Source organism: Bifidobacterium catulorum, from assembly GCF_003129925.1.
In the GTDB taxonomy this organism is placed as follows: domain Bacteria; phylum Actinomycetota; class Actinomycetes; order Actinomycetales; family Bifidobacteriaceae; genus Galliscardovia; species Galliscardovia catulorum.
Map to the genome: position 1 here is coordinate 57,672 of NZ_QFFN01000004.1, position 57,671 is coordinate 115,342.

The 57,671-nt window shown below is 64.0% G+C and carries 39 protein-coding genes and 3 tRNA genes (2 of these 42 cut by a window edge); 24 read left to right on the forward strand and 18 right to left on the reverse strand.

Annotation, left to right across the window (positions count from 1 at the left end):
- From DF200_RS02845 to DF200_RS02855, 3 genes are all read right to left on the reverse strand, one after another.
- Positions 1-2,205: the 5' portion of a Spy0128 family protein gene (locus DF200_RS02845; RefSeq protein ID WP_109136793.1), read on the reverse strand. Its footprint begins 8,667 nt before the window's first position; the window shows 2,205 of its 10,872 coding nt (coding positions 1-2,205); the start codon lies at positions 2,203-2,205; its stop codon lies off the left edge, out of view.
- Between the two features lie 545 nt (positions 2,206-2,750).
- The gene (locus DF200_RS02850) at positions 2,751-3,245 is read right to left on the reverse strand and encodes a transposase (RefSeq protein WP_146191995.1); all 495 of its coding nucleotides are present in this window, start codon (positions 3,243-3,245) and stop codon (positions 2,751-2,753) included.
- A 334-nt stretch (positions 3,246-3,579) separates the two neighbouring features.
- Positions 3,580-4,470, reverse strand: coding sequence for a cutinase family protein (locus tag DF200_RS02855; RefSeq protein ID WP_158275758.1), 891 nt, complete (start codon positions 4,468-4,470; stop codon positions 3,580-3,582).
- Between the two features lie 495 nt (positions 4,471-4,965).
- Here DF200_RS02855 and DF200_RS02860 point away from each other — a divergent pair, with 495 nt between their 5' ends.
- Positions 4,966-6,405, forward strand: coding sequence for an MFS transporter (locus DF200_RS02860; RefSeq protein ID WP_109136796.1), 1,440 nt, complete (start codon positions 4,966-4,968; stop codon positions 6,403-6,405).
- Positions 6,406-6,975: 570 nt separating this feature from the next.
- Here the strand turns inward: DF200_RS02860 and DF200_RS02865 are convergent.
- The 4 genes from DF200_RS02865 to DF200_RS02885 form a co-directional block, all read right to left on the reverse strand.
- A tRNA-Gly gene (locus tag DF200_RS02865) sits at positions 6,976-7,049 on the reverse strand.
- A gap of 177 nt (positions 7,050-7,226) precedes the next feature.
- The gene (htpX, locus tag DF200_RS02870; RefSeq protein WP_109136797.1) at positions 7,227-8,159 is read right to left on the reverse strand and encodes a zinc metalloprotease HtpX; all 933 of its coding nucleotides are present in this window, start codon (positions 8,157-8,159) and stop codon (positions 7,227-7,229) included.
- Positions 8,160-8,289: 130 nt separating this feature from the next.
- The gene (locus DF200_RS11080; protein WP_241520099.1) at positions 8,290-9,330 is read right to left on the reverse strand and encodes a LysR family transcriptional regulator; all 1,041 of its coding nucleotides are present in this window, start codon (positions 9,328-9,330) and stop codon (positions 8,290-8,292) included.
- 133 nt (positions 9,331-9,463) lie between these two features.
- Positions 9,464-10,912, reverse strand: a complete 1,449-nt coding sequence (locus DF200_RS02885; RefSeq protein WP_109136798.1) for an FAD-dependent oxidoreductase — start codon at positions 10,910-10,912, stop codon at positions 9,464-9,466.
- 298 nt (positions 10,913-11,210) lie between these two features.
- On the opposite strand from DF200_RS02885, the gene DF200_RS02890 reads away from it, so the two are divergent.
- Both DF200_RS02890 and DF200_RS02895 read left to right on the forward strand, forming a co-directional pair.
- Positions 11,211-12,677 (forward strand): amino acid permease, encoded by a 1,467-nt coding sequence (locus DF200_RS02890; protein WP_439098306.1) that lies wholly within the window; start codon positions 11,211-11,213, stop codon positions 12,675-12,677.
- Positions 12,678-12,847: 170 nt separating this feature from the next.
- Positions 12,848-13,846: an asparaginase gene (locus DF200_RS02895; RefSeq protein WP_109136799.1), complete on the forward strand. Its 999-nt coding sequence runs from the start codon at positions 12,848-12,850 to the stop codon at positions 13,844-13,846.
- 43 nt (positions 13,847-13,889) lie between these two features.
- Here the strand turns inward: DF200_RS02895 and DF200_RS02900 are convergent, their stop codons facing one another.
- Entirely contained in the window at positions 13,890-16,322 is a 2,433-nt protein-coding gene (locus DF200_RS02900; RefSeq protein ID WP_109136843.1) for an HAD-IC family P-type ATPase, read from the reverse strand.
- Between DF200_RS02900 and DF200_RS10930 the strand changes: the two genes are divergently transcribed.
- Positions 16,231-16,533, forward strand: a complete 303-nt coding sequence (locus DF200_RS10930; protein WP_170112472.1) for a hypothetical protein — start codon at positions 16,231-16,233, stop codon at positions 16,531-16,533. The genes DF200_RS02900 and DF200_RS10930 overlap by 92 nt on opposite strands.
- Positions 16,534-16,746: 213 nt before the next feature.
- On the opposite strand, the gene DF200_RS02905 is transcribed toward DF200_RS10930, so the two are convergent.
- On the reverse strand, positions 16,747-18,639 hold the full coding sequence (locus DF200_RS02905) for a trypsin-like peptidase domain-containing protein (RefSeq protein WP_109136800.1): 1,893 nt from the start codon (positions 18,637-18,639) through the stop codon (positions 16,747-16,749).
- Positions 18,640-18,877: 238 nt separating this feature from the next.
- Between DF200_RS02905 and tgt the strand changes: the two genes are divergently transcribed.
- The 5 genes from tgt to DF200_RS02930 all read left to right on the forward strand — a co-directional run bounded on the left by tgt (position 18,878) and on the right by DF200_RS02930 (position 22,931).
- Positions 18,878-20,212: a tRNA guanosine(34) transglycosylase Tgt gene (gene tgt / locus DF200_RS02910; protein WP_109136801.1), complete on the forward strand. Its 1,335-nt coding sequence runs from the start codon at positions 18,878-18,880 to the stop codon at positions 20,210-20,212.
- A gap of 90 nt (positions 20,213-20,302) precedes the next feature.
- Positions 20,303-21,049, forward strand: a complete 747-nt coding sequence (locus DF200_RS02915) for a nitroreductase family protein (RefSeq protein ID WP_109136802.1) — start codon at positions 20,303-20,305, stop codon at positions 21,047-21,049.
- Positions 21,050-21,168: 119 nt separating this feature from the next.
- A tRNA-Leu gene (locus DF200_RS02920) sits at positions 21,169-21,251 on the forward strand.
- A gap of 319 nt (positions 21,252-21,570) precedes the next feature.
- Positions 21,571-22,125 carry a hypothetical protein gene (locus tag DF200_RS10960; protein WP_193903114.1) on the forward strand — a complete coding sequence of 185 codons (555 nt, stop codon included), beginning with the start codon at positions 21,571-21,573 and terminating at the stop codon, positions 22,123-22,125.
- A 29-nt stretch (positions 22,126-22,154) separates the two neighbouring features.
- On the forward strand, positions 22,155-22,931 hold the full coding sequence (locus DF200_RS02930) for a hypothetical protein (RefSeq protein ID WP_146191996.1): 777 nt from the start codon (positions 22,155-22,157) through the stop codon (positions 22,929-22,931).
- Positions 22,932-22,935: 4 nt separating this feature from the next.
- Here the strand turns inward: DF200_RS02930 and DF200_RS02935 are convergent, their stop codons facing one another.
- Positions 22,936-24,231 (reverse strand): O-acetylhomoserine aminocarboxypropyltransferase/cysteine synthase family protein, encoded by a 1,296-nt coding sequence (locus DF200_RS02935; protein WP_109136804.1) that lies wholly within the window; start codon positions 24,229-24,231, stop codon positions 22,936-22,938.
- A 170-nt stretch (positions 24,232-24,401) separates the two neighbouring features.
- Between DF200_RS02935 and msrB the strand changes: the two genes are divergently transcribed.
- Positions 24,402-25,379: a peptide-methionine (R)-S-oxide reductase MsrB gene (gene msrB, locus DF200_RS02940; RefSeq protein ID WP_109136805.1), complete on the forward strand. Its 978-nt coding sequence runs from the start codon at positions 24,402-24,404 to the stop codon at positions 25,377-25,379.
- A gap of 74 nt (positions 25,380-25,453) precedes the next feature.
- Here msrB and DF200_RS02945 read toward each other — a convergent pair whose 3' ends face one another.
- Positions 25,454-26,002 carry an NADPH-dependent FMN reductase gene (locus tag DF200_RS02945; protein WP_109136806.1) on the reverse strand — a complete coding sequence of 183 codons (549 nt, stop codon included), beginning with the start codon at positions 26,000-26,002 and terminating at the stop codon, positions 25,454-25,456.
- Positions 26,003-26,192: 190 nt separating this feature from the next.
- Here DF200_RS02945 and DF200_RS02950 point away from each other — a divergent pair, with 190 nt between their 5' ends.
- The gene (locus DF200_RS02950; RefSeq protein WP_158275759.1) at positions 26,193-26,558 is read left to right on the forward strand and encodes a GntR family transcriptional regulator; all 366 of its coding nucleotides are present in this window, start codon (positions 26,193-26,195) and stop codon (positions 26,556-26,558) included.
- Between the two features lie 121 nt (positions 26,559-26,679).
- The gene (gene dcd, locus DF200_RS02955) at positions 26,680-27,261 is read left to right on the forward strand and encodes a dCTP deaminase (RefSeq protein ID WP_100510334.1); all 582 of its coding nucleotides are present in this window, start codon (positions 26,680-26,682) and stop codon (positions 27,259-27,261) included.
- 8 nt (positions 27,262-27,269) lie between these two features.
- Here the strand turns inward: dcd and DF200_RS02960 are convergent, their stop codons facing one another.
- Positions 27,270-28,361: a LacI family DNA-binding transcriptional regulator gene (locus DF200_RS02960; RefSeq protein WP_109136808.1), complete on the reverse strand. Its 1,092-nt coding sequence runs from the start codon at positions 28,359-28,361 to the stop codon at positions 27,270-27,272.
- Positions 28,362-28,580: 219 nt separating this feature from the next.
- The gene (locus DF200_RS02965) at positions 28,581-31,529 is read right to left on the reverse strand and encodes a cation-translocating P-type ATPase (RefSeq protein WP_109136844.1); all 2,949 of its coding nucleotides are present in this window, start codon (positions 31,527-31,529) and stop codon (positions 28,581-28,583) included.
- A 445-nt stretch (positions 31,530-31,974) separates the two neighbouring features.
- Here DF200_RS02965 and rlmB point away from each other — a divergent pair, with 445 nt between their 5' ends.
- The gene (rlmB, locus tag DF200_RS02970; RefSeq protein WP_109136809.1) at positions 31,975-32,970 is read left to right on the forward strand and encodes a 23S rRNA (guanosine(2251)-2'-O)-methyltransferase RlmB; all 996 of its coding nucleotides are present in this window, start codon (positions 31,975-31,977) and stop codon (positions 32,968-32,970) included.
- Between the two features lie 109 nt (positions 32,971-33,079).
- On the opposite strand, the gene DF200_RS02975 is transcribed toward rlmB, so the two are convergent.
- From DF200_RS02975 to DF200_RS02985, 3 genes are all read right to left on the reverse strand, one after another.
- The gene (locus tag DF200_RS02975; protein WP_109136810.1) at positions 33,080-34,474 is read right to left on the reverse strand and encodes a DUF4032 domain-containing protein; all 1,395 of its coding nucleotides are present in this window, start codon (positions 34,472-34,474) and stop codon (positions 33,080-33,082) included.
- A gap of 228 nt (positions 34,475-34,702) precedes the next feature.
- The gene (locus DF200_RS02980) at positions 34,703-35,833 is read right to left on the reverse strand and encodes an ABC transporter ATP-binding protein (protein ID WP_109136811.1); all 1,131 of its coding nucleotides are present in this window, start codon (positions 35,831-35,833) and stop codon (positions 34,703-34,705) included.
- A 301-nt stretch (positions 35,834-36,134) separates the two neighbouring features.
- Entirely contained in the window at positions 36,135-37,274 is a 1,140-nt protein-coding gene (locus tag DF200_RS02985) for a glycosyltransferase (RefSeq protein WP_109136812.1), read from the reverse strand.
- Between the two features lie 281 nt (positions 37,275-37,555).
- Between DF200_RS02985 and DF200_RS11085 the strand changes: the two genes are divergently transcribed.
- From DF200_RS11085 to DF200_RS03020, 7 genes are all read left to right on the forward strand, one after another.
- A complete protein-coding gene (locus DF200_RS11085; RefSeq protein ID WP_439098307.1) occupies positions 37,556-40,339 on the forward strand; it encodes a serine/threonine-protein kinase in 2,784 nt (927 codons plus the stop codon).
- Between the two features lie 142 nt (positions 40,340-40,481).
- Positions 40,482-41,471, forward strand: coding sequence for a DsbA family protein (locus tag DF200_RS02995; protein ID WP_109136813.1), 990 nt, complete (start codon positions 40,482-40,484; stop codon positions 41,469-41,471).
- Between the two features lie 159 nt (positions 41,472-41,630).
- A tRNA-Thr gene (locus tag DF200_RS03000) sits at positions 41,631-41,704 on the forward strand.
- 488 nt (positions 41,705-42,192) lie between these two features.
- Positions 42,193-43,674, forward strand: coding sequence for an aggregation-promoting factor C-terminal-like domain-containing protein (locus DF200_RS03005; protein WP_109136814.1), 1,482 nt, complete (start codon positions 42,193-42,195; stop codon positions 43,672-43,674).
- A 4-nt stretch (positions 43,675-43,678) separates the two neighbouring features.
- Positions 43,679-44,638 (forward strand): 16S rRNA (adenine(1518)-N(6)/adenine(1519)-N(6))-dimethyltransferase RsmA, encoded by a 960-nt coding sequence (gene rsmA, locus DF200_RS03010; RefSeq protein ID WP_439098308.1) that lies wholly within the window; start codon positions 43,679-43,681, stop codon positions 44,636-44,638.
- Entirely contained in the window at positions 44,635-45,588 is a 954-nt protein-coding gene (locus DF200_RS03015; protein ID WP_109136815.1) for a 4-(cytidine 5'-diphospho)-2-C-methyl-D-erythritol kinase, read from the forward strand. The genes rsmA and DF200_RS03015 overlap by 4 nt, the downstream gene beginning before the upstream one ends.
- A 68-nt stretch (positions 45,589-45,656) precedes the next feature.
- On the forward strand, positions 45,657-46,295 hold the full coding sequence (locus DF200_RS03020; RefSeq protein WP_109136816.1) for a LytR C-terminal domain-containing protein: 639 nt from the start codon (positions 45,657-45,659) through the stop codon (positions 46,293-46,295).
- Between the two features lie 405 nt (positions 46,296-46,700).
- Here the strand turns inward: DF200_RS03020 and DF200_RS03025 are convergent, their stop codons facing one another.
- Positions 46,701-48,113: a CCA tRNA nucleotidyltransferase gene (locus DF200_RS03025; RefSeq protein WP_109136817.1), complete on the reverse strand. Its 1,413-nt coding sequence runs from the start codon at positions 48,111-48,113 to the stop codon at positions 46,701-46,703.
- 75 nt (positions 48,114-48,188) lie between these two features.
- On the opposite strand from DF200_RS03025, the gene DF200_RS11210 reads away from it, so the two are divergent.
- The 4 genes from DF200_RS11210 to trxB all read left to right on the forward strand — a co-directional run bounded on the left by DF200_RS11210 (position 48,189) and on the right by trxB (position 56,209).
- Entirely contained in the window at positions 48,189-48,938 is a 750-nt protein-coding gene (locus tag DF200_RS11210; RefSeq protein ID WP_277724804.1) for an NUDIX hydrolase, read from the forward strand.
- Between the two features lie 60 nt (positions 48,939-48,998).
- On the forward strand, positions 48,999-51,176 hold the full coding sequence (locus tag DF200_RS03035; RefSeq protein ID WP_109136818.1) for a DUF6049 family protein: 2,178 nt from the start codon (positions 48,999-49,001) through the stop codon (positions 51,174-51,176).
- Entirely contained in the window at positions 51,173-55,093 is a 3,921-nt protein-coding gene (locus DF200_RS10985; protein WP_206603404.1) for a murein biosynthesis integral membrane protein MurJ, read from the forward strand. Before DF200_RS03035 ends, DF200_RS10985 begins: the two co-directional genes overlap by 4 nt.
- A gap of 168 nt (positions 55,094-55,261) precedes the next feature.
- Positions 55,262-56,209, forward strand: a complete 948-nt coding sequence (gene trxB, locus DF200_RS03045) for a thioredoxin-disulfide reductase (RefSeq protein ID WP_109136819.1) — start codon at positions 55,262-55,264, stop codon at positions 56,207-56,209.
- A gap of 132 nt (positions 56,210-56,341) precedes the next feature.
- On the opposite strand, the gene DF200_RS03050 is transcribed toward trxB, so the two are convergent.
- Positions 56,342-57,671, reverse strand: the 3' portion of a protein-coding gene (locus tag DF200_RS03050; protein ID WP_109136820.1) for a ParB/RepB/Spo0J family partition protein. The gene runs 59 nt beyond the window's last position; only the last 1,330 of its 1,389 coding nucleotides appear in the window; its start codon lies off the right edge, out of view; it ends in the stop codon at positions 56,342-56,344.

A 57,671-nucleotide genomic window follows, 5' to 3' on the forward strand; every position in this document is an offset into this window, starting at 1 on the left:
GGTAAGCGTGTAGGTGCCGGCCTTGGTGAAGTTCACGGTGGTCGTGGCATTACCGATTGCAGCGGTGCCGTCGGCCTTGGTGGCGATCTGCCCGGTGGTCAGCTGGGGGTTCTCCACGGTGATGCCGTCGGTCGCACCGGTCACGTTGAACGTGAACGTGCCCTTGAAGCTGCCCTTGCCGGTCAGGCTCTTGTTCACGGTGAGTGTGGATGAGCCGGGGGCCGGGGTGAAGGTGTTGGTGAACGGCACGATGCTCTTGTCGGCACCGGTCTGCGCGGTGTTGACGATGGAGGCCACGTCGAGCTTGCCGGGGTCCTGTTCGTCCTGCACCACGGTGAACACGAGGGTCTTCGGGTTGGTGTCGGCGGTCACGCCGGCCTTGCCGTTGAGGTTCTCACGCACGTTGAACGTGTATTCGCCGGGCTTGGTGAACTTGACATGCAGTGCGTCGCTCTTGGCGCTCTGGCCGTCCTTGACGGCGGGCGAGGCCACGGATGCCTTGGTGAACTCGAAGCCGGGCTGGCTGTAGCCGTTCTTGTTCTGCTCCTCATAGCCCTGTTCGTCGAGCGTGAACGTGAATTCGCCGGCGGCCATGTCACGGCCCTTGGCGGTCTTCTGCACGGTGATGTCCTGCTCGGCAGCGTTGGGCTTGAAGTTGTTGGTGATGGTGAACAGCGGTGAGCTGTCGGCCGTCACGACCACCTTGTTGGCTACGGCGTCGTACTTGGCGTGCAGCGTCACGGTCTTGGTGTCGCCGTCGACGGCCTGGTAGCCGGAGGGGATGTTCGTCTCCTTCACCGTGTAGGTGAAGTCCTTGGCGCCGCTGGCGCCGAGGTCGGCCTTGTTGATGGTCACGGCGCCGAAGTTCACGTTGTTGTTCGCGTCGTTCGTCGTGCTGGTCTTCTCCGGGGCGGGCGCACCGTCCTGCGGGGTCACGGTGAAACTGAACTTGCCTTCGGTGTTGCCCGGATCGAAGCCTTCCTCGGAGGTCACGACCTTCTGTCCGGAGAACTCGAATTTGGTCTTGTCCATGCTCTTGAAGTTCCTGAACGTCAGTCCGCCCTGAGGATAGTGCGGGTTGACGGTGAGATTACCGTCGTTGCCGAGCTTGGCGGTGACGGTGAAGTTGATCTGCTGGGTGACGGCGGTCACGCCCGGCTGTTGGGGCGCGTCCTCCTTGGCGGTGTAGTAGACCGTCCAGGTTCGGGTTCCGTCCTTGTTCACGCGCACCGTGGCGAAGTGCGCCGCCACCGCCTTGTCGAGATACGCCTGATCGAAGTTGTAGCGAATCTGGTTGAAGCCGACGTTGCTGGGCTCGCCGTCCGCGGCATCGCTGGTGTTGCCACCGGGCACGACCGGACCGTCGTTCACGATCTGACCGGTGCGGTAGTTCCTGGTGTACAGCTTGAACGTGTACTGGCCGGCCTTGACGGCATCGCCTTCGAGGATCTTGCTGCCGGACGGGGTGAACAGACCGTTGTAGTTCACCCAATCGCCGAACACCATTTCGCCGCCGTCCTTCACGTTGTCGGGATCGGCGGAGAAGTCGACGACGAGATTGCCCTTGTCGTCAAGTTCCGGGGTAAGGGTCATGGTCAGCTTCTGTGCGCTGTTCGAGGCGAACGGCGGAGTCGGCTGATCCTGTGAGAGGGTGCACGTCTGGGAGGAGAGATCATCCGAGCTGAAATGCAGGATGTTCGGGTTGCCGAATCCCGCCGGCGTCAGCGTGACGATGCCGTCGGCCCCGTTGGTGCCGGTGGCCACGGTGTCGAAGCCGCAGGTCAGGGCGAACTGGAATCGTCCGGCCTGACCGCTCACCGAAAGACCCTGCAACTGCACGCGGGCACGGAAATGTTCGAGGATGTTGTAGTCGAGCGTCTGCACAGCGGCGACCTTGGCCTTGGCGGGTTGTTGCTTGGCGGCATCCTGCGTCTTCGCGTCGGCGGATTCCTTCTTCACGTCGCTTGCGGCAGCGTCGTCGTTCTTCGTCGAATCGGAATCGGACTGCTTGACGGCCTCGGAGTCCTGGGCGCTTTTGTCGCCGGTATCATCGGTTGCGGACGGCGACGCAGACGGGGTCTGCGACGGCGAGCCGGTCGGGCTCGGGGTCGCGCTCTGCGTACTCTGCGGGGTCAGCGTTTCGGCCGGGTCCGCGGAAACCGCGGCGGTCGGCGCGAACATGGCGACGGAGGCGATGATCGCCACCGCGACCTTGAAGCCCCCCCCCCACGACGATTCTCACGTTCACTGCGGGAGTCGTTCAGCGCGCCCCGGCCGCGATCGAGGCGCGAACCCCGTCCATCGACCCAGGAACTCAACGAGCCCTTGATCTTCTTCCAAGTCAACATGGCAACCTTTCCCAAATTCCCTTACTAGAGGGTATCGAAATATACTCCACCCTCTACATACGGTTCGTCATAGTAACACCCTCGGTCAGTAAAAACCATTGCAATCATTGGGATAACACCCGTTATACAGCCCCCGTAACACCATATCGTTTTGTCCGAAAAATACACTGAAAAACGATAAACATGGACATCCAAACCCCCTAAAGGATGCCCTGAAACGCCGCCAGGTCGGGGTTTTGCACATACCCACCATCCAAGGATTCAATGCGCAACAGCATGACCGTCCTTGGGCGACCTGTTTTTGGCATCATCCCGTCAGGCTCATGACACCGTCTCGTGGGACGTTTCCCGCCCCAAGACCCTCATGAGGGCGTCATGACCTCCTAGGCGGCGATTACTCCGTCAAGCCCGTCGGGTTTCGACGGAATCCCTCCCAACCGTCACATGCCTCTCTTCTTCGAGGCGCACCTCAAGGAGATGGCACCGTTTGCGCATGCGCTTCAGCTCACGCTCCAATTCGTCGATGCGATGCACCTGCTGGGCGATCAGCGTATCACGCAGGTCCCCGCCGCTGGTCGTTTTCCGCGCGGACTCAGATTTGTAGATGCCGTCATCGGCCTCGCCGTCCGTCATCGTGCCGCCCTTCCCGGCGATGCCATATCCCTCCTTGCGCCATCGTGCGATGCAGCGTTCGATCCGCTTGTATCCGATGATCGCCGAATCAAGTCCGGCCTCACGGAAGATCACTGCCGGCGAGTCACCGTTGAAATACCGTTCCATGCAGTGCCCCTTGAATTCCTCGGTGTATCGGATCCGATTGCATGAGACCCGTTTCACCGCGCGCAGCGATCGCAGGTAGACGACCTGTTCGTCGTTCAACACCGGTACTGAAGCCATTTCCGCCCTTTATATACGATTTGTTCAACGATGCGACCATCACCGCAGCATCGCATCGATTCCTTCCGTTTTCCACCACAACAGCCTGTTGCAATCAATGTACTCCCGTTGCCAAGGGTTTACCCCCATTTGACAAAAATTGTTACGTTCCTGTATACGTCAATCGTTTCATTTATCCGCAAAGACAAGAAGTCGGCAGGTTTTCCAGCCCCGTCTGCCGGAACGGTTGAGGGGTTACGTACGCCCATCACCCCCAACAGGCCGTTCCGCATCATGATAGACCCCGTGGCATATGTGTTTGGACAATCAGCCGCCCATCGGCGCCCCGCAGGCGCTATCGCCCGGCCTTCAGCCTGGCGATAGCGAAATCGGCGCCCCGCGTCTGCGATCCATCCGAGAAATAGCTGCGATGCCCCTCCTGCTCGCCGCTCGTCTGGCACACGAGATCGTCCCCGGCGCAATAATCCTCGATCCGGCCCGCATACGACGCCAACGCCGTCAGTTCGCGCGGAGACAACGAGCCGTTCGTCTTCGCGTCGAACGTGCCCCGATTGTACGCGGCCCTGCCGTTGAACCTCGGATCGCCGTACATCACCACGGCCACGACGTTGCGCCCCGCCCCGTCGGTAAGCACATCCCGGTTGCCGTCGACGGCGAGACGCTGTTTCGGGGCGGACAACGCATCGCCGACCACGACCGCGCCCTGCGAGAATCCGAGCAGCACCGTCCTCTGCCGCGGGCATTGCAACGCCTGCCCGTTGAGCATCGCCACCAGACGCTTCACGCCGGCGTCCACGCTGTCGACGTCGAACGTGGCCGGATAATTCAGCGACGTGACCTGCACCCGCCCGGAGAACGCGTCCGCAATCCGCTTGGAGACCGGGTTCAGCAGACCGTCGTCGGCGCTTTCGTTCGTGCCACGCGCCATGACCACGCGCACGTCCTGGCCGGAGCAGCCGGAATCTCCCCAATCACGGGAAGCCGCCGACTGCGACGACGCGGACGACGGCTCCGGAGACGACGGCGATTGCGAGGGACGGGCGGAACCATTGGCCGATGAACCCGATGCCGCACCGGCGGTAGACGTCGCGCCGGTCGATGCAGCACCAACCCCGTCGGCGTCCGCGGAACCGCACGCCCCCAATGCGGCCATCGCGACCAGCACCATGATGGCCACGCACATCACCGCCGCATTATGCAGCGCCCGGACAATCCGCGGATTCATTCCCATCATCGCTCCTTCGACGTTTCCCCATTTATAGGCCAGTTCCACCGCACCGCCCACGTCGTCGCCGCGACCGCCACACATTCCGCGCAAGATTCTTCCCGCGGCGACCATACGGCAACGATTCGATAACAACGGTTGCGAATCCATAACGGTTTCCGCCGTTGTTATCGACGTCGCCCTCGATTCCCGCCCTCGATTCCCGCCGGCCGCCCATCGTCGTCAACCACCGTTAAAAACCAACAATCACAAGGGATTCGTCGTTTCCGTTCGATCACTTCACTTTTCTCCGATCGATCGAAAACCACCTCGTCCGAGATGATGCGTCCGTTATTTTTCACTATTGACATCATTTGCCCCCGCATCTAGCATCAGCTTTGCGTTAGCGGTCACAACGGGTTCGGCGTATATATGGTTGCGGTTATCCATCGCCTGCGTCCTTGTATTGCCGACCTGTCGTGAAAGCGGTTTCATCATATTGGGAAAGAGGGAGTAATGAGCAGCGCCATTACCACCAGCTTCAAAGAGAAGCTGGGACTCAAGGACTATGTCGCCTACGGCTTCGGCGATATGGCCATCAACTTCACGTTCGGCTCGCTGGGCATGTTCGTGGTCTACTTCTACACCGACATCGTCGGCATCTCGGCGGCCGCGGTCGGCACACTGATGCTCATCTCGCGTTCGTTCGACGGCATCATCGACGTCTGCGTCGGCACACTCGTCGACAAGACCCATTCCAAGTGGGGCAAGGCCCGCCCGTGGCTGCTGTTCGGCGCCATCCCGTTCGGCATCCTCACCGTCACGCTGTTCGCAGTACCGCAGAACGCATCCGACACCGTGAAGATCATCTACATCTTCATCTCCTACAACCTCCTCATGATCGCGTTCTCGTCGATGGCCATCCCGTACGGCACACTGAACTCGCTGGTCACGCAGGATCAGGGCCAGCGCGAGAAGCTCAACCTCTCCCGCATGTTCCTCGCACAGTGCGGCATCCTCATCATCACCAACGCCACCATGCCGCTGGTCAACGCCTTCGGCGGCGGCCAGATGGGCTGGGTGCTCGCCTACGCCGTGCTCTCCGTCATCGCCTGCATCCTGTTCTGGATCGTGTTCGGCACGCAGAAGGAACGCGTGAAGATCGCCAAGGGCACCAAGAAGAAGAGCCAGTACCCGTTCAAGGTGGAGATCAAGGCCTGGCTCAAGAACAAGTACTGGTTCATGGCCTTCGGCTTCCTCGCGTTCTTCCACGTGGCCTACTCCCTCACCCAGGGTTCGCTCGTCTACTACGCCAAGTACTACCTGCACCAGCCCGACGCGGTCGGCGTGCTCACCCTCGCCTACCTGCTGCCGGCCATGGTCGGCATCCTCTCCTGCACCAAGCTGTTCCCGAAGTTCGGCAAGACCCGCGTGGTCATCGTCTGCCTCGTGGTCTCGATCATCGCCTACCTCCTGCCGCTGTTCGCCAAGGAAAGCTACGGCTTCATCGTGTTCACCCAGATCGTGAAGGGCATCGTCTACGGCCCGATCCTCGGCTCCATCTGGGCGTTCTTCCCCGACACCATCGAATACGGCTACTGGAAGACCAAGATCCGCGTCGAAGGCCTGCTCTACTCCGGCGGCTCGCTCGGCCAGAAGATCGGCCTGGGCATCGGAACCGCCATGGTCGGCTGGGTGCTTGCCGCGGGCGGCTACGACGGCGCCAAGGCCGTGCAGTCCGCAGGCGCCATGGGTGCCATCGACATGATCTACGTGTGGCTGCCGATCATCTTCTTCGTCATCTGCATCGTGCTCATGGCCATGTACCGCATCGACAAGATCTTCCCGAAGGTCATGAGCGATCTGGCCGAGTGGAAGGCCAACGGCGCCCCGAAGCCCGACCCGGAGTTCCAGAAGCTCCTCGACGAGGCCGACGCCAAGGCCAGCGACAAGTAGGACGGCCACGCGCTGCCGTACCTACCGTACGGGTTCCTAGATGATCCCCGCCAGGATTTCCCGGCGGGGATCATCGTATTGCGCTCTACGGATTCCCGGGTCATGGACCGGTATGTCATAACGGCGGAACGACCCCCACACCAATACCATCGCCCACACCAATACCATCGCCATTGTGACGGACGACGGCACGAAACCGACGAAAACGCGTCGATGTCCTTCACCGACGCAAGCCGGGAATCCACAAAACGTTGCAATTTCAATGCTCTATCGAACGCCGACGACGATACGCGACGGACAGAGACGCAAAACGGACAAAATGCGACGTCGTCCGCCGGCGATGTCCCGTTTCTGGTGGATTGGAGTGCGAAACCGGCGATGACACGACCAGAATGAGGCTATAGGCCAGAATGTGGGGTATAGGCAGAATGTGGGTTTATAGGCAGAATGGGATCATAGGCCAGAATATGTGTCCGCTTTCGTTTGTGCCTTTTGTGCCTTTTATGCCTTTTCCAAAACGTAAAACACGCCAAAAACATCAAGGACCGTTGGAATTCCAACGGTCCTCAGTGGAGCGGACGACGGGAGTCGAACCCGCCTCTAAAGCTTGGGAAGCTTTCATTCTACCGATGAACTACGTCCGCAAAGGCGTGCATTTTTGCACGAAATATCAGTCTAGCATATAACGGACGAGAAACGCCAGCCGGGCAGGTCTTCAATCGGTCGATCATCCGAATCCCGCCGGCCGTTCGGGCAGACGCAATGCACGTGCACAAGCAAAAAGCCACGCACCGCACATGGTTCGCGCAACGGAAGGACGCCTATCGCATCGAGATGCGCTGTCCGGGGACGGCGCCAGCCTGCCGCAGTTCGTAGCTCATCTGCATGAGTCGGCGGATGCGTTCCTCGGTCGGCGGATGCGTCGAGAACAACCGGCTGAGACCGCCGGCGGAGAACGGATTGGCGATCATCAGCGCGGAGACGCTTTGCGTGCCGGCGGTCTGACGCATCGGCGCCATCGGTATGCCGGACTCGATCTTGCTGAGCGCGGAGGCGAGCGCCTCGGGGTCGCCGGTCAGACGGCTGCCGTCCTCGTCGGCATCGAATTCGCGCGTGCGACTGATGGCCATCTGGATGAGCGAGGCACCGATCGGGGCGAGGATCATCGTGACCAGCAGACCCAATATCCCGCCGCCGCGGTTGTCTTCGTCGTCGCTGCCGCTACCGCCGCCGAAATACATGAGTGAATAGCCGAGATAGGTGATGACGGTGGACATGGCCGACGCAATCGCGCCGGTGAGGATGTCACGGTTGTAGACGTGCATGAGCTCGTGGCCGAGCACGCCGCGAATCTCGCGTTCGTTGAGCAGCTGGAGGATGCCCTGCGTGCAGCATACGGCCGCGTGGCGTTCGTTGCGGCCGGTGGCGAAGGCGTTCGGTGACAGCGTGGGCGCGATGTAGATGCGCGGCATGGGTTTGCCGGCGCGGGCGGAGAGTTCGCGGACGATGCGGTACAGCGTCGGCGCCTCCTGCTCGGAGACCTGCCGTGCGCCCATCGATGCGATGGCGAGCTTGTCGGAGAACCAGTACGAGATGAACGTGGTGCCCAGACCAATGCAGATATAGATGCCGAGCGTGCCCCGGCGGCCGCCGGTCAGCCACCATATGAGCATGATGATCGCCCACATCAGCGCAAACAACAGGGTGGTCTTCAAGCCGTTGAAGTGGCCACGCACGCGTATTTCTCGGTCCATGGGACCAAACGTAACCAGCGAGACTGGATATTTGCTGAATGTCCGTTGTTAACGGTGCGCAAGGCCGAAAAACACGAGTTGCGAGGCTTTGCCTTGTAAAGAACCGGAAATTTCGGGATGTACCGCCCGCCTATTCGACGGTCGGAATCGGCTGAAGATAGTGGCGGGCGGTTTCGGCGAGCTCGTTGCGCAGCAGGCCGAGGGATTCGCGAGCGTCGTGGACGCGGGTGAGGATGCCGACCTGGCGGCTGGCATCGGCATCACGCAAGGCGCAGGCCACGAGATCGTCCTGCACATGGATCTTCGTATCGAGCGTGGGGACGAGGGAGACGCCCATGCCCATTTCGACCAGGTTCTGCGTGGCCCAGTAGTCGTCGGTGGAGTGACGTATGTCGGGCTGGAATCCGGCGCGGGAGGCGAGCTTGAGCAGATTGGCGCGGCAGGTGGCGCAGCCCGCGATCCATGTCTCGGCGTGCGCCGCGGTGAGGTCGACCGGTTCGCGGTTCCGTTCGTATGCCTTGCCTATGGCGCTCGACCTGCGGACCAGAAGCCGCAGCGGATCGGCGCCGAGCGGCTCGAAATGCAGGGTTTCGTCGATGCGCAGGAAGTGCGGAAGCGTGTCATAACGAAAGATGATCGCGGCGTCGGCCTCGCCGGCGGACACCTGTTCGATGGCTTCCGGCGGCTCCATCTGCGCGAGACTGATCTCAAGGCGCGGTGTGGCGTGTTCACCATTCGTCCCGTGCTCGGCCCCTGCGGCCGCGATAAACGCGTCGCGCGAATCGGCTCCGCCGCCATGCAGGGCCTTTTCGTCGGCGATGCTGAGACGTACGACCGTCTTCGCCACGATGGTCGAGCAGATCGAGGGAGGGGCCACGATGCGCAGATGGGCGAAACTTCCACGACGGTAGTCCTCAAGCTGGCGTTGGGCCTGGGCAAGTTCGTCGGCCATGGCCCCTCCGTGACGGGCCAGCATCGCTCCAGCCGGCGTGAGTTCGACGCCGCGGGCGGTGCGGGTGACGAGCCGCATCGCGCATTGGGATTCGAGCTTCTTGATCTGCTGGCTTATCGCGGGCTGGCTCCAGCCAAGCGCTTTGGCGGCGGCGGAGAACGAACCACAGCGTTCGATCTGCCATAGGGTCACCAGCATCTGCGGATTGAGTTCAACCATGGCTCCAGTGTAGCCGGATGGTGCCATGCAAAGCCGTACCCTCCCCTCAGTCAGCCTATCGGCTGCCGGTTCCCCTCCTTGGCCAGGAGGGGAACCGGAAAATAAGGAGGCTGCGGCTCAGCTACTCGGCGTCTCACTCACCGGCGGCGAGCTCGCGCATCTGCTCGGGCTCGATGACCTTCTTGTGCTCGCGGCCCTCCTTCGCGCCCTCGGCACGCTCGAACCGGTCGATGCGCTTCCACCCGGCGAAGTCGATGGGCCTGATGCCCTTGCCGGCAAGCAGCTCGTCGATCGACGCGGGATCGCGGTCCTCGGCGAACAGCCCGCGCTCCGGGGCTGCGGCGAAGTCCTCCAGCATGTGGTTCACAATCATCAGCGCGTCGGACTTGGTGGAGCCGATCAGACCCACCGGCCCGCGCTTGGCCCAGCCGGTGGCGTACAGGCGCGGTCGCACCTCGCCGCCGTCGGCCTCGGTGGTGATGCGGCCGTCGCCGTTCGCGTTGGCCAGATGCGCGCCCTTCTCGTCGTAGGCGATGCCCGGCGCCTCGGCCGGCTTGTAGCCGATGGCGTGGTACACGGCCTCCACCGGGTAGTCCACGAACTCACCGGTGCGATGCATCCTGCCGTCGGCACCGGTCTCGGTCACCTCCACGCGGATGCCCGTCACCTTGCCGTCCCTGCCGAGTACTTCGGTGGGGGCGGAGTTGAAGTGGATGTAGTACTTGCGGTCGGCGGGGTTGCCTTCGTAGTCCACGTCGCCGTCGTCTTCCATGTCCTCGGCCATCTCGCGGATGGTGAACAGCTCCTCGACCATCTGACGGGCGAGCTTGTCCTTGCCCGCCACCTCGATGGTCTCCTCGTCGAGGTCGAAGTCGTCCTCGTTGATGATGAGCTGCACACCGGGCAGCTTCTCCATCTCACGCAGCTCCTGCACGCTGAACTTGGCCTGGGCCACGCCGCGACGGATGAACAGGTGCAGCACCTTGGCCTTGTTGGCCTTGATGCCTTCGTACACGTTGTCGGGGATGTCGGTCTTGGCCTTGAGGTCGTCGGCGTTGCGCATGAGTTCGCGCGCCACGTCCATGGCCACGTTGCCGCCGCCGATCACGGCCACGTTCTCGGCCTCCAACGGCCATTCGCGAGCGCCCGTGGGGTATCCGTCGTACCATTCGACGAACTTGGCGGCGCCATACACACCGTCGAGGTCGGCGCCGGGCAGGCCGAGCGGCTTGTCCTTCACGGCGCCGGTGGCGAAGAGCACGGCGTCGTAGCGGGCGAGCAGTTCGTCGAGCGTGACGTCCTTGCCGAACTCCACATCGCAGTACAGGTGGATGTTCGGGTTGTCGAGCGTCTTTTCGAGGGCGCCGGCGATGAATTTGATCGACGGATGGTCGGGGGCCACGCCGTAGCGGACCAGACCGAACGGCACGGGCAGCTTCTCGAACAGGTCGATGCGCGCGGTGGCGGGCAGGCCCAGTTCCTCGCTGCGCTTGGCGAGCTGCTTGAGCAGGATGTCGGAGGAGTATACGCCGGCCGGTCCGGAACCGATCACGGCGATGCGAAGTTCGTTAGTATCAGTCACGCATTACAGCGTAACGCATTTGACGCTTACGGAACAGAGGGATTCGCAACGTTGTTCCGCCATGCCGGCGCGAGCGCGGCGGCGCGAGACGCACCCTCCGTCTTCTTGCATCCCATGATTCCCGCCCCGTTCATATCATCCGTTCATATCATCCGTTCATATTGTTGACCATTCGCCGTCATATCATGTTCACCGATTGCACGGCGGGCGTCCCGGACGCCGACCGCGCCGATATCGTCGGCAATGCCGATACGCACATAAGACACATACGAAGAGAACCATATAAAGAAGGAATCTCATGACCGAGAAGACGGAGAAGGACGAGACGGCGAAGCCGCATGGCGATGCCCGCGTAGTCATGCATGACAAAAGCGACGCCGGCTACGCGAAGGACCTCAAGCCCCGGCACATCCAGATGATCGCCATCGGCGGTTCGATCGGCACGGGCCTGTTCCTCGGCGCGGGCGGACGCCTCTCCCAGGGCGGCGCCGGCCTGACCATCGCCTACGCGATCTGCGGCATCTTCGCGTTCCTGATGGTGCGCGCGCTCGGCGAACTGGCCATCCGCCGCCCGTCCTCCGGCGCGTTCGTCTCCTACGCCCGCGAATTCCTCGGCGAGAAGGGCGCATACGTCACCGGCTGGATGTTCTTCCTCGACTGGTCCACCACGGTGATGGCCGACATCACCGCCGTCGCCGTGTACTTCCACTACTGGAAGGCGTTCGAGGTGATCCCCCAGTGGGTGCTTGCGCTCGGCGCGCTGGCCCTCGTGTTCGTGCTCAACATGATGAGCGTGAAGATGTTCGGCGAGGCCGAATTCTGGTTCGCCGCCATCAAGGTGTTCACCATCATCGCGTTCATGGTCATCGCCATCTGGGCCATCGTCACCGGCGCCCCGGTCGGCGACACGCACGCCGGCGTCGCCAACATCACCGAACACGGCGGATTCTTCCCGATGGGCATCGCCCCGGTGTTCGCGCTCACGCTCGGCGTCGTGTTCGCGTTCGGCGGCACCGAGATGGTCGGCGTCGCGGCCGGCGAGGCGAAGGAGGCCAAGCGGGTACTGCCGAAGGCCATCAACTCGATGATCATCCGCATCTTTGTCTTCTATGTCGGTTCCGTCATCCTCATGGCGCTCGTGCTGCCGTACACCGCCTACTCGTCGAATGAGTCGCCGTTCGTCACGTTCTTCTCCGGCATCGGCATCCCGCACGCCGGTGACGTCATCCAGGTGGTCGTGCTCACGGCCGCGCTGTCGTCGCTGAACGCCGGTCTCTACGCCACGGGCCGTACGCTGCGTTCGATGGCCGTGGCCGGCTCCGGCCCGAAGTTCGCCGCACGCATGAACAGGCATCACATCCCGTATGGCGGCATCATCATCACGTCGGCTCTCGGCCTGATCGGCGTGGTGCTCAACGCCGTGCTGCCGGCCGACGCGTTCGAGATCATCATGAATCTGGCCGGCATCGGTATCGCCGGAACGTGGGCCGCGATTCTCGTCACCCATCTCGCGTTCCTGAAGAAGGTCAAGGCCGGCGAGGAGACGCGCCCCGAATACCGCATGCCCGGCGCCCCGTACACGAACTACGTGTCGCTGCTGTTCTTCGCCATCGTCGTGATCTCGAATCTGACGAGTACGTCCGGTCGATGGACGCTGGCGCTGTTCGTGGTGGTCGTCATCGCGATGGTCGCCGGATGGTACTACGTGCGCGGACGCATCGACGGCAATCTCATGGACGAGATGCTCGACGCCGACGAGGACTGACCCTCCCCGGCTCCCCGCCACGTACGGCGGGGAGCCGTCGGACGTATGCGCGGGCGGGGCGCAACACCCCCATCGAGACGCACCCTATTCTGTCCATATATAGGTACTGTCCATATACATATATATGTAATCCACGTACGTAATGCCCATCCCATGGAAGGAATCGGACGATGCGCATTCATATCACCTATACCGGCGGCACGATCGGCATGGTCGACTCGCCGCATGGCCTCGTTCCCGGCGCCGACATGCGCGGCTGGCTGTATGGACTGATCGACGGCACGCAGATCGCGGCCGACCAGGTATCGTTCACCCAGCTCGATCCGCTCATCGATTCGTCGTGCGCAACGCCGGAGAACTGGCAGGCGATCGTGGACGACCTGCGTTCGCATCGCGACGAGGCCGACGCGTTCATCGTCCTGCACGGCACCGATACGATGAGCTATTCGTCGGCCGCCGTCTCATATGCGCTGACGGATTTCGGCAAATCCGTCGTGTTCACCGGGTCGCAGTATCCGCTGGGCATGGTCGAGACCGATGCGACGGCCAACGTGACCGGCGCGCTCAACGCCGTGATATCCGGGCGTGCACAAGGCGTGTCGTTGTTCTTCGGACATCATCTCATCGCCGGTAATCGGGTGAGCAAGGTGTCGTCGTGGGCGTTCGAGGGATTCGCGGCGCCGTCGGCCGGACTGCTGGCGCAGACGGGCGCGCCGTGGCATTGGGAGCCGTACGCCGCCGACGGCCGCGGATGGGCGGACCCCAAGCCGTATACGAGGCATGATGTAGCCGTCGTCGACATGGCGCCGGGAATCACGGCGGCGCGGCTGGAGGCCATGTTCACGCCCCGGCCGGAAGCCGTTCTGGTGCGTGCGTACGGGGTCGGCAACGTTCCGGCCGACGAACCCGGACTGACCGACGTGTTCGCGCGGCTGCTCGACGAGGGAATCCCCGTGGTCGTGGCCTCGCAATGCCAGCAGGCGCGCGTGCTGCTGGGCCATTACGAGGCCGGCGACGCAATCGCGCGTGCGGGAGCTATCGGCACGGGCGATATGACGCTTGAGGCCGCATACGCCAAGATCGTGTTCCTGCTGTCGCAGGGTTTGCGCGGCCGCGAACTCGCCGCGTGGATTCCACGGCCCATCGCCGGCGAAATCACGGCGGCATGACGGAATAGGAACCGTACGGGTCCGGTGGTTCCTGTCCGTTGCGTCAGTTTCGGTCGATGAGCGCGGTGAGCGCCCACAGGATGCTGACCACGTCGATGGCCTCCTGCATGAACGCCCCGACGACCACCGGAATCAGGTCGAACGCGGCCGCGACCATGCCCATCAGCGCCAATCCCAGGCCGAGCAGCACCGCCTGCATCATCACGCGTTTGGTGCGTCGGGCGATGGCGATGGCGCTCGGCACGGCGGCGAGGTCGTCGTTCATGATGACCACCTGCGCGGATTGCGACGCCGCAGTGCTGGTGCCGTCGGTGATGGCCATGCCGAGGTCGGCGGCCGCCAGCACGGGTGCGTCGTTCACACCGTCGCCGACCATCATTGTCACCGATTTCGCGGTGGATTCGCCCAGGAACAGCTGCAGGGCGCGGTCCCACCATGACTGTCGGCGCGGCTGCTCCGCGGCGGCCTTCCGGACCGCGGCCACCTTGTCTTCGGGGAACAATTCGGATCTGACGTCGTCGATGCCCACTTCGGCGGCAATGGCGTTGGCTGCGGCGGCCTTGTCGCCGGTCAGCATCGACAGCCGATCCACCCCCAAGGAACGCAGTCGTTCCAACGATTCCCGTGCGTTGTCGCGCGGCACGTCCTTGAGGACGATCCGTGCGACGAGTCGACCGTCCACAGCCACGTAGGCGGCCATTTCGTCGGCGGCGAGGTCGGCGAAATGGTCGGCGGGGAAGAGCACGTCGCGCATGGCATGGCGACGGGCGCGGACGGCGGCGGACGATGCGCTGCTGATGCCGCCGCTGCCATTGATGCCATTGATGCCGCTGATGCCGCCGCCCATCGGGCGATGTCCGTCGGGGCCGTCCACACGACGCCATGACGGCTTCCGCGGACCGGCCCCGACCCTGCGGAAGCCGTCGTTCGTCGTTCGGGAACGGACCGTCTGCCCCTGTATGTGCGTTTCCGGCAGGGCGGCGAGCTGCGAAGCCACCGCGCCCATGCCGTGCATGCCTCTGGTGACGAAACCGAACCGTCCCACGCGAACGGTGTGCCCATTGACCTCGCCGCTCACGCCGTTGCCGGAATCCTCCTCGATGTTCCTGACGACCGGATACGCCCGACCATGGCCCGGACGGCCGTTTTCGGGGCATCGGCGCTGACCTTCGGCATACCGCGCATGCATCCTTTCGACCGCGGCGGCACCGGCCTTGGCGATGCCCTTGGCGAGGATATGCACCGAATAGCCCTCCACCACACCGGCGAACATGAGGATGTGGTCCTCGTTGAGCGCGGCGGGATGGTTCGGCTTCCGAGACGCATCCGGGCCGGCGGCGTCGGGCAGCGCGACCACGCCGACCGGCATGTCCACGCGCACCACCTGAGGTTTCTTGACGGTCAGGGTGCCGGTCTTGTCGAAGAAGATGTGCGAGACGCGACCGAGGTTCTCCAACACCTCCTGCGCCTTGATGAGAATACCGGCCTTGGCAAGCCTACCAGTGCCGGCCATGTAGGCCACGGGGGCGGCGATGAGCAGAGGACAGGGCGTGGCGAGCACCAGCACCTGGGCGAAACGCGTGGGTGTGCCCGAGACGATCCACGCCACACCTGCGATGACGAACGAGACGACGGTGAACGGCACGGCGAGCAGGTCGGCGGTCCGGACCACCGCGGCGCGCGAGTTCTGCGCCGACCGCACGAGTTCGAGGATGCGCTGGTACTGCGAGTCGCGCGGCAGTTCGGTGGCGCGCATGGTAAGCATGGTGGCGCCGTTGACCGCACCGGACATCACGCGGGCGCCGGCGAACACCTCGCGTGGAAGCGGTTCGCCGTTGATGTTCGAAAGATCAAGCGTGGCCGTGCCGCTGAGCAACTTGCCGTCGACGGGCACGGTCTCGCCGGGCAGCACCTGCAATATGTCGCCGGGCAGCACCTGGTCGACCGGCACCGTGCGCAGATGCGTTGCCCCATCGGATGAGGCCTCCGACACCGCGTCGCCGCCGCGGGGACCGCCCCCGACGCCGGGCAGGTTCACCACATGTGCAATCTGCGGAGCCGCCTCCATCAGCGCGGTCAGGTTTCCCTCGGCCTTGGACTGCGCATACTCCTCAATGGCCTCGCCGGAGCTGATCATCAGAACCACGGCCCAGCTGGCCCAGTATTCCTGCACGGCCACTGTGGAAAGAATCGCCACGACGGCCAGCACATCCACTCCCACATGGCCGTGGCGGATGTCGTCGATCATGCCGCGCAGCGTGTCGACCACGGTATACGCCACCAGCACGATGACGACCCACTGCCCCACGCTCGGGTCCACCATCCAGAACGGGCGCCCCCACGGACGCCAATCCCACAGTCCGGCCACGACGAGGGCGGAGAGGATGGTTATCGGCAACAACGGAACCCGACGGCAGATTCCACAGCAACGATCGATGACTCTTTTCAACGGTGTTTTCGCCGATGCCGTTTCCATCGATGCCGTTTTCATGAATGCCGTTTTCATGAATGTCTCCTTACGCTGGTTTGTAGGGGCCGACATCGGCGTCGCTGCATGCCGCTGGACCAGCTCGGGAGATTCGCCGCGGGTCTTCGCGTGGCACTGCAAGCCTTGCCGGCACTGCAATGGTCACGCCTTGTTAACCCATCCCAGCGTCAGATGGCGTGCAAGCCTCCGGACGCTGTGATACACGGCGTAAAGATTCGATGTTCATTTATTTCGCTAGATACCATACCAGCGATCGGCAAACGGACACGCCGGCACCCTCGTCGAGGCCGGATAGCGGGCTCACGGACGATTCCGCCCATACCGGAGACGAAAACGGGCCGTGGCATCACCTGCTGCGATGATGCCACGGCCCGTCCTGTGATGTCACAGGAGGATTCCCGGCGGAATCACGTCACCATCCGAAGTTGAACGGATCGTCGCTGCCGCCGTTGTCGGAATTACCGTTGTTGTCGGAGTTGCCGTTGTTGTTCTGGTTGTTGTTGCTGTAGCCGTTGGATTCGGAGCGGTTGGAGCCGTTGACGGCGCTTTCCTCCTTGTCCATGGTCACATTGAGCTCGACGGTCTTGCCGTTGCGGACCACGGTGAGCTTGACGGTGTCGCCGAGCGCGGTGGCGCGGACATAGCCGAGCAGCGAGGCGTTGGAACCGACGGTCTTGCCGTTGTATCCGACGATCACATCGCCCTTCTGCACGCCGGCCTTGGCGGCCGGTCCGCCGGAGACGACGCTCTGCACGGCGCTGCCGGCGCGAGTGATGCCGTCCGCCTCGGCGGTGTCGGTCTTGACGGTGACGCCGAGCGCCACGTGCTTGACCTTGCCGTTCTTGATGATCTCGTTGGTCACACGCTTGACGAGGTTGGCCGGGATGGCGAATCCGATGCCGATCGAACCGCTGGACGACGACGAGCTGGAGCTGGACGACGACGTGGCGATCGAGGAGTTGATGCCGATGATCTGGCCGGCACCGTTGAACGTCGGGCCTCCGGAGTTGCCGGGGTTGATGGCGGCGTCGAGCTGCACGGCGTTGGTGACGATCTCGTTGTTCTCATCGTCCATAACGGTGACGGGGCGGTTCAGCGCGGAGACGATGCCCGTGGTCGCGGTGTTCTCGTAGCCGAGCGGGTTGCCGATGGCCATGACGCTCTCGCCGACGGCGAGTTCGTCGGAGTCGGCGAAGTCGGCGACGGTGAGGTCGCTCGGCGGGTTCTGCAGCCTGATGACCGCCAGATCGGTGGTGACGTCGGTGCCGACGAGCTTGGCCGTGTAGAGCGAGCCGTCGGACAGCGTGACCTGAATCTGCGTGGCGCCGGAGACGACGTGGTTGTTGGTCACGATATCGCCGTCCTTGGAGATGATGGCGCCCGAGCCCTTGGCGGTGCCGGTCTGGCCGCCGGACTGGATCTGCGTCTGGATGGCGACGACGGAGCCGGAGACCTTCTTGGCCACGGACGTCCAGTCGACCGACTGGCCGGATTCGGCCTTGGCGCTGCCTGAGCCGCTGCCGGAGTTCAGCGAGGTCATGGACGACGACGTGGGCAGGGAGATCCATCCCCCGGTCAGCGCGGCGAAGCCGAGACCGAGGCTGACGGCCACGGCAACGACCGCCGCGACCACGGCGGTGAGCACCGGGGAGACGCCACGACGCGGCGCGGAGACGCCTGGCGCATGGGGATCGTTGGGATTGCCGCCGTTGCCGCCATTGGGCTGTCCGGGATTATGGAACGGGTTGAACGGGGAGCCGCCCTGCGGGGGTTCGCCGTTGCCATTGCCGTCGGCGGCGTTCTGGGCGTTCTGCTCCTGCTGCACCTGCGGAGGGACGGGGCCGTATGCGCCGAACTGCGGGGCCGGGCGGTACTGCGGCTGCGACGGCGGCTGATTGTAGGCGCCATACTGCGGGGCCGAGGGCGCCGGTCCCGGAACGGGGGCCGATGACGGAGCGGCCGGCTGCTGCGTCTGCGCGTTCGGGAACGGCAGGGTCTGCGTCGGCTGGGCATCGGGAACAGGCAGGGCCTCCGTGGGCTGCTCATTGGCCTGGGCCACCGGCGTGATGGGTTCGGTCTCCTGCCCGGGGGCCGGCTGTTCGCTCTGCGCCGCCACCGGGTCGTACAGCGCGGCGTTGGGAGAGGTCTGGTTCGGCGCGATGCCGTACTGCGGGTTCGGCTGCCCCTGCCCCTGCTGCTGCGCACCCTCGTTGGCGGAGGCGTTTCGATCCGCCCCATCGCCCGGCTGCCGCGGATCCTCGCCCGGCTGCCGCCCCCACTGGGGGACATTGTTGTTTTCAGCCATTGTCACTCCTTAGTCGGTACATGGAGCTCGAACCGCTTTCCCATGTATAACGTGCTCGTTTGAACTATCTATGAGTAAAGACTCACCCTCTGGAAGTTTCCTGAATGTTCCTTGAAAGATAATGTCGAATCCTCTTTCGACTTGCTCAAACCTTCGGAACCCCGACTATACATGCCATTCCACTGCCATTCCACGGCCAGACGACGCCGGAACCCGCCCATCGCTTAGAGTTATACGTATGACTGACGTGACAGACCCCACCATCAACACCGCAAGCGACCTCGTGGAGCACCCGCGCGGCACCGCCCCCGGCAAGCCCGGCGACCGCGGCGCGTTCGGCTTCGAGATCACGCGCCGACTCGATCCCACCGCGGACGGTCTGGGACGGGGCGGATTCCGGCACGGCCGCAGCGGCGTCATCCACACCCCGCACGGCGACATCAGGACCCCCGCGTTCGTGCCGGTCGCCACCCAGGCCACCATGAAGGCCATGCTGCCCGAGCAGCTCGTGGACCTCGGCGCGCAATGCACGCTCGCCAACGCGTTCCACCTGTTCGAACGCCCCGGCGAGGACATCGTCGACGCGGCCGGCGGCCTTGGGAAATTCATGAACTGGCACGGCCCCACGTTCACCGATTCCGGCGGCTTCCAGGTCATGTCGCTCGGCGTCGGATTCAAGAAGACGCTGGCCATGGACGTCACCGGGCTGAAATCCGACGACATCATCGCCAAGGGCAAGGAACGCCTCGCCTTCGTCGACGAGGACGGCGTCACGTTCAAATCGCCGCTCAACGGCGACGTCCATCGCTTCTCCGCGGAGATCTCGATGGGCATCCAGCACAAGATCGGCGCCGACATCATGTTCTCGTTCGACGAGCTGACCACGCTGATGAACACGCGATCGTATCAGGAACAGTCGGTCGAACGCACGTTCCGCTGGGCGAAACGATGCGTCGCCGAGCATCGTCGTCTGACCGCCGAACGGCTCGGCAAACCGTATCAGGCGCTGTTCGGCGTCGTACAGGGCGCGAACTATGAGGACCTGCGCCGTCACGCCGCGCGGCAGATCGCCTCGCTCGACTTCGACGGCGTGGGCATCGGCGGCGCCATCGAGAAGAACATCCTCGGCAATATCTGCGCGTGGATCTGCGACGAGATGCCCGAGCTGCGGCCCCGACACGTATTGGGCATCGCCGCGGTGGACGACATCTTCGCCGGCGTGGAGAACGGCGGCGACACGTTCGACTGCGTGGCGCCCGCACGCACGGCCCGCAACGGCGCGATCTATACGCGCGACGGCCGGTGGAACGTGCTGCGGGCGGCGTTGAAGCGCGACTTCCGACCGCTTGAGGAGGGCTGCGACTGCTACACATGCACGCATTATTCGCGCGCCTACCTGCATCATCTGCTCAAGACGCGCGAGATGAGCGGATGCACGCTTGCGACGATCCACAACGAGCGGTTCTTCGTCCGTCTGCTCGACGATATCCGCGCATCGATCGACGGCGGATATTTCGATGAATTCCGCGACGCGACGCTGGCCCGCTTCTACGCCAACGGCTCACGCGGCTAGCGGCCGGGCGCCTGTAACAACCACGCTCCCCGCCTGCTCCTACGATATGTATCGGCATCCGTATGGTTTCGGGGATAGAAGGAGATTCGAATGGACCTGCTCGAAGCGATGAAGGCGCGCCACGCCATCCGCATGTACACCGATGAACCGGTCGATGGCGACACGTTGGCCGCGTTACAGTCCGAAATCGACGCATGCAACGCCGAAAGCGGACTGCACATACAGATGGCCCACGATCTGGACGACGCATTTCTCGGCCTGAAGACGCATTACGGACGGTTCAAAGGCGTGCATAACGCGATCGCGCTGATCGGCGCGCCAGTGCCTCCGTCCGAGGATGCGACCGCCGGATGGGTCAAGGAGGGCACTGCCGACGAGGCGGCCACCGACCCCGGCGAGATCGCGCTACAGGAGAAGGTCGGATATTACGGCGAACGCCTGGCGCTGAAGATCGTGCAATTGGGGTTGGAGACCTCGTGGTCGGTGCTCGACAACGCCGACGCCGCAGCGGACGCATGGTGGCGTCTCGACCCCGACGAGAAGATCGTATGGGTGTTGGCGTTCGGCCATGGCGCACGACCGGGAGGCAAGCACCGCACCAAGCCGATCGAGGAGCTGTGCAGCATTCCCGAGGGCGTGGAGATGCCGGACTGGTTCCGCCGCGGCATGGAGGCGGCCATGCTCGCCCCCACCTCGTTGAGCCAGCAGCCGTTCCTGTTCACGCTTCACGAGGATGGGACCGTGAGCGCGAATGCCACCGAAGGGTTGTTCGCCCACGTGGGTCTGGGTTGCGCGAAGTACCATTTCGAGGCGGCGTCCGGTCATTCCGTGCGGTAGGAGGATGTCGGCGGGTCACGGCATATGCCAACGCATCCACAACGCATACGTTGCGACACGCCGACATCCCACTCGATTTGCCAAATTCAAACAGCCAATGCTAAATTAACTGTTTGTCTGCGAGTGTGGCGGAATGGTAGACGCGCTGTCTTCAGGTGGCAGTGAGTGTATGCTCGTGGGGGTTCAACTCCCCCCACTCGCACGATTGACGAAAACCCCGAATCGTTGAAATCCCAACGGTCCGGGGTTTTCTCGTCGCCGGCATTGCTGTTTTTGACAACACTTTTGGGGTTATTAGGTCAAAATGTGTGTCTGGTGGTCCAGTCGTTGGCCGGCCATTCGCCCCGGATGCGGAAGTCGTTCTCACGCCATCCAGCCCCCACCCGGCACCCCCGACGACGATTGTCCGGCAGGTTACGCGACGCTGTCGGGGCGGCGAATTCGGGACGTCCGCACACCACGCGACACCACCCCCGTTCTAGACTGGAATTGCAGCCATTACTACCAATGAAGGGGTCCACTTGGCAGGGAAGAAAGACAAGTCGCTCATCTACTGGAACATGAACTACAAGGGCAAGCTGCGCCGCACATGGGTGATGCTGCCGATCTGCATCGTCGTCGGCGTGATCGCCCCGTTCTACACGGCCAACCAGTACGGCAGCGTCATGGTCGGCATCGTGTTCGACATCGTGCTTGCCGTGGTGTTCGTTCTGCAGCTGCTGTACAACATGAAGATGGCGAAGCGTGAGGCCGAACAGAACGCCCGCGCCACCAGCCAGCAGAACTTCCAGCAGGGCATGCCGCAGCAGGGTGGATTCGCGCCGAACGCCCAGCAGCAGCCGAACTATGGTCCCGGAGCATCGGCCGGCCAGCAGCCGAACCCGTACGGCGCGCCGGCGCAACCGAACCAGCAGTACGTGCCCCCGATGCCGGCGAACGCCCAACCCGTCCAGCCGCAATACCCTGCCCAGCCGTATCCGCAGCAGCCTCAGCAGTCGCAACCACAGCAGTCTCAACAGTCCGGCCAGGCGCCCCAGGCATCCCAGACGCCGCAATCCCCATACGGCCGCCAATAGTCCTAGTCCCGGAAGCGCACAGTGACATCGTGACCTTCAGCCAGACGCCCCCGTCTCCGACCCCATGGCAATCCACCGTATGGGTCGGCTCCGACGGGCCTCGGGAGGACGCCGACAAAGAAGCCAGAGGCGAACAGCTGCATATGGCCTGGTTCTACACCAAGTTCGCCCTGTTCTGCTGGGTATTCGCCATCGGCGGCCTCTGCTTCCAACTGGACGAATACAACGGCAGGATCGGATTCGACACCATCATGCCGGCTTTGCTGTTCGGCATTCCCGCGGCCATCACCACCGTCGTCGCAGCCGTATCGTTCCGCCAATGGCATCGTCTGCGACACGGTCGGAATCCTTACGATGGTCTCATCGGCGTGAACGGCAAGGACGTCGCCGGCGCAGTGAACGCCGCATCGCTGAAGATGCCGCATTACGATCAGGACAACGACCCCGATCATCAGAAAATCCGTAGCATCCTTTTCGACCCGGCGATGGATGCGACCGTTCGGTTCCCCGTGTTCATTCCCGTCGACCTGTGGAGGCGCTGCATCAAACCCGTCGAGCCCGACGTCGGTCGCAGCACAACGCCTGAGAATGAGCGCCTCCATACCGCCTATGTCGTGCTTCATGTGGCGAACGGGCGGGCATCCGTCATCGACGTCGACCCCATCAGCACGTTCGAGCAACGTGCGGAATTCGAGGAAAAGGGCGCCGCCGGATGCGTCTCCGGCGGCAGATACGACCGTGACGCCAAGGCCATCATCATCGGGAGGGCATCGAATCGCAACGATGCCCTCCTAGATGCGCGATGAAGCGTCAGTATGCGCCGGCGATGGCCTGATCGAGGTCGGCGATCAGATCGTCGGCGTCCTCAAGACCGATCGAGAGACGAATCATGTTGTCGGTGACGCCGGCCGCCGCGCGGGCCGGGGCGGGCACCTCGCGGTGGGTGATGTGCGCCGGGTCCACGATCAGCGAGCGCGCGTCGCCGATGTTCGGCACGTAGGAGAACAGCCGCGTGCCGTCGATGATGCGCCGAACGTTGTCGGGACTGCCGTCGACGATGAACGACATGATCTGCCCCACGCCGTTGGGGAAGTATTTGCGGACGAGCTCGTACTGGGGTGTGATGCCGAGTCCGGAATAGTTGACCTTGGTCACGTGCGGGCTATGCGTGAGATGTTCGGCGATGCGTGCGGCCGTGGCCACCTGCTGTGAGACGCGCTGCGGCAGCGTCTCCAGTCCGACGAGGGAAAGATAGGCGTTGAACGGGCTTTGCACGGCGCCGAACGTGCGCAGGTATTTGATGCGGATGCGTTTGATGAACGCGGCTTCGCCGTATTTTTCGGCGAAGCTGTGCCATTCGCCGGCGCGATCGTCGCTGATGACCTGCTGGCGCATGGTGAATTGGGGGAATCGTCCGTTCGCCCAGTCGAAACGCCCGCCGTCCACGATGACGCCGCCGATGGCGTTGCCATGCCCGGTGATGCCTTTGGTGGTGGAATGCACGACGATGTCGGCGCCGAATTCGATGGGCCGCAGCAGATAGGGCGTCGGCACGGTGTTGTCGACGATCACGGCGATGCCATGCCTGTGGGCGAGTTCGGCCAGCGGCTCGATGTCGAGGATCTCCGTGGACGGGTTGGCCACGGTTTCGGCGAAGACGGCGCGTGTGTCGGGCCCGATCTTCGATTCGACCTCGTCGAGGTCGTTGATGTCGTGGACGAAGTCGGCGTGGATGCCGAACTGCGGGAGGAAGTCGCCGAGCGCATCGACGCTGGCGCCGTACAGGTCGGTCGGCGCGATGATGCGACCACCGCCTTCGCCCGCGCACATGAGCGCATACGTGACCGCCGCCATGCCGGAGCCGACGGTGACCGCGCCGATGCCGCCTTCGAGGGCGGCGAGCCGTCGCTCGAGCGCGTCGACGGTGGGGTTGGCCACACGGGAGTATTCGAATCCGTCGAGGTCGCCGGCGGCCAACGCCTCGCCGCGCAGGGCGTCGCCGAGGTTGAACGCTGCCGAGGCGTAGATGGGCGGAACGGCCGCGTGATCGTGCTCGTCGTTTGGCTCGTATCCGGCGTGAATGGCCTGTGTTCTGAAATTCGTCATGACTTCTTCCCGACATCGCTCTGCAACGTTTCGTGTCCGACCGTGCGCTGGGCATGGCCGACACCATATAACCATATAAGATATAGCGCCGAATGCTTGTCGTCGTGCCGATTTCGGGCATCCGGCGACGCAGTCATCGGAACGGCGTCGTCCGGTAATAGACTGTCATCATGAGTGTCAACAGTGTTGAGAATCCGAATCAGGATGCGGGGCGAAGCGCCTCCGCGCAGACCGCATACTTCGCCGGCGGATGCTTCTGGGGGCTGGAACGCTATTTTCAGGAGGTCGATGGCGTGGTCGCCACGACGGTGGGCTATGCGCAATCGAATACGGCTGACCCGTCGTATGAGCAGGTCTGTTCCGGAGGGACCGACGCCGCGGAAACGGTCCGTGTGGAGTTCGACCCGTCCCATGTGACGTTGCGCACGTTGAGTCTGCTGTTTTTGGAGGTCATCGACCCGTTCTCCGTCGACCGGCAGGGCAATGACGCCGGGCGGCAGTATCGCACGGGCATGTTCTTCACGGACGACGCCCAACAGGCTGTGTATATCGCCGCGATCGAGCAGCTCATCGACCGTATTCCGCAGCGTCCGGCCGTGCTCATCGAGCCATTGCGCAATTTCTACCCCGCCGAGGAGCATCATCAGGATTATCTGGAAAGGAATCCGGGCGGCTACTGCCATATCCCGTTGGAGAAGATCCGCAATGTGAGACGACGCCAGAAATATGTGGACCGTATCTGGGACCTGACGTTGGAGCAGTTCGCGGTCACGCAGCACGCGGCCACCGAAAGGCCGTTCGTCAACGAATACGACCATACGTTCGAGCCGGGCATCTACGTCGATATCGTCAGCGGGGAGCCGCTGTTCTCGTCGGCCGACAAATTCGATTCCGGCTGTGGATGGCCGGCGTTCTCGAAACCGATTCGCGCCGATCTGGTCACCGAGCATGAGGACGACCGTGTGCCGGGCCGTCCGCGCATCGAGATCCGGACGGCGGAGACGCAGATTCATCTGGGGCATGTGTTCGACGATGGTCCGGCCGCGTTGGGCGGCCATCGGTACTGCATGAATTCCGCCGCGTTGCGGTTCGTGCCGTTGGAGCGTATGGAGGAGGAGGGATACGGGGAGTATATTCCGCTCCTATAATTCACGAATCGCGCGATAGGGCCCAAAAACCGAGGGTTTTGGGCCCTATCGCGCGATTCGTGAACTGCTTTTACCTACTTAACAAACTCCAGGAAGGCATCGGCCTGGTCGGCGAGCTTCTTGCGGTCCTCGTCGGAGAGGCCGAGCTCGCCGGTGCCCCAGGCCTCGGGGGCCAGCGCGACGCCGACCTGGTCATCGAGCAGCTCGGCCTTGTTGAAGCCGAGCACCTCGGTGAGCTTGCCGCGCGTGCCGGCGCCGGCGGACTGGCCGGCGACGGAGCTCAGCGCGATCTTCTTGCCGGCAAGCACGGAGGCGGATTCGGCCGGGAACGGCTCCAGCGGGCGGGACAGCCAGTCGAGCAGGTTCTTCAGCACGCCCGGGTAGCTGTAGTTGTACTCCGGGGAGAAGATCCACACGCCATCGGCGAGCACGACCTCACGGCGGACGGCGGACACGGCGTCAGGGGCCGGGTATTCGGCGTCCTGGCTGAAGAACGGGACGGCGGTGTAGTCGAGGAATTCGACTTCGGCGCGGTCGCCGATGAGCTTCTTGGCTTCCTCGGCGAGCTGCTTGTTGAAGCCGTTCTTGTGCAGCGAACCCACGACGAACAGAATCTTGGACATGATGCCTCCTGATGCGTTGTTCCTATAATTTTCCGAATCGGACGTATTACGTTTCAAATCCATTGTCTCGCATAGGTTGGGACATGCTTTGCCATGAGAGAATCGGCAGGGAAAACCGTTGGAATACCAACGAATGGAATGCCTGAACTGTACTATTGAACCGATACAGTTCGAAGGAATGGAGGACTCGATGACGTTCGCCATAGACCGCGGCAGCCCCACGCCGGTATTCAACCAGATCTACGTGCAGTTCGAGGGCCTGATACGCTCCGGGCTGATGGAGGCGGGGGCGCCGCTCCCCTCCATCCGCCAGCTTGCGCAGAGCCTCGACGTCTCCGCGAACTCGGTGAAGCACGCCTACGAGGATCTTGAGGCGAACGGGCTGATCGTCACCAGCCCCGGGCGCACGGCACGGGTGGCGGAGCGGTCGAGGCTGTCGTGCGACGTGCTGGCGGCGATACAGTGCCTTGTCGTCGCGGCGCACAAGCACAACGCCGACCTCGCCGCCACACAGAACGTGTTGAGCGCGGTCTGGGAGATGGAACCGGAGGAATAGCGAGGGATGGCGTCGCAGCGGCGGTTTCGTGGTTCCCGTCCGTTCCACTAGACTTGGGGCACAGAACATCACGCCGTGCGGCAGCACGCACGAAGGATTGCCCGCGTAAGGAGATACACCCATGCTGCTTAGTGACCACGATATCCTCGCCGCCCATGAGAACGGCAACATCTCGCTCGACCCATGGACCCCGGAGATGGTGCAGCCGGCATCGGTGGACGTGCGTCTCGACCGCTTCTTCCGCGTGTTCAACAGCCATAAGTACACGTATGTGGATCCGGCCGAGAACCAGGGCGACCTGACCGAACAGTTCGAGGTGCCGGCGGACGAGCCGTGGATCCTGCATCCGGGCGAGTTCATCCTCGGCTCCACCTGGGAGTACGTGAAGCTCGACGCCTCGATCGCCGCGCGTCTTGAGGGCAAGAGCTCCCTCGGCCGCCTCGGCATCCTCACCCATTCCACGGCCGGGTTCATCGACCCCGGCTTCGAGGGCCATATCACGTTGGAGCTTTCGAATGTAAGCACGCTTCCCGTGAAGCTGTGGCCGGGCATGAAAATCGGTCAGATGTGCTTCTTCTCGCTGAGCTCCCCCGCCGACAACCCGTACGGTTCCGGCAAGCTCGGTTCGCACTACCAGGGACAGCGCGGCCCGACCCCGAGCCGCTCCTACATCAACTTCTACCGCGCCGACGTCAACGACTGAGCGGCGCCCTACCGGTCGTCGTCATACGGGGAGGCGCGCCAGAAGAGCCGTGGCTTCAGCAGCCGGTGCCAGCGTTCGTCGGCCGTCACCGGCTGTCCGTCGAGGATGTCGCAGGTCATGCGGAGCAGCTCCTTGGCCACCACGTCGAGAGGCTGCTCGATCGACGGGAACGAGAAGGCCTTGGCGATGGCCGAATTGTCGAATCCCGTCACCAGGACCGGCCGCGACAGGATGTTCACATCGGGGTTGCCGTCGATGACGGAATGCTTGACGATGTGGCTGATGCTGGACAACGCGCCGACCGCGAGATTGTCCGACGGGCAGACGATGGCGTCGAGCCCCGGATGCCGCGTATAGAGCTCCGCCGCGGCCTCCTCGCCTGCGCGCATGGCCTCGACGGTGCCGATGGCCCATGATTCCAGCGGCCGTCCCGCATAGACGCCGTCTTCGATGAGGCCTGCCTCGTCGAGCGCGTCCCGCCATCCGGCATACCGGTTGAGCGCGGTTCCCGTGCCGGTGTTCCAGCCGATGTAGCCGATGCGCCGACGTCCGGCGTCGATCAGTCGATGCGTCATCTCCTTGATGGCGCCGTAGCCGTCCACGTCGACCCATGGGATCTTCGCCGCGGTCTCGTCGTCGATGTTCCAGGGGCGTCCGAACAGTACGAACGGTTGCTTGTGCTCCATGAGCCACTGCGGACGGGTGTCGCCCACCTCAAGTTCGTTGAGGATGATCATATCGACGTCGGACTGCTCCATCAGGCTTTCGATGTGCTTCAGTTCGCCGGCCTCGTCGATGCGCGGATACAGCATGATCTGCTTGCCGTCGTTGTTGGCCTCGGCGGCCAGCAGATGCAGGAACGCGTCGAAGATGGGCGACGGCGCGCGATGGGCGCCGGCCGAGATGCCGACCGCCACGACGTCCGACCTGCCGGAGCGCAGACGGCGCGCGGAGGCGTTCGGCTTGTAGCCCAGTTCCTTGATGGCCTCATGGATCTTGGCGCGCGTCGCCTCGGAGACGATATCGGGGGAATTGATGGCGTTCGATACCGTTTGGTGCGAGACCCCCGCCCGACGCGCCACATCACGGATGCTGACCATAGATCACCTCTTGTTCGTTATCAACGGCTTTAGAAACCGTTTAACATCGCCATGATTATCCCATAGGATATGAACGTTCTAGCGGCATTGCCACAACATGCGGCGAACCCACACGTGCCGTGGGGGGACGCGAAGGCAGGCGGGAACGGCCGCGCGCCCGGCTCCCCGAGGTTCAGGCCGGAGGGAGCCGGACGCGCACGTGAATCGAGGGGACTGCGTCTACCTGCTGGCGAACGTGCGCAGCACGAGCTTGTAGAGCTCACTGCCGACGAGCACGAACGCGGCCAGACCGATGCATTCGAGCCACTGATGCGGATCGAGGGGCGTAGTGCCGAAGGCGGCGTTCAACACCGGCACGTAGATCACCACGAGCTGCAATGCCACCGACAGGGCCATCGCGCCCCATAGCCACGCGTTGGAGAACAGGCCCCTGAACGCGCTTTGCGTGGCGGAGCGTGCGGCGAGCGCGTTGAACAGCTGGGCGAACACGAGAATCGTGAAGCCCATGGTGCGGGCCATCACGATCTGCTCGTCGTGCGTGGCGCCCATCGCGGAATCGTCGGTGAGCAGGCCTCCGGGCAGGTACAGATCCATGCCGATGAGGGTCACGACGGCCATGAGCAGTCCGACCACGAGCACGTCGCTCCACATGCGCGCGTCGATCACACGGTCGCCGGGCCTGCGGGGCCTGCGGTTCATCACGTTCTCGATGGACGGGTCCACACCCATGGCCATGGCGGGCGCGGCGTCGGTGAGCAGGTTGATCCACAGCAGCTGCACGGCGAGCAGCGGCACGGTCACGCTGTCCGCACCGGGTTCGCTGATGCCGAGGAATCCGGCGAACAGCACGCCTCCGAACACGGTGAGCACCTCGCCCATGTTGGAGCTGAGCAGATACCGCAGGAATTTGCGGATGTTGTCGAAGATGGACCGGCCTTCCCTCACGGCGGCCACGATGGTGGCGAAGTTGTCGTCCGTCAGGATCATCTTGGCGGACTCCTTGGTCACCTCGGTGCCGGTGATGCCCATGGCCACGCCGATGTCAGCCGATTTTACGGCGGGGGCGTCGTTCACGCCGTCGCCGGTCATCGCCACGATCTCGCCCTGCTCCTGCAGGGCGTCGACGATCTTCATCTTGTGTTCGGGGGCGACTCGCGCGTATACGGAGACGTCGCGCACGGCGGCGGCGAATTCCCGATCGTCGAGCCGGTCGAGCTCATCGCCGGTCAACGCCCTGCCGGATTCGCCGATGATGCCGAGGTCCTTGGCGATGCGCGCCGCCGTAAGCGGATGGTCGCCGGTGATCATGACGGTGCGCACGCCGGCCGAATGGGCCTCGGCCACGGCGTCGCGCACCTCGGTGCGTGGAGGGTCGATGATGCCGACCATGCCGGCCCAGATCATGCCGTGTTCGATGGCATCCGGCTGGTCGGCGACGTCGATGGCGAGCGCGCCGGAATCATCAAGGCGTATGCCGTCGATGCGTTCCACGGCGTCCACGCCCAATGGACGGTATGCCGACCCAAGCGTTCGGTACGCCCCGTCGGAGAGCCGTTCGACGTCGGCGAGGATGCGTCGGCGGTCGTCGGCGGTCAGGGGCCGCACGTCACCGCCGACGACGATGCGGTCGCAGTAGGCGAGCAACACGTCGGGGGCGCCCTTGGCGAACGCCGTCAGCAGGCCGCCGGTCATGGCGTCGGCCGCTATGACGGTCATCCGCTTGCGGTCGGAGGTGAAGGGGATCTCCGCCACCCGCGTATAGCGGGACGGGGCTTCCGGGGCCGCGGATGCCTCGGCCATGAGACGGAGCATCTTCCGCTCCCCCACGATCAGCGCGACCTCGGTGGGATCGCCGACGATGCCGCCGTCGTCGTTCAGCTGCCCGTCGTTGGCAACGGCGCCGATGCGCAGCACCGTCATGGCGGCGTCGAACCGCACGTCTCCGTCCCCGGCGACTATCTCATTCCCATCGACGTCGGTCACGTCGCCGACCGGCTCGTAGCCCGTGCCGGTGAGCAGCACCTCGCCCGAGGGCGTGACCACGCGCTGGACGGTCATCTCGTTGCGGGTCAGCGTGCCCGTCTTGTCGGAGCAGATCACGGAGGCAGAGCCGAGGGTCTCCACCGACGACAGCTTCTTCACGATGGCATGATGCCTCGCCATGCGCTGCACACCGAGCGCCAGCACCACGGTGAGGATCGCGGCCAGGCCTTCGGGAACCGCCGCCACGGCCAGGGACACGGCGAGCAGCAGCGAATCGATGATGTCCTGCGTGGAGTTGAATCCGTACACGAAGGCGAGCATCGCCAGCACCAGCACGGCGATTGCGCAGACCGCCAGCCCCAGCACCCTGGAAACGAACGCGATCTCCTTCTGCAGCGGGGTCGGCTCCTCCTTCTGCGCGGAGATCATGCCGGCGATCTTGCCCACCTGGGTCCTCATGCCGGTGGCCGTCACGACGAACCGTCCGGTGCCCTGCGTCACCGACGTGCCGTTGAACACCATGTTCGTGCGGTCGCCCAATGCCGCCGCGGCCTCCAGCACACCCACGTTCTTGGTCACGGGAACGGATTCGCCGGTCAGCGAGGCCTCGGCCACATGCAGCGCGGCAGCCGAGAACAATCGGCCGTCGGCGGCGACGGTGTCTCCTTCGGCGAGCAGCACCACGTCGCCCGGCACCACCTCGGAGGTCGGGATGGACACGGCGACGCCATCGCGCAGCACCGTGGCATGGGCGGCGGCCATTCTCGAAAGCGCCGCCACCGCCTGCTCGGCCCTGGCTTCCTGCGCATAGCCCAGCACGGCGTTCACCACCAGGATCAGCACGATCACGATGCAGTCGAACGGCAGTTTCTCCGCGCCGGCGGGATCGTTCGCCCGTTCGATGAACCATGCGACCAGCGAAATCGCCGTGGCCGCCAGCAGCAGGTAGACCAGCGGATCGTTGAACTGTGCCAGGAACTTCCTCCACTTGGGCACCGGAGGCGCGCCGGCGAGCTCGTTCGGCCCGAACCGCTTCAATCGCCGTTCGGCCTCCTCGCCGCCCAATCCCCGCCCGACATCGGTATGCAGCGCCGCGGCCACATCGGCCACATCGGCCAGAGAGGGGTCGTCGGGCACGATGAATTCGTCATTCGCACCGACGTTCGTCGTCGTTTCGGTCGTCATGATCTTGGTCATGATATCCCCTTCGGGTTCCGCCGCAGAGTAGTCAATCCCCCGAAATCAGACCGCCAACGGACGGCCATCGGCCGGCCCGTCGGCATCCGTCCCGCGGAACTGTGCGGATACCTTTCCCCGCGTCGTATGTAACACGCGGTTATCGGTATTGTATCGGCCCCGCCGATCCAACACGACTGACGTTTTTGCAGATTCTGTCGTTTCGGTGGACCGGGTGACGCACGACCCGGCCCGCGTGACGCATACGGCCGCGGCATCGTTCCCCGAACACGGCGAATCGATACGACAACCCGCCGGATACTGTCCATTGCGCCGCCATGTCGTCGCGAGGATAATCGTAGTCACGGCGCCAACAACGGCGTTGACGCCGGCCAACATCATCCTCGCATCGTCGGGCACGCCTTCAGGAACACCATGTGGGACAATGGAATCTATGGCTATCAAGAAAGGACCGACCAAGGGGTCGGGCGGAAAACATCGTAACAAGCTGCGCGGGCACGGCCCCACACCCAAGGCCGAGGACCGCGTATACCACAAGGCATACAAGGCCAAGCAGGCGGCGAACCGTCGAAGGATGGCCGACCCGCGTCTGGCGGCGAAACGTCGTGCGGCCAAGTTCACGTCGGACTCCGACGACATGGTCATCGGCCGCAACGCCGTGCTTGAAGCGCTGCGCGTGAACGTTCCGGCCAAGGAGCTGTATCTGGCCGCACGCATCGAACACGACGACCGTACGCGCGAGATCGTGCGTCTCGCCACGGCGAACGGACTGCATCTTCTGGAGGCCGACCGTCTTGAGATGGACCGCATCGCCCGCTCGTCCAACCATCAGGGCGTTGTGCTCAAGGTGCAGCCGTACCAGTATTCGTCGCTGCTCGAACTGGCCGACCGCGCCGACAAGAAGGCCAAGGCCATGGAGGCCGCCGGCCCCGAGGCGAAGGTCAAGGCCCGGCCGCTGTTCATCGCGCTCGACGGCGTCACCGACCCGCAGAACCTCGGCGCCGTCATCCGTTCGGCCGCGGCGTTCGGCGCCAACGGCGTAATCCTGCCGGAACGCCGTTCCGCCTCGGTGACGGCCGCCGCATGGAAAGTCTCCGCCGGCGCCGCCGCACACATGCCGGTCGCCCGCGTGGTGAACCTCACCAAGGCCATCGAAAGCCTCAAGGAGCGCGGCTACTACGCCGTCGGTCTTGACGGCGGCGGCGACGCGCTGGTGGGCGAGACCGGCTTCGAGACCGACCCGCTGATCGTGGTGCTGGGGTCCGAAGGCAAGGGGCTGAGCCGTCTGGTGCGCGAGACCTGCGATTCCATCGCCGGCATCCCGATAAGCTCGATGGTCGAATCGCTCAACGCCTCCGTCGCCGCGGGCATCAGCCTGTACGCCGTGGCCCGCGCCCGTCGTGAGGCCGTGGCCGCCGCGAAGCAGTAGGCTTCGGCCTTTTCGCCGTAACGGCATGTGATCCGGGTCCCCGTCCGTCATCCCAACGCAACGGACAGGAACCCGGGCAGCCGTCCGGTTCCTGTTCGTCACGGCATCGTCAGCGGGCCCATACCGCGGCGTCGGGATCGTCGTCGATCTCGTCGCCGTATGTGGCCTCGTCGTCGATGACGCCCGCGTCGGCGTCGGCGTTGATGGCGTCCATGGCCTTGGCGTCGAGCCTGTATTGCGGCAGCACGTTGTCGATGTAGCTGTTCACGGCCTCCGTCATCGGCACGTCATGGCCGACGTTTTCGGCCAGATACCAACGATGGTCGAGAATCTCATGGAAGAACTGCGCCGGCTCGATCTGCGACCGGTATTCCTTCGGGATCATACGCACGGTCGGCTCGAAAACCTCGCGCATCCAGTCGGTCGCCACGATCTCCAGATCCTCGCCCTGGCGCCACGTCGACGTGCGGTAGGCGTCCAGGTCGTTGAGCAGGCGACGGGCCTGGTTCTCCTGCACGTCCAGGCCTGTCAGCCGCAGCAGTTTGCGCGACGCATATCCGGCATCGACCACACGCGGCCGCACACGCACGCGGTTGCCGTCCTCGGAGGTGTTCATCTCCAGCTCGTCCACGTCGAATCCAAGCTCGTTCAGCCTGTTGACGCGTTTCTCGATCTTCCACATCTCGTCGGGACTGAAGCTTTCCACATCGGTCAGCGTGCTCCACAGCGAGCGATAGCGTCCGACCAGCCGGTTGCCCACCTCGATCTCGTCCACGTCGTCAGGCAGGAGCTTGCCGGAGCTCAGGTCCATCAGCTCGCCGATGATGTTCGTCCTGGCCAGATCGATGTCGTATTCGCGTTGCCCTTCCGTCAGCGCCGGATAGAGTTCGCCGGTCTCGGCGTCCACGAGCACGGCGGCGAAACAGTCGGCGTCGCGGAGGAACAGCACGTTCGACAACGAAACGTCGCCCCAATAGAATCCGACGAGATGCAGCCGCACCAGCAGCACGGCGAGCGCGTCGATCAGCCGGTCCGCGGTGTCTTCGCGCAGATTGCGCGCGAACAGGGCGCGATACGGCAGGGAGAACTTGAGATGCTGGGTGACGAGCATCGCCTCCAGCGGCTTGCCGTCGCGGTCGTGACGTCCGGTGACGACGGCGATCGGCTTGACCGACGGCACATCGATCTTCTCAAGCTGCCGCAGCAGTTCGTATTCGCGTTGCGCCACCGATTGCGTGATCTCCTTCATCGCGTAGACGTCGTTGCCGACACGGACGAATCGCACGACGTGGCGGGAGATGCCCCTCGGCAGGTTGGCGAGCAGGTCGTCCGGCCATTGCGACAGCGGCCTGTGCCACGGCAGCGTGAACATCTTCGGGTTCGAGCTGGCCGCGGTGATCTTCAACGCCTTGGGCTGCGACGCCCTTGACCCGCCGGCGGTCTCGTCCGCGGGCTTCACCGACGTGGCCTGTACGAGTCTGGGGTCCAATTCCACGTTTTCCATAGGCACCAACTTAGTAGATGAACGGGATGGGACGGCATCGGGCCGGCACGTATGCGTCGATGCGAATCCGTCCCGGGAATCATAAAAGCCCCGTGGCCGGCATGGCCACGGGGCGACGTACGACGAGGCGGGGCAGAGAGGGACCCCGCCTCGTTCATCGGCACGCCGCGCGTCCCACAACGCCGGCGCGCCGACATCCTGCAATCGTCGGGGAATCCCGACGAACGGTCAGTTCAGGCGGTCCTCCGTGCTCGGGGAGAACAGGTGCATCTTCTCGGGGTCGATCGTGATGCGCACGGTCTCGCCGACCTTCGGCAGCTTGCGCGGGGCCACGCGGATGGTGGTCATCTTGTCCTGGTCGCCCATCACGGAGGAGGTCTGTTCCGCCTCGGATCCGTCGGTCACGATGTTGCCGTAGATGTAGCCGTCGGAGCCGAGGTCCTCGACGTTCACCACGTGCAGACGGAACGCGTTGGCATCCTCCGGCGTGGCCAGGTCGGCATCCTCCGGCCGGAAGCCGACGACGATCCTGCCGCCGTCCTCCGGGGTGAGCTTCTCGACGATGTCCTTGGGCAGGTCGACGGTGTCGTCGCCGATTTTGGCCTGTCCGTCGACGACCGGGTGCACATTGATGTTCATGGACGGCGAACCGATGAATCCGGCGACGAACACGTTGGCCGGACGGTCGTACAGCTCGGTCGGCGCGCCGACCTGCTGCAGCTTTCCGGCCTTGATGACGGCGATGCGGTGGCCCATGGTCAGCGCCTCGGTCTGGTCGTGGGTCACGTACAGGGTGGTGACGCCCAGCGTGCGCTGCAGGTTGGCGATCTGCGTGCGGGTCTGCACGCGGAGCTTGGCGTCGAGGTTGGAGAGCGGCTCGTCCATGAGGAAGACCTTCGGCTTGCGCACGATGGCGCGACCCATGGCCACACGCTGACGCTGGCCGCCTGACAGGGCCTTCGGCTTGCGGTCGAGGAACTCGGTGAGGTCGAGGATCTTCGCGGCCTCCTCGACGCGCTTGCGGATCTCCTCCTTGGGGGTGCCGGCGATCTTGAGGGCGAAGCCCATGTTGTCGGCGACGGTCATGTGCGGGTACAGCGCGTAGTTCTGGAAGACCATGGCGATGTCGCGGTCCTTCGGCTGCATGTTGGTGACGTCCTTGTCACCGATGAAGATCTTGCCCTTGTTGACCTCTTCGAGTCCGGCGAGCATACGCAGCGTGGTGGATTTGCCGCAGCCGGACGGTCCGACGAGCACGAGGAACTCGCCGTCCTTGATGTCGAGGTTGAGGTCGTCCACCGAGGGCTTGTCGTTGCCCGGGTAGATGCGGGTGACATGGTTGAATACCACTTCTGCCATGGTGATCAGTTCCTTTCAGAGGCAGGTACGTGCCTCACGATCCGTTGTAAAAGGGGTTGTTGATTGTTTGTATTCAGTTGTTCCGTCATTGGATTAACGTCCCCGCATCCCGGCTTCGGGCTGCCGGGTCTGTCGCACCGCCAACAGCGTTGTTTGTGGTCGAGGAAATTACTCTCCTGTGAGCCATTGCCCAATATACACCATTCCCCGCAAAAACCGGTTTCGGAACAATACCCACCCGGCTGCCGACTCCCATGGGGCACGATCCCGCCGTCCGATGGCGCCGGAGCCGGCGAGGACGTCAGTCGGCGGGCACCTCGGCAGCATCATCGCCGGACCTCGGGCGGCGCTTCGCCCAACGGCTCCCGTAATCCCCCTCGGAAATGACGCGCACCCCCTCGTGGACCAGTTCGCACAGCCGGCGCCAATCGCCGCGGATCTCACGGAAGTTGTCCTTCACATCCTCCTTGAACCCGTCGAAGAACTCCCCGAGAAGCGGCAGCAGCTCATCCATGTCCTCGGGCACCTCGTCGCCGTTGTCCTTGACGTCCTGCGCGAGGCGATCGATGCGGCTGCGCATCGCATCGGCGTCCTCCGGGTTTATCTTCAGTCCGGCGACCACCGACTGGCGAATCGTCTCGTAGTCGAGATTCGCGAAGAACGTCAGCTGCTGCAAGGCCATGAACCGTTTGAGCTCGGGATGGCGGCGCTCCACGTATTCCGCACGGTCGTCCGCGGCCTTCATCCAGTCGCGGTACAGCTCCGGGCTCAGCGACGCGGTGATGGAGCCGCGGCGCATCCGGTAGTGGTACAGCGTCTTCGGAATGCGCACGACGCGCGTCGCCTCCCCAAGCACGTTGCAGATGCGCGCCATGTCCTCGATCTTGCGTCCCACGGGGAACGAGAAATCCTGGTCGCGATAGATGCGGCCGGCCGCCATGAACGCCCAGAAATACCCACCTATTTCGGACTTCACCTGCTCCTTGATGGCATCCTGCGGGGTGAGCACCTGCACGTCGTCGAAGTCGTTGTGCCGGTAGGACGACTTCAACGGCCTGCCCGTCTCGGATATGGTGTCAAATTTGAACATGACGACGTCGGCCCCATATTCGCGGACCGCGGAAAGGCATTCCTCCACGAGGTTCGTCTCGACGGCGTCGTCGGAGTCGACGAAGTAGACGAAATCGCCGCTGGCTTCCGCGAGCGCCGCGTTCCTCGCGTCGGAAAGGCCACCGTTCTTTTTGTGGATGACGCGTATGCGGCCGTCCCTCGCCGCCCACGCGTCGCACATCGCGGGGCAGCCGTCGGGCGAGCCGTCGTCGACGAGCAGGATCTCCAGGTTGCGGTACGTCTGCGATACGATGCCCTCCACGCATTCGTCGAGGAACCGTTCGACCTTATATACCGGCACAATCACCGAGACCAGCGGGCAGTCGACCATGTTTCACCTCCGCAAGACCACGATTTCCTTCCCCATGGTACCCGTACGGACCGGCAGATAGAGGCGCCGGAGGCCTGTCTGCGGGCTCGGGGTCGTCAGGCGGCCGTACTCGAAGCAGCGGCGGTCGTGGCCGAAAATAGAGGATTGCCCGCGCGAACCGGGACTTCCGGCCCCGCATGGGCCGCGCATCGGGCGCGCATCGGGCGCGACGCCCGAACACCGCGCGAAACTTGCGTAAGGAAGTGGCGAGACGCGCACGGGAATCGAACATACGTGCCACAATGGGCGGCATGAGTGATCTGACTGCGCTGAATCTGGAACCGGGTAGCCTCGTCGGCGGATATACGCTGATCTCCCGCCTTGGCGGAGGCGCCATGGGCTCCGTATGGCGCGTCAAGGACGACGGAGGCAACATCTACGCCATGAAGATCCTCCGCGACTCGCTGAACGACGACGGGGCCGACTCCGCGAACGGCGGCCCGGCGGCGGGCGCGGACAGCGCGGCGACGGCCCGCGAGCGCCTGCGCCGCGAGGCGGCCGCGCTGCGCCGGGTGAACCATCCCGGCGTATGCCAGATCGCGGACATGGAACTGGACGATTCGGTGGCGTTCATCGTGACCGAGCTGATCGAAGGCAAGAACCTGCGCGTCGACGTGGCGGAGAACGGCCGGTATGTGGCGGACGACCTGGTCCGGCTGACGCGCAAGCTCATCGACGCGGTGCGCGCCGTGCATCGCGCCGGCATCATCCACCGCGACATCAAGCCGACGAATGTGATGATCTCGCGCACAGGACCGGTTCTGGTGGATTTCGGCATCGCCATGGGCGAGGGGGAAAGCCATGTGACCCGCACCGGATTGGTGATGGGCACGCCCGGGTTCATCGCGCCGGAGATCATCGACGGCGCCGAATCCGACGAGCAGACGGACTGGTGGAGCACGGCGGCGGTGCTGGCCTTCGCCGCCACGGGAAGGCCGGTGTTCGGCACGAGCCCGATGATGGCGGTGCTGGAGCGCGCGGCGACCGGACACGCGAATCTCGCGGGATTGCCGCAGCGCACGACCGCGGCGTTCCGCAGTGCGCTCGACCCCGAGAGGCGGAACCGGTGCACGCCCGAGGAGCTGTTGCAGGTCATCGAGCGGGACGCCACGGCGCCGGGCCTGTGGACGGCCTCGGGCGCCGATGCCGGCATGCCCGGAACCGGACCGATCGGCGAGATGAAGCCGCTCGCCAAGCCGCTCGCCGGCACGGATGCGACCGCGACGCCGCAATCGCCGACTTCGCCGGAGACACCGGGACCGGGTAACGGAGACGGGGTGGTGCGCCCTTTTGGAAAAAGCTCTTCAGAGACCGCTGATCCGGCGGTGAACGACCTTCCCGACCGTGCGGAGGACCCCGAAAACCCGCGTTCGATGTGGCGCGGATTGGACGAACGGCGTGCGGCCGCCACGCAGGTCATCGGCCTGGACACGCACCGCCCGCACGCCGACGGCCCGCTGGACAAGCCGGTGGCGCTCGCCGGCCAGACACTGGGCGTACCCGTCGCACCGGCGACCGCCCCGATGACGCAGACACCCACCGAGGCCGCCACGTTCGCCATGCCTCCGCTGCCGGCCCCCACTCTGGCCGGGCAGACCGTGCAGACCGCCGCCACGCAGGCGATCTCCACCGCGGCCTCAGGCCCGAACGGCACCGCCATGCTGCCCAACATCCCCTATGCCACGCGGGCACGCCATCGCGCGCCGCAATCATTGCCTCAGCATGTGCGGCAGACCCTGCCAACCATCGAAGCTGAACCTGCCCCGATGCCACCGTCCCCGGACCTCCAGGCCACGCAGACCATGGCACCGCTCGCCGGCCCCGCGCCCGAAGACGTCGAAGCCCCTCGAACGCCGACACCATCCGACCAGACGGTGCCATCCGACCAGACGGTGCCACCATCCGACCTCCAGGCCACGCAGACCCTCGCCGCGCCGGCGATCCGCCCGCTCGGCAACGCCCAGCAGACGCGCATACTCTCCGGCGTCACACGCCCCGCCCCCGCGATGCCGGGCGGCCGCACGGTGGAATCCGCACCCGTTCCGGAAGCACGGCCCGTCACCACGGCAAACGGGCCGTCACCGGAGGCCACGGCCGTGCTCCCCCCGACGGTCACGCCACCGCGAGTCAGCAGCTCCACCGTGAACCCGATGCCGCAGCCGCCCATGGACGAGGCACCGCAGCCCGACGACCTCCCCGACCGCCCCAAACCGGAGCCCGCCCCGGCGCCGCCCGTCCAGCCGGTGGCCCCTGACGCCTATGTACCCGCCATGACCGGCTGGTACATGCAACGCGGCCGCCCCCTCCTATGCCTGCTGGCCGTACCGTTGTGCCTGTTCGCCGCCAGCAAGCCCGTCGGCGGCCTCATCATCGCCGCCGCAGCCCTGTGGCTGTTCACCACGGCCGGACTCTCCCGCCAATCGCAGCTCGCCCGCGAAGCCAGGCGCGGAGGCCTGCGCAAAGGCACCGACAGCGCCCTCATCATCGGCTCCCTGCCCTGGCATCTCGTCAAAGGTCTCGCACTGAGCCTCGCCCCCGCGGCATTGATGCTGGCCCTGTTCACGACCCTCACCGCAGTCCTGTCGCTGGCGCTCGCCCTGCCCGACGCCACCGGGAACATCAGCGTTCTGGGCCTGACCATCCCCATTCCCCTGCTCGCCGGAAAACCGTTCTCGACCTCGGGCATGATGCTCGCGGTATGCATGGCCGCAGGCTGGTTCACCGCCGCCCTTGGCCCCTATTCGCGCTTCGCACGCATCGGCGCCGGCCATCTGCGCGGATCATACGACGCCCCCTACGCCGTCATCGACGCCTACCACGGCAACGTCAACGGCAACGGCAACGACCCGCCTCAATACTCCCGGACCACGTTCGACGACCCGTATGGCCGCCCGGACCCGGGCCAGGCCGCCCAGCGCCGCCAATGGACGTTGACCATACTCTGGACCATCCTCGTCCTCGCCGGAATCGCCCTGCTCATCGCCGGCGACAGCGTGGACTGGTCCCCCATCACGCTCGCCAACTAGCATGGTCACAGTTCACGAAGCGTGAATCATCACCGTTTATTTACCTTGCGTCACTAGACTTCCCGTAGGAAATCCACAGGAATCGCATCGCCCCGCAATCATCGCGGCGACATCGCGTCATATCGGAGGAGACCACCAACACATGGCGACGAACAAGACCAACAGGACGAACGGGGCCGGACAGCCGACGAAGCGCCCCGGCAGGAAGCCCACGAACCGCAAGGCCCGTGAAGCCGCCGAGGCCGCAGCGGCCAGGGCCCGCGAGGAGCAGGCGCGCAAGGACCACCGCATCCAGACCATCATCGGCGCGGTCGTCGTCGCCATCGTCGTCGCCCTGGTGGCGGTCATCGGATTCAACATCTGGAAGGCGAACCATCCCAGCCAGGACGCCGGCGAACTCAAGGACGCCTGGTCGAAGGTGGAGCAGTCCTCCCCGAAGCCCGCGGGCACCACCGAGAAGGGCGGATTCCTCATCTCGAAGGACGGTCTGAACAAGCCGGTAGAGGGCGTGCCCACCGTCGCCGTGTACATGGACTTCATGTGCCCCGGCTGCGGCGCCATGGAACGCTCGCTGGGAGACACCTACACGAGCCTGGTCGAGTCCGGACAGATCAACATCGAGATCCATCCGATGAACTTCATGGACCGATACTCCACCGATGAATACTCCACGCGCGCCGGTAACGCGGCCATCGTGATCGCCGAACAGGATCCGACGCATCTGCTGCCGTTCATCTCGCGCATGTACGCCGAGGACTTCCAGCCGTCCGAAACCGACTACAGCCCCGTGACGAACGAGCAGATCAAGGCGCAGGCCGTCGCCGCCGGCGTCAAGGAGTCCGTGGCCGCCGAAGCCACCGCGAAGACCCCGAAATACAAGACGTGGCTTTCCGCGATGAGCACGTACACGCCGCTGCGCCAGGAGCTGTGGAACACGCAGGGCCAGCTCAAGGGTCAGATGAGCACGCCGACGATCACCGTCAACGGCAAGTATTGGAACCGCAACGCCATCCCGACCGACACCGATCAGAAGACGGCGTTCCTCAAGGCCATCGGCCTCGATGCCTCGTCCGTCGGCAAGTCCGGCAAGATTCCGTCCGTCGGCACCGACAAGGGTCCGCTGTATCCGTGATTCACGAGTCGTATCGGCCGATCCGGCGATGGCCTCCCCAAGGCGTGCTCCCCGTGATCGGCCCGGACGATTGCCGGCGTATGCCCAAGCGTATGCCCCAAGATGACAATATTCCGACGTTTGGTTATACTTGCCTTCGTTCACGATTGCGTGGGCATCGCCTCCTTAGCTCAGATGGCCAGAGCGGCCGCCTTGTAAGCGGCAGGTCGTCGGTTCGATCCCGACAGGAGGCTCCGAACGTCGGGACGGCCGATCAGCGTCGGAGGATGCATGATCGGGAAATAATTGAACAACGACAATCGAAAAAACGATGGAAAACGTCCGGCATGTTTTCGTTAACAAGGAAACACGCCGAGAACACGACCCTGTCGTACGAGTATTATGAGCAGTGATAACGCCCGTATGGCGCGTACGACAAGGGGATTAAGACTTACCGCGAGTAAGGACTCAGGAGCTTCCCCCATCAATACAGCTTCTGAGATATAGGGACGGAGCATCCCCCAACCCGCTCCGTCTTCGAGAGAGGGGCCGGAATCATCCCCCTTCTAAGCCGGCCTCTCTCTCATTTTTTTATTCATCGGCCGATGGCGTGCACAGACACGCGCGGTCTCCGATAATCGCCGGAAATGTGGGAATTTGGCGGCATCCGAACCATGCCCGGACAGGTTTAAGAAGCACCCCATACAATGAGATGAGTATTGCGTGGATTCGGGAGGATTTGATGGCACGTCGATGGACACCACAACGATTCGTGACGCTTCGACGCATCCGCGTTGCGGTCTGCGCCGTCGTGGTGACCGCGGCCAGCGTGGCGAGCTTTTTCGTGGCCACGCACAAGACCGTGGCATTGGACGTGAACGGCAAGACCACCACGGTGCAGACGAACGCGATGAGCGTCGACCGTCTATTGGAGGAACAGCACGTCGACGTCAAGACGCATGACATCGTCAAATCCACCTCGGGCAGCACGCTTCAGGACCATGCGGTCGTGACCGTGCAAAGCGCGTATCAGGCCACGGTGAACATCGAGGGGCAGGACGTGCCGTTCTGGACGGTCGCCACCAGCGCCGACCAGCTGCTCGGATTCTTCAAGGACAACGAAAAGGCCGCCTCCAAGGTCACCGTGAACATCAAAAACGTCTACAACCAGCTGACGGGTGGATTCGTCATCAACAGGGACGGACCCGTGAAGGTCATCGCGGACGGCAAGACCAGCGTGGTGCCGAACGGCAAGCTGACCGCCGCATCGATCTTCGACGCCAAGGGCATCGTGCTGGGCAAGGAGGACCGCGTCAGCGTCGGCGACGACGGCAAAGAGACCGTGCTGCGCGTGCAACGCGTGACCCACGGCGAGACGACGAAGACGGTCGCGATCCCGTACGGCACGCAGACCGTGGTCGACTCCAGCCTCGAACCCGGGCAGAAGGTCGTTCGTCAGAAGGGTCAGAACGGCGAGAAAAAGGAGACCTACAACACCACATTCGTCGACGGCAAGGCGGAGACCGCCACGCTCATCAAGGAGCAGACCGTGAAGGTGGCGTTGGACGAGATCATCGCCGTAGGACCGGAGAAGCCGAAACCCACGCAGTCCGCGTCGCCGAGCGAAAGCGCCGATGGCGACGGTTCGTCGGATGCCTCGAAGTCGCCGACCGCCAAGCCGAGCACGCCGTCTCAGAAGCCCTCCCAGTCGGCCACCGCAAAGCCGACCGCCAAGCCGACGCCCACACAGAAGCCCACCACGTCGAAGCCCACGCAGACGCAGAAACCGACGAGCACACCCACCACGCAGAAACCGACCCAGAAGCCCACGCAGAAGCCCACCAGCAAACCCACGACCTCCAAGCCGAACGGCAACACAGGCGGTTCCGGCTCCAGCGGCAGCGGGCTGTGGCATCCGTCCGCGTCCGCCGCCCAGACCTACGCCCGTGGCGCGGCGGCCCAGCGGGGCTGGACCGGCAGCAACTGGACGTCCCTGCTCAAACTGTGGGAGCGTGAATCCAACTGGCAGTGGTATGCGGAGAACGCGTCATCGGGCGCCTACGGCATCCCACAGTCTCTGCCCGGCAGCAAGATGGCCGCCTTCGGCGCCAACTGGCGTGACGACGGTGCCGTCCAGATCAACTGGGGACTCGCATACATCGCCGAACGCTACGGCAGCCCGAACGGCGCCTGGGCGCATTCCGAAAGCACCGGATGGTATTAAATAGATGACCGAAAACACCGACATGCATGATTCCGACAATTCCGCCGGACACGGCGGCCTCCTCGGGGCGGCCGACATCCGCCGCATCGCCGCATCGGCCGGCGTGACCCCCACCAAGAAGTTCGGTCAGAACTTCGTAATCGACCCCGGCACCGTGCGCCGCATCGCACGCACCGCCGAGGTCGGCGACGGCAGCCGGGTCATGGAGGTGGGGCCGGGCCTGGGGTCGCTCACCCTCGCCATCCTCGAAACCGGCGCCGCGGTGACGGCCGTCGAGATCGATCCCCCGCTGGCCGAACGTCTGCCCGGCACCATCGCGGAACGTATGCCCGAGGCCGTGGAGCGCTTCGACGTCATCAACCGGGACGCGTTGAAGGTCGTCCCCGCCGACACCCCGGACCTCGCCGCCGCGGAATCGTTCACGCTGGTGGCCAATCTGCCATACAACGTGGCCACGCCGATCATCATCACGCTGCTGGAGCGCTACCCGAATCTCACCGGTTTCGTGGTCATGGTGCAGAAGGAGGTGGCCGACCGTCTCACCGCCGGACCGGGTTCGAAGATCTACGGCACGCCGTCGGTGAAGCTCCAATGGTTCGGCACCGCCGAAAAGGCCGGGACCATCGGCCGCAACGTGTTCTGGCCGGCACCGAACGTGGATTCCGCGCTGGTGAGGTTCACCCGCACGCATACGGACCGCACCGAGGCCGACGAGGACCGGCGCCGACGCACGTTCGCACTGGTGGACGCCGCCTTCGCGCAGCGCCGCAAGACCCTGCACGCCGCGTTGAGGAAGACCGTGCCTGCCGATGCGTTCGCGAGCGCCGGCATCGACCCGTCCGCACGCGGCGAGACGTTGACCATCGACCGGTTCGCCGCCCTTGCCGACGCCACCATCACCGATGCCGCAGTGACCGATGACACCCTGACGTCGCGCCCCGCGGAAACGGAGGCCGGCCGATGACCACCGCATCCGTCGTCAGACCATCGTTCGCGTCCGACGCCCCGCGCCGTACGACGGGCGCGACAACACAGGCCGCCCCGTCCGTCGTCCGTGTGGAATGCCCTGCGAAGACCAATCTGACCCTTGCCGTCGGCGAGCCGGTGGCCGCTTGGGGCGGCCGTCATCGTCTCGACACGATGTATTGCGCCGTCGGCATCTACGACACCGTGACCGTCTCATCCAAGCCGGCCGGAAGCGGCTTCTCTCTGGATCTGAGCGGCAATCATCTGGGGGATCTGGCCATGGACCATGCGGATATGCGCCGCAACCACGCCGTCATGGCCCTGTTCGCGCTGGCCGAGGCGGCCGGCATGACGACCGACGTGGCCATCAGCCTGGAGAAACGTATTCCGGTGGGGGCCGGTCTTGGCGGCGGGTCCAGCGACGCCGCCGGCACCCTGCTTGCGTTGAACCGCCTGTGGGGTCTGGATTGGGGTCTGGACCGACTGCGTCCGCTCGCCGCCACGTTGGGCGCGGATATGCCGTTCTGTCTGTCCGGTGGCCTGGCGCGTGGCACAGGGTATGGCGAGATCATCGAAACGGTGGACGCCTCCCATCCGCATGTGGATGGCTCGATGCTGGGCAATGTGGTCGTGGGCGCCTACAACACGCAGTTGAGCACGCCCGACGTGTATCGCATGTTCGACGCCATCGGCACCGATCCGCAGAACGCGAACGATCTGCAGAAGGCGGCCATCGCATTGCATCCCCGTTCCGGCGAGGCGATTCGCGCCGCGCTCGACGCCGGCGCGACGACGGCGTTCGTCTCCGGTTCGGGACCGTCCGTCGTGGCCTGCGTGCCGGATGAGTCGGCGTCGGCGGCCGTATGCCGTGCGTGGATGGCCGGACGCACGGTGGACCGGCTGTTCGAGACCACCGCGCCGGCCACGCCCATCGTCTCCGTTCCATAGACCGGTGCAGCGTCAGCCATGCACGTTAAGGTGTTACACATTACAGACAGAAAGCGGGAAGGTACGTCATGACGAATCCTGAAGCCTTCGACGAGCGCAAGGCCCGTCAGCAGTTCGTACGAGACAGGCAGAAAATCGTGTTCACCATCATGATCGCCCTGCTGGCCGTCGTTCTGGTGGTGGCGTTCCTCTTCTACTTCGGCGTGCTCGGCAAGTCCGCCACGACGATGGCCGCCGAGAAACCGAATTATGGGGTGACCGCCCCATGCGCCACGACGGACGGCACCGGCACCGCGAAGAGCGTCGCAGCGGGCAGCGTAAGCGTCCGCGTGCTGAACGCCACCGGCAAGGCCGGTCTGGCGGACGCCGTCAGCGAGTCCCTGGTGAACCGTGGGTTCACGGCCAAGGGCGTGGCCAACTACCCGGGTACGAAGACGTTCGAGCGCACGGAGATCAGATTCGGCAAGAACGGCATCAATCAGGCGTATACGCTTGCCGGCCATTTCAATGATGCGATCCTGCGGATGGATGATCGTGCCGACAAGCTGGTGGATGTTATCATCGGTTCGACGTTCTCGAATCTTGTCGACGAGGACAGTGTGAAGACCGGCACGGATCAGGAGCTGACGTCGATTCAGAACTGCGTCTCCCCCGATCAGATCAAGAACCTGCCGTCTGCGGTGCAGCACGACGCGGTGACGAAGTAGACCCCCTCCGGCCGCCGTCGGCGGACAGCTCCCCCTACAAGGGGGAGCCGATGAGATGGGCGTTTTCGGCTCATCCCAGCTCCCCAACGGGATGGCCCCTCACCAACCGGCTCCCCAACGGGATGCCCCCTCACCAATCGGCTCCCCTCGTTGAGGGGAGCTGTCGAACGAAGTGAGACTGAGGGGAGAACACCAGCCTCAGCCGCGACCGCCTTCGGCCGCGACTCCCCTCAGACGGCCTACGGCCGCCAGCTCCCCTCAAGCCTGAGGGGAGCCGATGAGATGGGCGTCTTCGGCTCACCCCAGCTCCCCAACGGGATGGCCCCTCACCAAACGGCTCCCCTCTATGAGGGGAGCTGTCGAACGAAGTGAGACTGAGGGGAGAACACCACCTCTCTCCTCTTTCTACCGCTCTTCCTCATACCAGCGTTTGAGTTCGGCCACGGCGGCGTCGTGGTCCACAGGTCCGTTGTCAAGCCGGAATTCGAGCATGTGCTTGCGTGCACGACCGACTTCGGGACCGGGTTCGAGGCCGAGGATGTCCATGATCTGCTGCCCGTCCAGGTCGGGGCGGATCGCATCGATGTCCTCGCGCTTCTTCAGTTCGATGACGCGCGCCTCCATGTCGTCCATCGCCTCGGAGAACATCTGCGCCTTGCGTTTGTTCTGCGTGGTGGCGTCGGCGCGGGTAAGGCGGTTGAGCCGGTGGTACAGGTGTCCGGAGTCGCGCACATACCGTCGTACCGCGGCGTCGGTCCATGGTTCGTCGATATAGCCATGGAACCGCAGGTGCAACGCCACCAGATCGGTGACGTCGTCGATCACATGATGGTCGAAGTGCAGCGCCTTGAGCCGTTTCTTCGTCAGTTTGGCGCCGACGTAGTCGTGATGATGGAAGCTGACCTTGCCGCCGGGCTCGAACCGTCGGGTCTTCGGCTTGCCCACGTCGTGCATGAGGGCCGCCAGACGCAGCGTGAGATCCGGCGCGGGCACGGGGCCGTCTGGGCCGGTCTCCAGTGCGATGGCGCGGTCGAGCACCATGAGCGTGTGCTGGAACACGTCCTTGTGCCGATGGTGTTCGTCGAGTTCGAGCTGCAGCGCGGGAACCTCCGGCAGTACGATGTCGGCCAGGCCGGAGTCGACGAGCGCCTCGATGCCGGCGTGGGGGTCGTCGCTGAGCAGCAGTTTGGTGAGTTCGTCGCGGACGCGTTCGGCGGAGACGATGGAGATGCGGTCGGTCATGGTGGTGATCGCCTCGGCGGTCTCCGGTTCGATGCGGAATCCCAGCTGGGCCACGAACCGCACGGCGCGCATCATGCGCAACGGGTCGTCGTCGAACGACTGCCTTGGGTCGACCGGCGTGCGCAGGATCTTGCGATTGAGGTCGTTGGCGCCGCCGAACGGGTCGACGAACTCGCACTGCGGCACGCGCAGCGCCATGGCGTTCACGGTGAAGTCGCGTCGGGAGAGGTCGCCTTCCAGGCTGTCGCCGTAGTTCACTTCGGGCTTGCGTGAGTCCGGATCGTAGGTGTCGGAACGGTAGGTGGTCACCTCCACGCCGATCTCGCTGCCGTCGGCGCGGCGTTTCATCGCGCCGAGCGTGCCGAATTTGCGGCCCATGTCCCAGAAGCCGTGTCCCCATTTGCGCAGGATGGGCTCGAACTCCTCGGGACGTGCCGACGTGCAGAAGTCCAGGTCGTGCGATGGTCTGTCCAGCAGCAGATCGCGCACGGGACCGCCGACCAACGCCAGTTCATACCCGTGTTCGTTGAACAGTTCTCCCAGCTCGATGGCCTCCGGCCATACCGTAAATCCCACGCTCGCTCCTTTCGCTTTGCGCAATCAAGCTTACCGTTACCCCACCTGCACATTGTTTTGCGTATTGTAATAGGTATGACCACTCCCGGAGATGTTGCGCGCATGATGGCCCGCGCCGCCAGTTCTTCGGCGAGTTATAGCCAAAATGACGGGGGTTCCGCGGTCTATGCCGATGTCTTCGAGGACTCCGGCCCACGCCCGCTGTACAGTTCCGAGACTCCACAATATGGACAAAGGGCCACATTGCGGTTGCCTGAGGGAGAAGTCGAGTTCTTCGAGGACCGTATCGATTCACGCGAGGTGGAAGACAGTCCGATCCCGCCCCGGCCCACGCCCGCGATCATGGCGAAGAAGCAGACCCAGCCGACCAAATTCGCCTCGCTCGATACCCGCGACCTGCCGGTCGTGCGTGAATACTCCGCCGGCGGACTGATCTTCGACAAGGACGGCCGCGTCGCGATCATCGCACGCCACTCCCGTTCCGGCCATTTGGAATGGTGCCTGCCGAAAGGCCACATCGAAAAGGGCGAGACCCCGGAGCAGACCGCCGTCCGGGAGGTCCACGAGGAGACCGGCATCCTCGGCGAGGTCATCACCTCCATCGCGACCATCGACTACTGGTTCACCGGCACGGCACAGCGCGTGCACAAGCTGGTGCACCACTACGCGTTGCGCATGATCGGCGGGGAACTCACCGTCGAAGGCGATCCCGACCATGAGGCGGAGGATGCGATTTGGGTGGATTTCGATGATTTGAACGACGTCCTGAGCTATCCTAACGAACGTAGGATCGCGTGGCTGTATGCCCGGAAGCACAGGAAGTAAGAGATTTTGTTGCGTACACCAACCGGACACCGTGCCGGCCTCCGCGGGGCATCGCCGTCCATGGCTCCGCGCCGCCGCCGCATATTCATATGCGTCTGCGCGGCCATATGCATGGTCGTGCTGTGCGTCGTCGCCGGCATACGGCCGGTCTGGGCCATGGACGGCGACACGGACGCCGGCGTCGTGAACGCCGCGTCCTCCGATACGACGACATCGGCGAAAGGCGTGAGCCTGCGTATCGAAGACAATACGAGCACGACCATCAATGGCAAGGACGATTACACCGCCGTCATCTCCATCACGAACAACACGGGCGAAAAACTGTCGTCGGGCAATCTCCGCATCCTCACCGACCCCCATTTCTCCTTCGACTCCAGCGAACTCATGCAGGCGTGGGCCGACAAGGACTACGACAACATCAGCCCCGTATTGCGGTGGATGGACGTCTCCCTGGGATCGACGAAGGTCGACGGGATCGACAACGGCGACACGAAAACGGTGATCGTGCATTCGTCGGCCGACAGCGACGCCATGAGGGAATTCACCTCATGGGGGCCGAAACCGATAAACATCGTCTACACGGAGGGTTCGGACGACACCGAACTGGCGTCGGTCCACTCGTTCGTCACCCGCACGAGGGACGGACTGTCCGACCAGGCCACACCGAACCTGAACATGGTCATCGCAATGCCGTTGACCACCTCGCAGTGGAAGACCGACGGAGAATCCATATCGAAGCTGCTCACGCACGCAGGCGGCGACGCCGACGCCTCACGCGTGACGGTCACGTCCATCAGCGACGCCGCCGCGAACGGGCAGAAGACGTTGACCGGCGTATTGCGTAAACACCGGTCCATACAGGTGATCGGCGATCCGGGATATCTGCAGACGTTCGAGACCTCGCCCACGGTGACGGCCATCATGCAGCCGTATGGATTCGATCTGGCGTATCAGGCGCAGACGTCCTCGCAATACGATTGGGAATCCGCCGGTCTGACGCCGTCACAATGGAACGCGGCCAGCGGTGCCGACATGTACCGCACGGCCGTAGGCGACGACAAGGGATCATCCCCCACCGCGATCGCATGGCAGAGCCGCGCGGCATGGACGACGGATTCGCTGATCGCCGCACGACAGCAGGGATATTCGGCCGTCGTGGCGGAATCCGGTTACGATCCGGACACGCCCGACGCGGTGCACACCTCGAAGATGGTCGTGCCCACGAAAGCCGGCGACGTCACCGTGCTCAACACGCAGAAGGAGCTGTCCGTCCTGGCGCAGGGCAGCGCCACGTCCACGAACGCCACCGCGGAGAACACGGAATCCGGGCGTCTGGCCCGGTTCGTGGCGCAAAGCGCCTTCTATCAGCGCGAAGCGCCGTACGAGTCGCGCACACTGCTCGTCTCGCTCGGCCAATCACCGGACGCGACGTCGGTCGACACGCTCGTCTCCAAGCTGGAATCATGCTCCTGGCTGAAGCTCGACGGATTGTCCAGCCTGCTCAAGGCCCAGCCGTACGTATCGTCCGACGAGGCCGCGGAACGCTCGAAATCCGTGAAGAAGCTCAGCGGTGGCGACGCCGACGAATTCGCGACGCATATCAGATCTCTGGCGAATGCACGCGCCGGCATCCATCGGTTCGCGACGTCGGTCGTCGCGACCGACCGTCAGAACACCGGCGACGGCGTCAAAACGAACACGTCCGCGCACTGGATGCAGTCGGTGGACAACGCCTATCTCGATCTGGCCATCAAATCGTTCAGCCCGTTCACCGTGCAGAACTCCATCATGACAAGGGCGGCACGGCAGCTCAACAGCGGACTGTACGCAGGCATCTCCGTCGCGAAGCCGGATTCCATCAACATCGTCAGCCAAAGCGCCAAGATGCCCATCACCATCGCGAACGACCACCCGTATCCGGTGCACATCCGGTTCACGGCGAACACCACATCCGACCAGATCACCGCCTCGGCGGATGACACCGACGTGGTGGTGCTCCCCCATGCCGAGGTGCAGGCCACGGTGGACGTGCATATCATCAGCTCCGGGTCGACGAACGTCGTCATCCAGCTGCAGGACCGCGACGGCAGGACGTTCGGCGCGTCCACATCCGCCCATGTGACCAGCGTGCTGCAGATCAATGACTGGAGCGGCTATGCGATCCTCGCATTGGCCGTCCTCCTCGGCGCCCTCGGACTATGGCGTCAATTCCATCGCATAAAGGATCCCGACGAATGAGCAATTCCGTAGGACGCAATTCGCTGATCATGGCCATCGGCACGGCGGCATCCCGCGTCACCGGCCAGATCCGCTCCATTCTCCTCGCTGCGGCCATCGGCACGACCGGCATCGCCGCGAACGCCTACCAGACCGGTTCGATGATTCCGCAGGTCATCTTTACGCTGGTGTCGGGCGGCATCTTCAACGCCGTGCTCGTGCCGCAGATCGTGCGCACGCTTAAGCACAAGGACGCGAACGAACGGCTCAGCAAGCTCATCACCGTGTCCATCACGCTGCTGCTCGGCATCACGGCCGTGATGATGCTGCTCACCCCGCTGGTCACGCGGCTGTATGTGAACCCCAACTGGGCACCCGAGCAGCGGGCGCTGGCGAATGCGTTCACACTGTGGTGCATGCCGCAGATCTTCTTCTACGGACTGTATCTGCTGCTCGGCCAGATCCTGGCGGCGAAGGGACGGTTCGCCACGTATGCATGGAGCTCCGTGTTCGCGAACATCATCAGCTGCGCAGGCTTCATCATGTTCATCATGCTGTTCGGCAACGCGGCCATGCAGCCGATGGACTTCTGGACCACCGACAAGGTGATGCTCACCGCCGGCACCTGGACGTTGGGTGTGGCGTTCCAGGCGCTGGTGCTGTTCATCCCCCTGCTGCGCATCGGGCTGAAGTACCGCATCCGCTGGGGGCTGCACGGCATCGGTCTGCGCTCCATGGGCAAGGTGGCCGTATGGAGTCTGGCGTTGACGGTGCTGAACCTCGTCATCGGCATGGTCACGTCGCAGATCAACACGGGCGCCCCCCACGCGGGGCACGATCTGCTGGGCATCGCCGGCAACGGCTCGTATCAATATGCGTATTCGCTGTACATCCTGCCGTATTCGCTGATCGCCGTGTCCATCACGACGGCCGTGTTCCCCAAACTGTCGCGGGCCATCAGCGACGACGACATCGACACGGCGCGCGCCGACCTCAGCTCGTCGCTGCGCAGCGTGGGACTGATGATGATGTTCTTCTCGGCGGCGCTCATCGCCATGCCGGTGCCGATCATCCGGGCGCTGCTGCCGTCTGTGAACGTGCATGACGCGCTGCTGATCGCCGGACCATTGATCGGACTGTCGGTGGGCCTGGTGTTCATCAGCGATTTCCTGCTCATCCAGCGCACGTTCTATGCGTATGAGGACGGCAAGAGTCCGTTCATGTGCGCGCTGCTCAACAACACGGTGCAGCTGGCGTTCCTGATTCCGGCGATCATGCTGCTGCCGCCGCGCATGTGGGCGATGCTGGTGGGACTGTCTCTCAGCATCGCCTACATCGTCACGCTGCCGTTCATCTTCCTGCTGCTGCGTAAACGCATGGGCGGCAGACTCGACGGCCGGCGCATCACCGTCATGCATCTCAAGGCGCTGGTGGCCGCCGTGGTGGCCGGCATCGTATGCAAGGCGTTGTCGAACCCGCTGATGTCGGTGCTGGGCGTGTCCGTCGGGCCGGTCGACGGACATATGAGCTGGGTGGATTCAGTCATCATCTGCATGGTGCTGACCGTGGCGATCGCGCTGGTGTATGCGCTGCTGCTGGTGGTGCTGCGCGTCACGGAATTCACCGACCTGATCCATGCGGCGTCGGCCAAGCTGCTGAGGCGCGGTGGCGCTCCTGCCGCGGGCACCGAAACCGCCGGGCACGAGGCCGAGCATGAATCCGGTCAAGGGGCCGGTCAAGAGGCCGGTCAAGAGGTCAAGCATGAGGCGGCCCAGACTCCGGATCCTGCCGAACAGGATGTCCACGACGACACCCATACCGAGGTGATTGAACCATTGTCCGAACCGTCTGGCGAGGACGGCGGGGCCTCCGGCGCAAGTGTGGCGGATTCGTCGGCAGTTGCCGGGCGGCACGCGTCGTCGGTCACTCCCGCCTATAGAATATCTACAGCCGATATCCCCACGCGAACAATATTTGCATATGAGAAGAGCGACACCATGAAGCCTGGACTTGGAGACACCCTGATCGACCGCTACACGCTGGTGCAGAGCCTACGCGAGGAGCCGGGACTGCACGTGTGGCGAGCCAACGACAGCGCCATGGCCAAGGACTGCCAGCTGTTCCTCATCACCGACGCCGTCGTGGCCAAGAACGCGAACGAGATCGCCTCCTCGCTGGCGTTGACGCATAACCCCCGATTCACGCCAATCCAGCAGCTGCGCAGCGAGGAGGGGTCCTGCCTCATCGTCACCGACCTCGACCCGGGCATCTCGCTGGTGCGGTACATCGCACATAATTCGGGCAAGAAGAACCATTCCCTGAGCGTGGAGGCCATTCGCACGATCGTGGGCGAGACCGCGGAGGCGGCGAAGTCGCTGCGCGAGGTCGGTCTGAACCATCGTGCGATCGGCGCGGACGTAATCCGGTTGACGTCGCAGAACGTCACACTCGCCGACGCCGCCATTTCGTCGGCGTTGACGGCGCCGCTGCTCGACCCGAAGGAGAATCCCGATGCGGAGGCCGTGACGATCCGCCAGCTCGCCGGTGTGCTGTTCGAGGCTGTGACCGGCCATCCGTATGACCCGGCGGCCCATGTGTCGCCCAACGCACTGCCCGAGGATACGCCCGAGGAGTTCCGCATCCTGTGCACGCGCGGTCTCGGTATGCATCATCCGAAGGGTCGCAGGCCCGTGCCGATCAGCACGCTGAACGAGTTCGAGGCGCTGCTGGGCACGTGGACGCCGATGGAGCGGCTCAAGTCGACGGATATCACCATCGCCTCGCACTCGTCTACCCAGTCGGCGCAACTCGTGGCCGTGGCCCCGACGAAGCAGGAGAACCTCGTGCCGATTCCCGCCTCGTTCCTCACCGTCTCCAACAAGCCGGAGCTGGCGCAGGAGCCGGCGAGCAACGCGTGGAGCGCGAACCAGCTGCTGTTCGCCGCGCATCAGGGCGTGGACGAGGTCAACCCGGACGAGTTCGCCGCGGACTACTTCGGTTCGCAGTCCGGTCAGGTGCCGCTGCCGGGCAAGGAGTTCTCGTCGAAGCCAACGCTGGGTCTCGACGTCTCTTCCATTCGTCATTCGGCGACCACCGGCCGTCAGAACGCGGTGACGGGGGCCGCCGGCAATCCCGGTCCGGTGCCCATGCCGTCCGGCGACGCCGGTGCCGTCCCCGCCCCTTCGATACCACCGCAGATGTCGTCCAACGACGCCGGGGAGAAGACCATCGTCATGGAGCCGCTTCCGGCCGGTTTCGAGCCGCAGATGCCGGTGAACCCGCCGTCGTATTCGCCCACCGGCAACGTGCAGGACTATGTCGCCCAAAGCGACGCCCACGAGGCGGAGAGCAACCCGGCCGATGCACGCAAGCGGCGTTCGCATCGGCTCGTGGCGATCATCGTCACGGCCGTGGTGCTCGCCGCCGTGTTCGCAGGTGCCGCACTCGGCCTGGGATTGTTCTCGCCGAAGAGCGATCGGGGAGACAAGACCGTGTGGCCGTCGATCGACACGTCGAACGTGGGAGGATGGCCGCAGGGCGGCGCATCCTCCTCTCCGGCCGCGTCGAAGACCACCACGACCCCCACGGCAACGCCGACCCCGTCGAACACGACCGCGTATGAGACCTCGCAGCAGACGTACATCAGCGACAACGGCCAGGGAGGCCGCGGCTGGTATATCCGACTGACGTCCGCGCAGGATGTGAGCCGGTTGGAGATCTCCATCCGGCAGTCCGGCGGCAAGGCGGCCGTGTACGCGGGTGCCACCAGCGCGAACCCGACCGGAGGCACCAAGGTCGCCGAGTTCTCGTTCGCAGCCGGCGGCACCACCGAGGTGAAGCTGCAGAAGGCGGTGAAGGCGCAGGATCTGGTCATCTGGGTTCCGACCGACACCACGCCCGAAGGCGGCCTCTACTTCAATTCCGTTCAGGTGTTCTGAATACTTCGTGTTCTGAATTCCCCGTGTTCTGAATACCCTGCGTCCTCAATACCCCGTATTCTAAACACCCTGTATACCGAATACTCTGCGTACCGAACACCCCACGTACCGAATCATCGGCCATCCGGATTCCGCTCACGGCTACACCGCTCGTTGTACTGTGAAACCATGACTGATCAGCTTATTCATGACGCCATCATCATCGGTTCCGGCCCGGCGGGATACACCGCCGCCATCTACCTCGGCCGCGCGGGGTATCGTCCCTTGGTCATCACCGGGGCGCTGACACCCGGCGGCCAGCTCGTCAATACCACGGAAGTGGAGAATTTCCCCGGATTTCCCGACGGCATCCTTGGTCCGGACCTCATGGACCGTATGAGCGCACAGGCGAAGAAGTTCGGCGCCGAACTCGTGCAGGACGACGTCGTCTCCGTTGATTTCAGCGGCGACATCAAAACCATGCGCACCGATTCCGGAAAGGAATACCAGGCGCGTGCGGTGATCGTGGCGACCGGATCCGAACCCCGCAAGCTCGGCGTGCCCGGGGAAAGGGAGTATTCCGGCAGAGGCGTCTCCTACTGCGCCACCTGTGACGGGTTCTTCTTCCGCAACAAGCCGATCGTCGTTGTCGGCGGCGGTGACTCGGCCATGGAGGAGGCGGATTTCCTTTCTCGCTTCGGCTCGTCCGTCACCATCGTTCATCGTCGAGACACGTTCCGCGCCTCCCGCATCATGGTGGACCGCGTGAAGCAGAACCCGAAGATCGAATTCGCCATGAACGCCGTGGTGTCGGCGATCCGCGGGGACGACAAGGGCGGTGCCGCCGAAGTGGAGCTGACCGACACCGTCACCGGTGACATCAGAACGATTCCCGCCAATGGCGTGTTCGTTGCCATCGGACATATCCCCCAGACCGATTTCCTTGGAGGAGCCTTGGAGAGGAACGAGGACGGCACCCTACGTGTTGACGGATCGTCCACACGAACGTCGATCGACGGCGTCTTCGCTGCCGGAGACAATGCCGATTCCGTCTACCGGCAGGCCATCTCCGCGGCCGGCATGGGATGCCGTGCCGCCCTCGACGCCCAAGCGTATCTCGTTTCACAGGACGCATAGTCGACCGGATTGTTTCACGTGAAACACCATGAAACACATGGATGCTCGCCCTATGTTTCACGTGAAACATTAAAAACGAATGCCGTTGTTTCACGTGAAACAACGGCATTCTCATATCATACGCGGGAATGATCATACCCATCCGTCGGGGTTTGACGTCGATGACCTCTCCTCCCCCAGCAAAGCGACGATGCGGTTGAAGTCCTCTTCCGACGCGAAGCTGATTTCGATGCGTCCCCGCTTGGCAGTGCCCTTGATGGCGACCTTCGTGTCGAAACGGTTCTCCAACGTATGCACAGCCGGCGAATTCGCCCAGATATCCGGCTTCTTCGCTCGCTTCTTCTTTTCAGCACGCTTCGGCGACGCCAACGAGACAATCTCCTCCGTGGCGCGGACGGACAATCCTTCGGCGATGATCCGATCGGCGAGCTTCTCCATATCCTCGGTAGTGGGAAGACTCAGCAACGCGCGCGCATGTCCCGCGCTGAGCACCCCGGCAGAGACCTTCTTCTGCACGCCGGACGGCAGTTGCAGCAGTCGCAGCGTGTTGGCGATCTGCGGTCGGGATTTCGACACCGACTTGGACAGCTGCTCCTGCGTCAGACCAAATTCGTCAAGCATCTGCTGATAGGCCGCCGCCTCCTCCAACGGGTTCAACGCCACGCGATGCAGGTTCTCCAACAAGGCGTCGCGCAGCATGTCGTCGTCGGCGGTCGTCTTCACGATGGCGGGAATGACGTTCAGCCCGGCACGGCGAGTGGCGCGCCAACGACGCTCACCCATGATGAGCTCGTAATGCACCAATCTGCCGCTCTCCTCGGCCCGCTGCACGCGCTTACGCACGACGATGGGCTGGAGCACGCCGACTTCCTTGATGGAGCGCGACAGCTCCTCCAGTTCGTCCTCGCTGAACACGTGACGGGGCTGATGGTCGTTCGGCACGATATCGTCGATGTCGAGTTCGGCGAGATATCCTCCGGCGACCGGCTGCATCTGCTCATCGGCGGATTCGCTCGTCTTGGCGTCCGATTGCGCGGCGGTCTTCATGGCTGCCGGCTGCGGCCGGCTGCCGGTCGGCGTGGTGAAGTCGGCTGCGGACTTCACCGGCGCCGTCGATCCCGTGTCTCCGGATGTTGCTGCGTCCTCTCCCCCGAAGAACATGTCGCTTGGATGCAGGGATTCCTTCAGGGACGGCATGTTGGGACGTTTGCTCTTCCGTGATTTCGCATGTGCGGCATCGGAAGGCGTATCGCGAGACGAGGCAGCCGCAGACGAGGCAGACTCGGATGAGGCATGTCCGGCCGCGCCGGAGTCCTTGTTCCCCTCGGCGTCGGACTTCGATGCCGAGAGCCTGTCCTTGGTATCATCCGCCGACGTGCCGGCGTTTCGACGGATGTCCCGAGCTTCCTCGGAGGATGAGACCGGCGCGGAGTCGGCGACTTCCTTCTCCTCGTTCTCCCCC

Coding starts and splice junctions, on each gene's coding strand:
- DF200_RS02850 (WP_146191995.1), bottom strand. CDS start 3,245: ATGGCTTCAGTACCGGTGTTGAACGACGAACAGGTCGTCTACCTGCGA.
- DF200_RS02855 (WP_158275758.1), bottom strand. CDS start 4,470: ATGAATCCGCGGATTGTCCGGGCGCTGCATAATGCGGCGGTGATGTGC.
- DF200_RS02860 (WP_109136796.1), top strand. CDS start 4,966: ATGAGCAGCGCCATTACCACCAGCTTCAAAGAGAAGCTGGGACTCAAG.
- htpX (WP_109136797.1), bottom strand. CDS start 8,159: ATGGACCGAGAAATACGCGTGCGTGGCCACTTCAACGGCTTGAAGACC.
- DF200_RS11080 (WP_241520099.1), bottom strand. CDS start 9,330: ATGGTTGAACTCAATCCGCAGATGCTGGTGACCCTATGGCAGATCGAA.
- DF200_RS02890 (WP_439098306.1), top strand. CDS start 11,211: ATGACCGAGAAGACGGAGAAGGACGAGACGGCGAAGCCGCATGGCGAT.
- DF200_RS02895 (WP_109136799.1), top strand. CDS start 12,848: ATGCGCATTCATATCACCTATACCGGCGGCACGATCGGCATGGTCGAC.
- DF200_RS10930 (WP_170112472.1), top strand. CDS start 16,231: ATGGTTATCGGCAACAACGGAACCCGACGGCAGATTCCACAGCAACGA.
- DF200_RS02900 (WP_109136843.1), bottom strand. CDS start 16,322: ATGGAAACGGCATCGGCGAAAACACCGTTGAAAAGAGTCATCGATCGT.
- DF200_RS02905 (WP_109136800.1), bottom strand. CDS start 18,639: ATGGCTGAAAACAACAATGTCCCCCAGTGGGGGCGGCAGCCGGGCGAG.
- tgt (WP_109136801.1), top strand. CDS start 18,878: ATGACTGACGTGACAGACCCCACCATCAACACCGCAAGCGACCTCGTG.
- DF200_RS02915 (WP_109136802.1), top strand. CDS start 20,303: ATGGACCTGCTCGAAGCGATGAAGGCGCGCCACGCCATCCGCATGTAC.
- DF200_RS02935 (WP_109136804.1), bottom strand. CDS start 24,231: ATGACGAATTTCAGAACACAGGCCATTCACGCCGGATACGAGCCAAAC.
- msrB (WP_109136805.1), top strand. CDS start 24,402: ATGAGTGTCAACAGTGTTGAGAATCCGAATCAGGATGCGGGGCGAAGC.
- DF200_RS02945 (WP_109136806.1), bottom strand. CDS start 26,002: ATGTCCAAGATTCTGTTCGTCGTGGGTTCGCTGCACAAGAACGGCTTC.
- DF200_RS02950 (WP_158275759.1), top strand. CDS start 26,193: ATGACGTTCGCCATAGACCGCGGCAGCCCCACGCCGGTATTCAACCAG.
- dcd (WP_100510334.1), top strand. CDS start 26,680: ATGCTGCTTAGTGACCACGATATCCTCGCCGCCCATGAGAACGGCAAC.
- DF200_RS02960 (WP_109136808.1), bottom strand. CDS start 28,361: ATGGTCAGCATCCGTGATGTGGCGCGTCGGGCGGGGGTCTCGCACCAA.
- DF200_RS02965 (WP_109136844.1), bottom strand. CDS start 31,529: ATGACGACCGAAACGACGACGAACGTCGGTGCGAATGACGAATTCATC.
- rlmB (WP_109136809.1), top strand. CDS start 31,975: ATGGCTATCAAGAAAGGACCGACCAAGGGGTCGGGCGGAAAACATCGT.
- DF200_RS02975 (WP_109136810.1), bottom strand. CDS start 34,474: ATGGAAAACGTGGAATTGGACCCCAGACTCGTACAGGCCACGTCGGTG.
- DF200_RS02980 (WP_109136811.1), bottom strand. CDS start 35,833: ATGGCAGAAGTGGTATTCAACCATGTCACCCGCATCTACCCGGGCAAC.
- DF200_RS02985 (WP_109136812.1), bottom strand. CDS start 37,274: ATGGTCGACTGCCCGCTGGTCTCGGTGATTGTGCCGGTATATAAGGTC.
- DF200_RS11085 (WP_439098307.1), top strand. CDS start 37,556: ATGGGCGGCATGAGTGATCTGACTGCGCTGAATCTGGAACCGGGTAGC.
- DF200_RS02995 (WP_109136813.1), top strand. CDS start 40,482: ATGGCGACGAACAAGACCAACAGGACGAACGGGGCCGGACAGCCGACG.
- DF200_RS03005 (WP_109136814.1), top strand. CDS start 42,193: ATGGCACGTCGATGGACACCACAACGATTCGTGACGCTTCGACGCATC.
- rsmA (WP_439098308.1), top strand. CDS start 43,679: ATGACCGAAAACACCGACATGCATGATTCCGACAATTCCGCCGGACAC.
- DF200_RS03015 (WP_109136815.1), top strand. CDS start 44,635: ATGACCACCGCATCCGTCGTCAGACCATCGTTCGCGTCCGACGCCCCG.
- DF200_RS03020 (WP_109136816.1), top strand. CDS start 45,657: ATGACGAATCCTGAAGCCTTCGACGAGCGCAAGGCCCGTCAGCAGTTC.
- DF200_RS11210 (WP_277724804.1), top strand. CDS start 48,189: ATGACCACTCCCGGAGATGTTGCGCGCATGATGGCCCGCGCCGCCAGT.
- DF200_RS03035 (WP_109136818.1), top strand. CDS start 48,999: ATGGCTCCGCGCCGCCGCCGCATATTCATATGCGTCTGCGCGGCCATA.
- DF200_RS10985 (WP_206603404.1), top strand. CDS start 51,173: ATGAGCAATTCCGTAGGACGCAATTCGCTGATCATGGCCATCGGCACG.
- trxB (WP_109136819.1), top strand. CDS start 55,262: ATGACTGATCAGCTTATTCATGACGCCATCATCATCGGTTCCGGCCCG.